A 55,050-nucleotide genomic window follows, 5' to 3' on the forward strand; every position below is an offset into this window, starting at 1 on the left:
CGTTGCGGGCTTGCTGTGGGCCGGCATCGAACGGATGCTCGGCAAGACGCGGGCGGTCTGGAACAAGAAGCAGGCTGTCGAGGCGATAATTGAGGCAGATGCGTTGACCACGGCACTGCACAAAGTTCCGAGTGTATCCGCCCGACCACCCCGGTGATGACGGTGGGAAATATCTGCTTCTACCTCGGCTCCATTCTGCATTCGTCTGATGCAAACGGCACCAACCCACCAGAAATTTGTTGCCGTTTCAACCAGCTGCTACGACCATGCTTGGACAAAGATCGCTTGTCGAAAGAAATAAACTAGATTTGCTTCCGCCGTTGTACCTTGCTTCGGCAGAGCAGCGGACCTTGCCTTGACAACAGGAGATCACTTCCGATCTTACTACACGCGTAAGAAGCAAAAAGAGTTCGCGTATGCTACCTTCATCTAATATACGCCTCATTTGGTTTTTGACGGACCCTAAACCACTAGATTTGGCGGCTCTCTACCAAACCTTGTTTGTGGAAGAACCTGACAAACTTGCGCGTTTTAAGAATCAAACGCCACAAACGCCTTTCCTAGCGACGGCCGGTGGGAGCTTTGGAGGTTACTCTGTTGAACTTCAGGCGCAGACGGGACGTGTAGATCTAGTTCTACAGCCAGATGCACAGGCACTTGGATCTCAGCCAAATCCAGCACCATCTCTCTTGGATACCCAAGCAGCTATATGGGAGTTAGATACTGCGATTGCCCGAGCAGAACTATTGCCGGAGAGCCATCGGAATGCTGTAGTTGTAGTCGCAACCAAATTATGCGACAGCAACATCGAGGCCATTGATGAATTTAATAAGTATGTTGGAACCAAGGATACTATTATAGATTCATCTGATCATTTCTTTCAGATAAATAAAAGAAAAGAAATTGGAAATGTCTATTTCAACCGCGTAGTGCAAGCAGCAGCATTGGAGTTCCAAAGCTTTCAGCTTTCCATGAATGGTCAAAGCTCACCTGCTCAAACCATGAATACTACGCATGTTTTAAACCTTACATTTGACTTTAATACCGTTCCTGATGGAACCACCTTTGGCGTCGAGAAACAGAAAGAGGTATTTCGCACATTACTTGACGAACAACGAATAGCTTGTGCGGAAGTTAGCTTGGAGTTTTTAAATGACGCACGATGAAAAAGTATCGTCTTGGAACATGTTCGAGAATATCTCTAAGGGATCCCTGAGCACCATTCCACAGGGATCATCATCAACCATACTCGAGAAAAAAGACAATACCATTACGGGAAGCAATTGGCGAACTCATCAATACTACGAAATATTATCTGTATTAGACGGAATGTCAAAACTAGACGAAAATGATGATTTTTACGTCGACCCAGGCATCAAAGACAACGCTATTTATATTCTCTCCTACCTGAATCAGTATCCAAGTATTCCTCTGCCGCAAATCCTACCTGAGGGAAAAGACTCTCTATCACTTACGTGGGCGGTTTATAATTTTAAGCAGTTTCTGACTTTATATGAAGATGAACTTGAAAGTACGAAATACCAGCCGGAAACAAAGCTGCGTTGCATAGAAATTCATAATTTCGGCCGAAAACTGGATTTAAAGGCTTTATCTAACATGATGCCAGGAAAGGCTGGCGCAATTACAGCACGATGAACCTGCCAACAGATATATTTTGCCGTGCTGCCGTATTCCCGACCTGCACAAAGGAGGGAGTTTTTAACCGAGCAGCCTTATTTGCATTTTCGGATGCAGGGAATTATTGTCGCGCACTATCCTTGGCTGGATGGGATAAATGCTGCAACGCAGAGCAGGTTCATGATTTCGGCGACAACGTTGCAACGGAAAAGAATCGCAGATTTCAAGAAAAGCACAATAGGCCACCTGTAGAGGACGAGGTTGCGCACTACTTAGGATACTATTCTATAATGGTGCGCAACGTAAGTCTTGGAAGCAATATGTACTCCAAGAGCGTGATACGTCACGCGCCTGAAGATGGCGACGATCGCCATTTTCATATCGAACTTCATCCAAATGAAGCAGCGCTCGCTGACAAAAAGCCGGATCGAAGAGTAAAATCAGATGAACGACTGCTACGTGACGAGTTAGCGACAGTACTGTTCGGACCCAGCCCCCTCCCAGCACGGCATTGCTCCGAAAGAGTTTTAGAACTTCAGAGAATTGCTCTAGAGCAGATCGAAAACACGCATGCCGTTAATGTATTAAATAACAGTTAGCCAATCAATCATTATTTTGATTGATCATATAAATAGGACTAAAAGATTTCCCTATGCCGTCAGCCTCCAGCTTTATCTCAATATCAGAAACTACCCGTTTCTTTTTGTCAATATCTTGAATTAAACTAACGCCAATAAGATTCCTTATAAGATTAATGTCAACGATTGTTATTGGGCGGACGAGCTTGTTGTTCTTAAGTACACCTCCCCTGATCTCTCTTATCTCCTTCAGTCTACGGCTAATAGCTATTGAGTTTAGTTCTGTTTCAAAAGCTTTCCTGGCTGCGCCATCACCAATGGCAAATTCGAACGCGATCCAAGTGAAAGTAAAAATATCGTTTTGAGTCAGTTGTGAAGAAGCAGCACGCAGAGCAACGACCGCCCGATCAGGAAGGTCAGTATTCATTCCATCAAGGAAAGCAAGATCTGCCCAAGGTTCTACCCCAGGAATAATAAAATCAGCATTTCCTAAAGGTGCTAACTCCCCAGTCTGCTGCAACGTGGTTATTAGTGAAGTTGCACCAATACTTATGCCACTAAATGACACATCTATAAGCGCGAATAAACGTTCTATTTCAGCTGAGTTAAACGTCATTTCACTTACTAGATGCGTCATAAATCCCAAATATGTTCCTTCAAAATGACGGAGTTCGGGAGTCCCGCTGATTTTTAGTTTATCCGGCGAAAAAAATGTCAAATTAGTGCGATATACTCCCCACATGTCTGCACCCTCACGTCCAAAATCAATAGCAAAAGCAACAATTGGCCTCTGCACGGCCTTCTCTGCTAAACGCTGGATGCATCCTATAGATTTCTCCATGCGAGATGCAGGAGCCCAGACCATAGCGATATTCCCACCCAATCCTTTCTGCTCAGCGAGCTCCAAAAGTTTTTTACTCAACCTGTTACTAGGGTGATGCGTCCATTCTGGATAAGTCTCGGAAGAGAGAGAGAACATGAAAATCCTGTTAATGCTTTATAGGAGAAGTTGCGAACGTCTGGACGCGGCACATCTAAACTCCGCTAAATTATTTCATCATACGATTCACAACTTAGATAGGTCTCCGTTCTAAAAGTTTATCCTACCTCGTAGAGTGGCGTTCATAGCTACGCTCAAAAAAATCTGTAAACCGGCATTCCACCAGTTCTGCCAAAATTATCCCAGGAATGCGAACCGTCTTCGGGACATCCTTCGGGATTCGTTGCCTCAACGCGACTTAGTTTGGGCATAAAGCACAGTATTTCGGTTCACCGTCGTAAGGGCGCCAGTTCATGCGCTACGCCTAACACGTTGAAAAAAAATATTAATGCCATGGAAATTTGGAGCGGGTGAAGGGAATCGAACCCTCGTCGTAAGCTTGGGAAGCTTCTGCTCTACCATTGAGCTACACCCGCATCGTTCGTCCGGATAGCGGCTGGCCGCAGTCCCGTCAAGCCTCAGCGCAGGCCCATGTCAGCCAAGGCGGCAGCGATGGCGGGGGGCAAGGCCTCCTCCAGCGCGCGGCCTGCGGGCAGGTCCGGTGGCGCATCCGCAGCGGCCAGATAACGCCAGCCTTGGAACGGACGGCGCGGAACGGCCGCAACCCGAACTAGGTCGCGGTCCAGCACGATGCCGCAGCGCTGGATGCCGTCGGCACCCTCGACCCGTTCCAGGGTCAGGATGCGCTGGCGGGCCATCATGACGCCCTTGAAGACCCAGAAGATCGACCCGCCTTCCAGCAGCTCCGCCTCGCGCTTGGGCCACATGCGCGTGACGTGACGCGCCGGGCCGGACCCGAACCGGGTCTGCCACGCAGCCAGCTCATCGGGGCCTTCGGCACCCACGCACAGTTTCATCAGGTGAAGGCTTGTCGTCATGGCGATCATCTAGTCGCGCCCGATCTGTCCATCAAGCCCCGAACGCAAAAGGGCCGCATCCGAAGATGCGGCCCCTGCGCGGTCAGTGGACCGAAATCACAGCTCGTCCAGCGCCTCGACGGCCTTTTCCAGCTCTGCCTTGGTTACGGTCTTCTCTTCGACCTTGGCCTTTTCGGCGATCAGGTCGACAACCTTGTCCTCGAAGATCGGAGCGCGCAGCTGCTGCTGGGCGGCCTGGTTCTGCTGGATGAACTCGAAGAACTGACGCTCCTGGCCCGGATACTGACGGGCGGCGCGCAGCACTGCCTGGGTCATCTCCTGGTCGGTCACGGTGACCTCGGCCTTCTGGCCGATCTCGGCCAGCAGCAGGCCAAGACGCACGCGGCGCTCGGCCAGGGTCTTGTGCTCTTCGGTCGGCTCGATGGCATCGTGGTTGTGGCCCTGAACCTCGGGGTTCTCCTCGTGCCACAGTTGGTGCGCGATCTGGGCGGCCTCGGCCTCGACCAGCGACTTGGGCAGGTCGAACTTGACCGCCGCATCCAGCTGGTCCAGCAGCGAACGCTTCATGATGGCGCGGGCGGCGCCGGCATACTCGGCCTCCAGACGCTCGGTGATCTGCTTCTTCAGACCGTCCAGGTCGTCGGCGCCGAACTTCTTGGCCAGCTCGTCGTCGATCTCGGCCTCTTTCGGGGCCTTGACGGCCTTGACCGTGCATTCGAAGGTGGCGTCCTTGCCGGCCAGGTGCGGTGCGCCGTATTCCTCGGGGAACTTCACCTCGACCTTGACCTCGTCACCGGCCTTCACACCGACCAGCTGGTCCTCGAAGCCGGGGATGAAGCTGTTCGAACCCAGGACCAGCGGATAGTCCTCGGCCGCGCCGCCCTCGAAGGCCTCGCCGTCGACGAAACCCTTGAAGTCGATGGTGACCTGGTCACCGTCCTTGGCCTTGGAGCCTTTCTTGCGGTCCTCGAAGGACTGCGACGACTTGGCCAGGTTCTCCAGCGCCTCGGTGACTGCCGCGTCTTCGGCGGGCACGGTCAGCTTTTCCAGCGACAGCGCGGTCAGGTCGACCTCGGGGATCGCGGGCAGCGTCTCGTAGGTCACGTTGACCACGACGTCGTTGCCCTCTTTCCAGGTTTCGCCGTTCTCCATCTCGACCTTGGGCTGGGCGGCGGGGCGGTCGCCCGACTTCTCCAGGTGGTCCTTCAGCGCGCCGTCGATGGCGTCCTGCATGGCCTCGCCCAGGATGCGCGGGCCGAACTGCTTCTTCAGCATCGCCATGGGCACCTTGCCCTTGCGAAAGCCCTTCATCTCGACTTCCGGCTGAGCTTCTTTCAGCTTGGCGTCGACGGCTTTGGCCAGGTCTGCTGCGGGCAGCGTGAACTGATACCCGCGCTGAAGACCGTCGTTCTGCGTTTCCTTGACCTGCATCATCGTCCTCATAGAAAGAAGGGCCACCGATCCGGCGGCCTGAAAATTTGAGCCGTTCTAGTCGCCGTGCCGCTGGCCTGCAAGCAGATTGCGGGCACCCGGCGCTGGAACATCCCCGCCGCCGCGCTATGCTGCGTCCAACCGACAGGAGTCCCCATGACCGCCACCGACATGCAAGAACCGCGCCTGACATCCCTGGCCCATGGCGGCGGCTGCGGCTGCAAGATCGCGCCGGGCGTCCTGTCGAACCTGCTGCGGGGCAGCGCCGCCCTGCCCGTCCCGCCCGAACTGCTGGTGGGGATCGAGACGTCGGACGATGCGGCCGTCTACAAGCTGAACGACCGGCAGGCGCTGGTGGCGACGACCGACTTCTTCATGCCCGTGGTGGACGATCCGCATGATTTCGGTCGCATCGCTGCGACCAACGCGATCAGCGATGTCTATGCGATGGGCGCGACGCCCATCCTAGCGCTGGCGGTGGTGGGCATGCCGATCAACGCGATCTCTCATGCGACGATCGCGGCGATCCTGGATGGCGGCGCTTCGATCTGTCGCGAGGCGGGCATCCCCATCGCCGGCGGCCACACCATCGATTCGGTCGAGCCGATCTATGGCTTGGTGGCCTTGGGCCTGATCGACCCTGCCCTGCTGAAGCGCAATGCCGAGGCACAGCCGGGCGACCTGTTGGTGCTGGGCAAGCCTCTGGGCGTGGGCGTCATGTCTGCCGCGCTGAAGAAGGGTCAACTGGACGACGAAGGCTATGCCCGCATGATCGAGGTCACGACCAAGCTGAACCGCCCCGGTCCGGACCTCGCCGCCATCGAGGGCGTGCATGCGATGACCGATGTCACCGGCTTTGGTCTGGGGGGCCACGGGTTGGAGATGGCGCGCGGATCGGGCTGCGATCTGATGATCGACTGGTCCGCCGTGCCGCGGCTGCCGGGCATCGACGCGCTGATCGCGGCGGGCCATGTCACGGGCGCCTCGGGCCGCAATTGGGCCAGCTACGGCGAGGGCGTGGCCCTGCCCCAGGGCTTCGGCGATGCCGAACGCGCGCTGCTGACCGATCCGCAGACCAGCGGCGGACTGATGGTCGCTTGCGCGCCGGACGCGCTGGAGGCGGTGCAGGCGGCCTTTGCGCGCCACGGTTTCGCGGATGCCGCCGTCATCGGCGAGGTCGGCCCGCGCAGCGACGCGCCCCGCGTCATCCTGCGCTAGAATCGCAGGCCAAAGTTGATCGCGGCCCCTTCGGAGCCGATGCCAAAACTGGCCGCGCCGAAGCTGATCCCGATCAGCGCACCGGCCAGCGCCTGATCGGCCGTATGTTCGCCGGCCTGCACACGGCTGAAAGCGGTCAGCCCCGCGGCGCCATAGGCGGCGGCGCCCAAAGCGGGATCGTCCTCCCAGCACTTGCCGGCCAGATCCGCGGCCCCGAACCCCGCGGCGGCGGAATGCCCCGACGGGAAACCCCGCCCCTCTCCGGTCGGACGGGTGCCCAGGGGCGATCCGTCGAACACCGCCTTGAGGCCCAGCACCACCGCTGCCTGCAGGGCACCGCGCACGGCGAAATCCTCCAGCCGATCCTGATCGGCCGCGCAGACGGCGGCCGCCAACGGCAGCGCATATTTCATCGTGGTCCCGAACCGTTCCAGCCCGTCAGCACCCGCAGGCACGGCCAGCATGCAGGTCAGCCCGACAATCGCCGCGCGCATGGCTTTAGCGCTGCAGGGTCTGGAGGTAATCTGCCAGCGCGACCAACCGCGCGGGCGTGGCGACGCGCTGGCCCGAGCCGTCTTCATACATGACGACCGGCCCCTCGCGCAGGACCTCAAAGATCGGCATGTGCGATTCGCTGCGCCCCATCGTGTATCCGACCAGCTGGCCCATCACGCGGGTCTTGGGGAAGACGCCCCCATCCTGTGCGGCCAGCATGGTCAAGTCCGCGGGTGCGGGCACCATGCCCACGGCGGCGGGCCCGTTGCCCCGTCCGCCCGGCCCGTGACAGCTTGCGCAGTAATCCGCGTAATCGCGCGCCGCGCCCGTCGGTTGCGCCTCGGGCGCGCAGGCGGCGACCAGCCCCGCCAGCGCCAATCCCGCCGCCCCTGCCATCATCACTGCCCGCATCGTCCGTGCCCCCGTCGGTTGTCGTTTCGTCCAGCATGCACCCGCGCGCGGGGCGGTGCAACGATCAGGCGGCGGTCAGGCGCACCACGCGGTCCATCCGTGCGGCCAAGGCATGGTTGTGCGTGGCGATCAGCGCCGACAGGCCGGTATCGCGCACCAGCCCCATCAGAACGTCGAACACCCTGTCCGACGTCTCGGGGTCCAGGTTGCCCGTGGGTTCGTCCGCCAGCAGCAACGCGGGCTGGTTCGCCAGCGCCCGGCAAAAGGCCACGCGCTGCTGCTCTCCGCCCGACATCTGGGCGGGGCGGTGATCCGCGCGATGCGCCAGGCCGACGCGGTTCAGCAGATCGGCGGCCCGCGCCTGCGCGTCGCGGGGGGCTGTGCCATTGGCTAGCTGCGGCAGGACGATGTTCTCGGCCGCGCTGAATTCGGGCAGCAGGTGGTGGAACTGATAGACAAAGCCCAGCTCCTGCCGCCGCGCCTCGGTCCGCGTGCGGTCCGGCAGGCCGGTCATGTCGCGCCCGGCCAGCCAGACGCGGCCCGCATCGGGCGTGTCCAACAGCCCCGCGATATGCAGCAACGTCGATTTCCCCGCCCCCGACGGGGCGACCAGTGCCACGACCTCTCCGCGGGCGACGGTCAGGTCCAGCCCGTCCAGCACTGTCACCGGCGCGGGACCGTCCTTGGCATAGGTCTTGCCCACGCCCTCCAGCCGCAACACGTCACTCATAGCGCAGGGCCTCCACCGGGTTCATGCGCGCGGCGCGGCGCGCGGGAAAGATCGTCACGACGAAGGACAGCGTCAGCGACAGCGCCACCGCGCGGAAGATGTCCCAAGCCCGCAGATCGGCGGGCAGACGATAGATGCCGCGCACCTCGGGCTGCCACGCCCCGCCCCCGGTCAGCGCATTCAGCGCCGCCATGATGTTGTCCACGTTCAGCGCCAGGGCCACGCCCAGGATCACCCCCGCGATCGTGCCTATGATGCCGGTGAAGGCACCGCACAGGAAGAAGACCCGCAGGATCGACCCTTCGGTCAGGCCCATCGTGCGCAGGATGCCGATGTCGCGGCCCTTGTTCTTGACCAGCATGATCAGCCCGCTGGTGATGTTCATCGCCGCGATCAGGACCAGCACCGACAGGATGACGAACATCACGTCGTCCTCCATGTCCAGCGCGGACAGGAACGACCCGGCACTGTCGCGCCAGGACCAGGTCTGCGCGCCCTCTCCGGCGGCGCGCATCAGGGGCAGCGTCCAGTCGTCCACGCGTTCGGGGTCGTCGACGAAGACCTCGATCTCGTCCGCGACACCCTCGCGGTTGAAATAGGACTGCGCCTCGGCAAGGGGCATGTAGACCCGCGTGCGGTCGATGTCATAACGCCCGGCGCTGAAGATATAGGTCACCTCATAAGCGTTCACCCGCGGGGTCGTGCCCATGGCGGTGCGCGCACCCTCGGGGGCGATCAGGCGGATGCGGTCGCCCACCCCCACGCCCAGCTCGCGGGCGATGCCAGAGCCGATTGCGATGCCCTGATCGAACCGCGCAAGGTCACCCTCGGACGTGGCGGGATCGACGATCCGGGGCATCGCCTCCAGGTCGGCCCGCGTGACGCCGAACACCTCGGCCACGTTGGAGGAGTCGTTGGCGCTGGCCATCACCTGACCCTTGATGATGGCCGCGGTGCGGGTGACGCCCGGAACCTCGGCCAGCCGCGCGGCCATGGCCTCATAGTCTGCGATCCGACCGGGCACGACATAGACGTCGTCCGTGAACTCGTTGGTGATGGTCTGCGGCGCCATGTAGACGGTCGTGTGCGCGTTCGCGCCCAAGATTGTGTCCACGAACTCGGCCCGGAAGCCCGCGCGGACGGCCAGCGTGGCGATCAGCGCCATGACGCCCAAGGCGATGCCGATCAGGCTGATCCAGGTCATGACGCTGACGCCGCCCTCGGCGCGCCGCGCCCGCAGGTACCGCCAGGCGATCATGAATTCGAAGCGCGAAAAGCCTATCGCCATGGTCCAAGCCCCTGAATTTCCGCCCGGACCCTGCCCCCGCCGACCCTGAAATTCAACCCGACAAAGGCGTGAATGCCTTGCATTCGTGCTAATACCCACCTTGCGACGCCCGCGCCCCGGTGCGACATGAGGGGCATGGCAAAAGCGACAACAGCCTTCACCTGCACCGCCTGCGGCGCCGCCCACAAGAAATGGGCCGGGCGCTGCGACGCCTGTGGCTCCTGGAACACCATCATCGAGGAAGCGCCCCTGTCCCAGGGCCCCGGCCGGGGACTGGGCGCGGCCAAGGGTCGGGCCGTGCCCCTGTCGGGCCTGTCTACCAACGAACCGCCCCCGCCCCGCTTCCTGTCGGGCATCGACGAGCTGGACCGCGTGCTCGGCGGCGGCCTGGTTCCCGGCTCGGCACTGCTGGTCGGCGGCGATCCGGGCATCGGCAAGTCGACGATCCTGCTGCAGGCAGCTGCGGCGTTTTCGCGTGCGAACTATCAGGCGATCTATTTCTCGGGCGAGGAGGCCAGCGCACAGGTGCGGATGCGCGCCGTGCGCCTTGGGCTGGCCGAGGCACCGATGCGCCTGGGGGCCGAGACGAATCTCAGGAACATCCTGACCACGCTGGACGCCGAACGCCCCGACGTGGCGGTGATCGATTCGATCCAGACCCTGTGGTCCGACACCGTCGAGGCCGCGCCGGGCAGCGTGGCCCAGGTCCGCGCCGCCGCCCACGAGCTTGTGACATTCGCTAAAAGCCGCGGTGTCGCGGTGATCCTGGTGGGCCACGTCACCAAGGACGGCCAGATCGCGGGCCCCCGCGTGGTCGAGCACATGGTCGATTGCGTCCTGTATTTCGAGGGCGAACGCGGCCACCAGTTCCGCATCCTGCGCAGCGTCAAGAACCGCTTTGGCCCGTCCGGAGAGATCGGCGTGTTCGAGATGACCGGCAGCGGCCTGGCCGAGGTCACGAACCCGTCTGCGCTGTTCCTGTCGGAACGCGGCCAGCCCATCGCCGGCAGCGCGGTCTTTGCGGGCATCGAGGGCACCCGGCCGGTCCTGACAGAGGTTCAGGCGCTGGTGGCGCCATCGACGCTTGCCAGCCCCCGGCGCACCGTCGTGGGCCTGGACAGCGGCCGCGTCAGCACGATCCTGGCGGTCCTCGAGGCACGCTGTGGGATACCCTTCGCGGGGCTGGACGTGTTCCTGAACGTCGCAGGCGGCATGAAGGTCGCGGAACCCGCGGCAGACCTGGCCATCGCCGGCGCGCTTCTGTCGGCGCGTGAGGATAACGCCCTGCCCTTGGAAGCCGTGCTTTTCGGCGAAATCAGCCTGTCGGGGGCGTTGCGCCCCGTGTCGCAGACCGAAAACAGGTTGAAAGAGGCGCAGAAACTTGGTTTTTCACAGGCTATCCTGCCCGACGCCTCCAAGGTCGAGGGCCAGTCGGGAATGGCCCTTCGGCGCATCACCGATCTGACCGCATTTGTGGGCGAGGTCTTCGGCGCCGGCTGAACCGCCTGATACTGAACGACAACCGGCGCAAGGGGCGGTTTTATGGACGGATTTACGATCATTGATGCGGTGGTGGCGGCTGTCATCATCCTGTCGGCCATCCTGGCGTGGTCGCGCGGTTTCGTGCGCGAATCGCTGGCGATCCTGGGCTGGATCGGGGCGGCCGTGCTGGCCTTCCTGTTTGCACCCACGGTACGGCCGATGGTGGCGCAGCTGCCGGTGCTGGACCGCTTCATGGGCGACAGCTGCGAGCTGGCGACGATCGCGGGCTTTGCCGTCGTCTTCGCGCTGGCGCTGGTGATCTTCTCGATCATCACGCCGCTGTTCTCCTCGGTCGTGCAACGCTCGGCCCTGGGTGGCGTGGACCAGGGGATGGGTTTCCTGTTCGGCGTGGCGCGCGGCATCCTGCTAGTCGCGATCGCCTTCATCGTCTATGACCGCGTGATGACCACGCAGGACGTCCCGATGGTCGAGAATTCGCGGTCTGCCCAGGTCTTCGAGCGCATGCGCGGCCAGATGGACGACCAGATCCCCGCCGACGCGCCGGGCTGGATCGTGACCCGCTATGAACAGATGGTCATGGGCTGCACCGCCACCGGCACCCCCGTCACGACCGAAGCGCCCGCGGCGAACTGATCCGCCATGACAGGCAGATGACGAAAAAGCGCCCCTGCGGAACTGCGGGGGCGTGACTTTGTCGGCCGTCGGCACTACATGTCCCCCGACAGCACGACGACATCAGCCCCCACAGATCGAGGCCCGCGCGATGCAACCTTTCCTGGCCCATCCGTTCGATTCGGACCGTCTGCACGAGGAGTGCGGCATCTTTGGCGCGATCGGCGTGGTCGATGCCTCGAACTTCGTGGCCCTGGGGCTGCACGCGCTGCAGCACCGCGGACAGGAAGCGGGCGGCATCGTCGCCCACCATCCCGACTTCGGCTTCAACAGCGCCCACCGGTTCGGCTATGTCCGTGACAATTTCACGAAGCCCGACCTGATGGCGACGCTGCCGGGACAGCTGGCCATCGGCCATGTCCGATATTCCACCGCCGGGACCAAGGCCAACACCGCGATCCGCGACGTGCAGCCGTTCTTCGGCGAATTCCACATGGGCGGCTGCGCGATCGCGCACAACGGCAACATCACCAATGCCGCCGCCCTGCGCCGCGAACTGATCGAGCGCGGCTCGATCTTCCAGTCGTCGTCGGACAGCGAATGCATCATCCACCTGATGGCCCGGTCGATCCAGCGCAACATCCCCGAGCGGATGAAGGACGCGCTGCGCCGGGTCGAGGGCGCGTTCAGCGTCATCGCCATGACCCGCACCAAGCTGATCGGCGTCCGCGACGCCTTGGGCGTGCGTCCGCTGGTGCTGGGCCGCGTGGGCGAGGACGGGTACGTCCTGGCCTCAGAGACCTGCGCGCTGGACATCATCGGCGCCGAATTCCTGCGCGAGATCGAGCCCGGAGAGATGGTCGTCATCTCCAAGGGCCAGATCGAATCGTCGCGGCCCTTCGGCCCGTCGACCGGGCGGTTCTGCATCTTCGAACACGTGTATTTCTCGCGCCCCGATTCGATCATCGGCGGCCGGTCGGTCTATGAGACCCGCCGCCAGATCGGCGTGGAACTGGCCCGCGAGTCACCGGTTGAGGCCGACCTGGTCTGCCCGGTCCCCGACAGCGGCACGCCCGCGGCGATCGGCTTTGCGCAGGAGTCTGGCATTCCCTATGGCATGGGAATCATCCGCAACCAGTACATGGGCCGCACCTTCATCGAGCCCACCGACCAGATCCGCAATATGGGCGTCCGGCTGAAGCTGAACGTGAACCGGGCACTGATCCGCGGCAAGCGGGTCGTGCTGGTCGACGACAGCGTGGTCCGCGGCACCACCAGCCGGAAGATAAAGGACATGATCCTCGATGCGGGCGCGGCCGAGGTGCATTTCCGGATCGCGTCGCCCCCGACCGCCTGGCCTTGCTTCTATGGCGTGGACACGCCCGACCGCGACAAGCTGCTGGCGGCGAACATGTCGCCGGAACAGATGCGCGAATGGATCGGCGTCGACAGCCTGTCCTTCGTGTCGCTGGACGGGCTGTACCGCGCGGCGGGAGAGGCCGCGGGGCGCGACCCGCAGGCGCCTCGCTATTGCGACGCCTGTTTTTCGGGCGACTATCCGGTGGCGCCCTTCGATCAGCTGGAGCGCGGCTTCCGCATGAAGGTCGGATCCGAGACCGCGGTCAAGCAAGCCGCCGAGTAGTTGCGTCCCGCGACGGCCGGGGGGCCAGCCCCCCGGACCCCCCGCCGTGGTTCCGCATCAGCCGACGATCCGCTCCAGCGGGTCGTATCGTGCCGTGCCATCTCCCCAGATCGCATCCCCCAGCATATCGGGCTTGTGCCTAAGCGTGGTCAGTTCGGCACGGGTGACCCATCGCGCACGGTTCACGACGCCTTCGGGATCGGTCAGCGTCAACACGTCGGGCCTTGTCAGCGTGGCGCGGAAATGCACCTCGACCTGGTGAAACCGCCGGGAGGGGTCGTGGAATTCGTTCACCAGGAAGGGATCACCGACGGCGATGCTCAGGCCCGTCTCCTCCAAAACCTCGCGCGCCAGATTGTCGGGCAGCGAGGCTTGCGGTTCGACCCCGCCGCCCGGCAGGCACCACAGGTCGGACTGCTGCCCCGGATAGGCATTCACCACCAGCACGCGATCGCGATGGATGATCGCGGCACGCACCGCCAGTCGGATCATCCGGCGATCCGGTTCACGTGGCCCATCTTGCGGCCCGGCCGCGCCTGCCCCTTGCCATAGAGGTGAACCTGCGTCCGGGGCTGTGCCAGCAGCGCGGGCACACGGTCCATGTCGTCGCCGATCAGGTTCTCCATCACGACGTCCACATGACGCTTGCCGTCGCCCAGGGGCAGTCCTGCAACGGCGCGGATATGCTGTTCGAACTGATCGACCGCGCAGCCGGCCTGCGTCCAGTGGCCGGAATTGTGCACGCGGGGCGCGATCTCGTTCACGATCAGTCCCTCCGGGGTCACGAACAGCTCGACCCCCAGCACGCCGACATAATCCAGCGCGTTGGCGATGCGCGCGGCGATCAGCACCGCGTCGGTGGTCACCCGCCCGGGCAGGCCGCAGGGCACCGTGGTGGTGCGCAAGATGCCGCCCTCATGGACGTTCAGGCCCGGATCGAAGGCCGCCACCTGGCCATCGGTGCCGCGTGCGATGATCACGCTGATCTCGGCAGTAAAGTTCACGAACCCCTCCAGGACCGACGGTGCGCCGGTCCAGTCGGCCGGACCCTCTCCGATGCGCACCTGCCCCTTGCCGTCATAGCCCATGCGGCGGGTCTTGAGGATCGACGGGCGACCGATCCGCGCAATGGCGTCGTCCAGCGCGCCCTGAACCGGCACGTCGGCAAAGGGCGCGACGGTCAGGCCGATGTCGGTCAGGAAGGTCTTTTCGGTCAACCGGTCCTGCGATACCGCAAGCGCGCGCCGCCCCGGGCGGATGGGGCGCAGGCTTTCCAGCAGATCCAGTGCGCTGGTCGGCACATTCTCGAATTCATAGGTGATGACGTCGACGCTGTCCGCAAAGGCCCGCAGCGCGGCCTCGTCCTCATAGGGGGCGGTCGTCACGCGCCAGGCGACGTCACCCGCAGGGGCGGCGCCTGGTTCGAAGATGTGACAGCGCAGGCCAAGGCGGCTTGCGGCCGCCGACAGCATCCGGCCCAGCTGGCCGCCGCCCAGGATCCCGATGGTACGGACCTTAGTCATCGGCGGGCTCCTCTGGGATCGAGGCCGACAGCGCCATGCGCCAGTCGTCCAGCCGCTGCGCCAGTGCCGGGTCGTTCAGCGCCAGGATGCCCGCGGCCATAAGCCCCGCATTGGCGGCACCCGCCGCCCCGATCGCCATCGTGGCGACCGGATAGCCCTTGGGCATCTGCACGATCGAATACAGCGAATCGACACCGGACAGCGCCTTGGTCTGGATCGGCACCCCGATCACCGGGACGCGGGTCTTGGACGCCATCATTCCGGGCAGATGGGCCGCGCCCCCTGCCCCCGCAATGATCACGCGCAAACCACGCCCGACCGCCGACTTGCCATAGTCCCACAGCCGGTCCGGGGTGCGGTGCGCGCTGACGATGCGTGTGTGATAGGTCACGCCCAGTTCGTCCAGGATCTGTGCCGCCTCGCGCATGGTCGGCCAGTCGGACTGGCTGCCCATGATGATTCCCACCGCTTCGGTCATCTGTCGTCCCCGTATTGTGCGCCGCGTGCCTGTCCTAGCGCGGGTCCGCGCGGGTCGCAATCAGGCGATGATGTCGGGGGTCAACTCATCCTCCAGTCGGGCGATGCGATCCTTCAGCGACAGTTTCTGCTTCTTCAGCCGCTGCAGGGCGACGGAGGCGGTCAGCTGGCCCTGAAGGGCGGCGATGGCCTCGTCCAGGTCGCGATGCTCGCAGCGCAGGGCCGCAAGACGGGCGCGGCTGATTTCGTCGTGGTTCATCGAATGCTGCATGTTCATCGGGCGGGCTCTTGGGAAATGCCGTGGTTCCGACTTATAGCGCGTCGCGCGGCATCTGTTAAGCTGGCATGGACAAACCGCGCGGCTCACGCCATCGTGAGGGTGTGTCCCGGAGGGTTGCCATGTCGCGGCTTGCCACCATCCTTGCGCTGATGATCGCCGGCCCCACCGCGGGCCAGTCCGATGGCGATGTCACCTGGAACACGGGGCGCCTGCCCGACGGGCCCGGCCACGCCGCCGAGATCGCCTATGAGGGACGCAGGCTCAGCTATGTTTGCCGGCCCGGTGATGCGGGACGGCTGGTGATCGACGGAATGGGACAGACTGACGATCCCATCATCGTCCTGGTCGACGGACAGCGGATCGCCGTGCCGTCCGACATGACGAACGGCGTCCATTCTATCGCCGCCGATCCCGGATCGCAGCTGTTGTCCGCGCTGACCGGGGGGCGGCAGGTCACCCTGCTGGCCGGGCCGGTGACGCTCAGCCTGCCGTTGGAGGGGTCTCGGCGCGCGATCGGACAGGCGATGGAGGCCTGCGACCTTCGGCCCTGACAGCGCGGATCTTGCAAAACGATGCCGTCCTTTCCATATCGTGGGCAGGACGGGGGCCGCCGCAACGGGGCCCCGGACCTGCAGTCGCTGCAACGCAAAGGGCTGAGATGACGAAGATTTCCTTAGGGGCACATCCCTATCTGCTGGGGTTCGACCAGCTTGAACGCCTGGTGGAACGGGCCTCCAAGGGGGCCGAGGGCTATCCGCCCTATAACATCGAACACCTGCCGCCCGATGCCTTCCGCATCACCCTGGCCGTCGCCGGCTTTGCCGAGGACGACCTGGCCATCACGACCGAGGACCGCCAGCTGGTGATCCGCGGCCGGCAACCCGAACCGGACGACGCCCGCGTTTATCTGCATCGCGGCATTGCCGCCCGCGCCTTCCAACGCAGCTTCGTGCTGGCCGACGGGGTCGAGGTGACGTCAGCCGCAATGGAAAACGGGCTTCTGCACATCGACCTGCGCCGGGTGAATCCGCAGCAGGTCGTCAAGACCATTCCGATCAGCCGCAAGCAAGGGGATCATCATGGATAGCAAATTTGATTTCGGAGGCGGTACGTCCGCCCAGACCGTCTACATTCGGCAGGTCGCCGCCGCGACCCTGCCCCGCGACGTCCAAGACCAACTGCCCGGCGTTCAGACCCTGTACGCCGTTCACGACACCGACGGCGAACGGCTGGCCCTGGTCCAGGACCGCGCCCTGGCCTTCACCCTGGCGCGCGAGAACGAGCTGCGGCCCGTCAGCGTCCATTAGGCATAGCGCATAAACGCGAAAGCTCGCCCATCGGGCGACCAGCAGGGCACGTTCAGCGTGCCCTGCCCACCGAACAGGTCGCATAGCTTGCGCCGTTCCGTCCCGTCCGGCGCCATGATCCACAGGGACACGTCCCGGTCGCGCGGATGTTCCAGCGTCCCGGGCGCATAGGCCAGATAGACGACATGGCGCCCGCAGGGCGATGGATGCGGGAACCAGTTCACCGCGTCGTCGCGAAAGACCGGCGCGGCGTCCAATCCATCGACGCGCATCTTCCAGATCTGCGCATGACCGGTCGCGTCGCTGTTGAACCAGATCCAGGTACCACACGCACTGAAATCGGGACCGTCGTGATGGGCGACGTCCGGGGTCAGCACCCGTTCGCCGCTGCCATCCATGGCGCAGGTGGCGATGCGCACCACGCGGTCGCCCCGCGCGCAGGCATAGACCAGCCGGTCGCCATGCGCTCCGTGCCACCAGCTTGGGCGCTGCGTGCCCACCGGTTGGGTGGCCGTGCCGTCCCAGACATGCATCCCGGCCCCGGTCCCGTCATGTGCGGAAAAGATCACCCGCCCGTCGGGCAGAAAGCCGTGGTCGTTGTTGCACCGTTCGGCGCAGCCGGTCTGCAGCAGCTGCAGGCCGTCGGCATCGGCGCGCCACAGGCGCCCCTCTCCGTTCACAAGAAACCAGCCGTCAGGGTGCCAGTTCGGCGCCTCGATCAGCATCGGGGTGCGCAGGATCACGCGGGACTGCCCGGTGGCGACATCCCAGACCTCCAGGGACGACCGCCAGCTCATGGCGTCACCGCCCTGCGGTCACCGCGCCATTGGCGCAGCGCCAGCACCGTCAGGATCGCCGCAAAGACGCAGATCTGATAGGACAGCGCGTGGCCGATGGCCGCGGCATGGTCCTGATCAACGCGCAGGCGGACAAAGAACAGGCTGCTGACAATGGCAATGCCGATGGCCGCGCCGATCTGCTGAAACGCCTGCATCCCGCCCGTCGCTGCCCCCGCAATGCGCCCCGGCACGTCACGCAGCACCAGTTGGAACAACGGAGAGATCGCCAGACCCATCCCCAGGCCGTTCATCGCCAGAGGTCCGGCCAGCGTACCGGGGCCAAGATCGGCAGGCGGGTGGCCCGCCGCGTGGCGCAACCAGATCATCCCGGCCAGCATCACCGCCGCGCCCAGGGCGACCCGCCCCACCAGCGCCCGCGTCCCGAACCGCCCCGTGACATAGCTGCCCAGCATGATGCCCAATGGGAACGGCGCCGTGGCGATGCCCGATTCCAGCGGCGTAAGGCCAAAGCCTGTCTGGAAATAGATGGCCAGAACCAGAAACATTCCCGGAATGGCCGAGAAATGCAGCATCACCACCGTCACCCCGGACAGAAAGCCCCGATCGCGCAGCAACACCATCGGCAGCAGTTGTTCCCGGTCCTCCGCCTCCAGTGCGTGCTGGCGTCGCAGGAACAGCGCTCCGACGGGGATCGCCGCGACCAGGGTGACCAGCGTCCACCACGGCCAGCCCAGCAGCGGTCCCTCGATCATCGGCAGGACGACCAGCGTGATGGCCAGACCGAACAGGCCCACGCCCCACCAGTCAATCGCCATGTCGCGCGACGATTCCAGCCGCGGGATTAGCCAGAACCCCGCCAATACGACCAACAGCCCCACCGGCAGATTGACCAGGAAGATGGGCCGCCATTCAAGCCCGTAAAGGTTCCCGCTGATCAGCACGCCGCCCAACAGCGGCCCCGTGACCGCGCCCAGGCTGATGACCACGCCCGCCAGCGCGAATGCCTTGGCCTTCTGTTCGGGGGGAAAGATTACGTGCATGATCGCCATGACCTGCGGCACCATCATCGCCCCGCCGATGCCCTGCAGCGCACGCGCGCCGATCAAGACGTTGATATCGGGCGCAAGCCCGCACAGGACGGATGCCAGCGTGAACAGCCCCACGCCCGACAGGAACAGCCGCTTGCGTCCCAGCTTGTCCCCGAAGCGCCCGCAGGGCAGCAGGCCCACCGCAAAGGCCAGCACATAGGCGGCCGAGATCCATTCGATCTGCGTCTCGCTGGCGCCAAGATCGGCGCGGATCGAGGGCAGCGCGACGTTGACGATGCTGACATCGATCAGGTTCATGAAATTGCCCATCAGCAACAGCACGGTTGCTGCCCAGGGGTTCACGCCCTTGGGCGGGCTGGTGGGATGGGGCATCGGGCAACTCCGTTGACGGTCAGCGCGGAACCATCCGCAGGCGCGCAAGGTTCCGGACGCCAAACGGCCCCGGTGTCGCACCGGGGCCGTTCGTATCACTGCGGCAGGGATCAGGACAGGCCGATCAGGCCCATGCTCTCCAGCTTCAGCAGCACCTGATGCGCGGCGCTGTCCACGTCGATGTCGGTCGTGTCGACGCGCAGTTCGGGGTTGGCCGGTTCTTCATAGGGATCGGAAATCCCGGTGAACTCCTTGATCTTGCCTTCCCGCGCCAGCTTGTAGAGGCCCTTGCGGTCGCGGCGTTCACACTCCTCCAGGGGCGTGGCGACATGGACCTCGACGAAGGCGCCGCCGGCCTCGACCATCTCGCGCACGGCGCGGCGGGTCGCGGTATAGGGCGCGATCGGCGCGCAGATCGCGATGCCGCCGTTCTTGGTGATCTCGGACGCGACATAGCCGATGCGCTTGATGTTGATGTCGCGATGCTCCTTGCTGAACCCCAGCTCGGACGACAGGTGCTTGCGGACCACGTCACCGTCCAGCAGCGACACGGGACGACCGCCCATCTCCATCAGCTTGACCATCAGCGCGTTGGCGACCGTCGACTTGCCCGACCCCGACAGGCCGGTGAAGAACACGGTAAAGCCCTGGTTGGCGCGCGGGGGCGAGGTGCGGCGCAGCTGCTGCACGACCTCGGGGAAGCTGAACCATTCCGGGATGTCCAGCCCCTCGCGTAGGCGCCGGCGCAGTTCGGTGCCGCTGATGTCCAGGACGGTGCTGCCCTCGGGGATCTCGTTCGCGGGGAAATACTGCGCCTTTTCCTGCACATAGACCATGTGCTTGAAGTCGACCATCTCGACGCCGATTTCCGACTGGTGGGCCTTGAACAGCTCCTGCGCGTCATAGGGGCCATAGAAGTCCTGGCCCTGGCTGTTCTTGCCGGGTCCGGCATGGTCGCGGCCGACGATGAAGTGGGTCACGCCGTGGTTGGCCCGGATCAGGCCGTGCCATACAGCCTCGCGCGGGCCCGCCATGCGCATCGCCAGATTCAGCAACGACAGGTTGGTGGTGGCCGCCGGATACTTGTCCAGCACCGCTTCGTAGCAGCGGACGCGGGTGAAGTGGTCGACGTCGCCCGGCTTGGTCATGCCGACGACCGGATGGATCAGCAGGTTCGCCTGAGCCTCGCGGGCGGCACGGAAGGTCAGCTCCTGATGCGCGCGGTGCAGCGGGTTGCGGGTCTGGAACGCGACGACGCGGCTCCAGCCCAGCTTCTTGAACATGGTGCGCAGTTCGTTGGGCGTGTTGCGACGGGCGCGGAAATCGTAATGCGTCGGCGCCTGCAGGCCCTTGACCGGGCCGCCCAGATAGACCGGGCCCGCGACGTTGTGCAGATAGTTCACCGCCGGATGCGCCAGGTCGTCGGCGCCGAACACCTTCTCGGCCTCCAGCGCCTTGTTCGGCACCCATTTGTCGGTCAGCGACATGATCGCCAAGATCACGCCCTCCTGATCGCGCAGGGCGATATCGGTGCCCGGCTCCAGCCCTTCGGCGAACTTTTCGGACACGTCCAGCGTGATGGGCATCGGCCACAGCGCGCCCGAGGTCAGGCGCATGTCGCTAACGACGCCGTCATAGTCGGCTTGGGTCAGAAAGCCCTTCAGCGGGTTGAAGCCGCCGTTCATCAGCAGCTCCAGATCACAGATCTGGCGTGGCGTCAGGTCCCAGCTGGGCATCCGCCCGGCATCGTCTTTCAGCGCGGCGGCCGACGCCTCGGAGACATAGAGTTCGGGAATGGGGGCATGCTTGGGCAGGGTCATGGTCACGACTCGTGGGTTGCGCAGAAACGGATCAACACGCGACCCTGCGGGGATCGCGCGACTCGACGCGACGCATAGCCCCCATGAAAGCGATATTCAAGTCTGGGAAAACGCTTTTCGCTTTGGGCGTGCCGCGGGGAACCCGACCACACGCGTCACGTTGGGTCCGCGAACCGCAACGACAGGAGCGCATGATGACCGACCAGACCACCGCAAGCCAGGAAGAGCAGCGCGCCTTGTCCCAGGATGAACTGGAGCTGGCGAACCAGACTCGACAACCTGCCTTGGGCCGTTTGTCCGACAAGGAATTGTCCGATCTGGTGGGGCTGCTGCGTGTCCGTCGAAACCGCGCGCGCGACATTGCGGCCCGCCAAGGGCGCGAGGCGCGCGGAAAGGCCGGGCCCAAGGGCACAAACCCTGCGGCCGGCAACGCGGGCACGCGCAGCAAGGCCGAGTTCCTGACCGCCGCTCTGGACCGGGCGACGGCCGAACGCGAACGGCGCGAAGGCGATGCCGATCCCAGCCAGAAGGATCTGGCTGAGAAAGCTGCCGCACTGAAGGACGACGCCACCAACGCGATGATGGAGACCGGTGGACCGCTGCACCCGAACGACCCCGATGCCGATCCCGGCAAGGCCGGCCTGGCAGAGACGCAACGTGAGGCCGCACCGTCGGGTGCCTTGGATCACGCGGGCGAGTTGCCGGCCCGCGAACGCTCGCGCGAGCGGGGCTGAGCCGTCAGTAGATGACGGCAACCCGCTGCTCAGGCTCCAGCTCGACCTCGCCCTGTGCCTCGAGGAAATGCGCGGCATCCAGCGCGGCCATGCATCCCATTCCCGCGCTGGTCACAGCCTGACGATAGATGTGATCGGTCAGGTCGCCCGCCGCGAACACGCCCGGAATCGAGGTGCGCGTGCTGCCCGCCTCGACCTTGACATAACCGCCGTTGTGCAGTTCCAGCTGATCCTTGACCAGTTCGCTGGCAGGCGCATGGCCGATCGCCACGAACACGCCGTCAGCCTTGATCGTCTGCGTCGTTCCATCGACAAGGTTGCGCAGCGTGGCGCCGCTTACGCCGACCGGGGTTTCGGTGCCCGTGACCTCTGCCAGTTCGCTGTTCCAGATCACCTCGACCTTGGGATGGGCGAACAGGCGGTTCTGCAGGATCTTCTCGGCCCGCAGGCTGTCGCGGCGATGAACCAACGTCACCTTGCTGGCGAACTTGGTCAGGAACAGCGCCTCCTCGACCGCGGTGTTCCCACCGCCGATCACCACGACCTCGCGATTGCGATAGAAGAACCCGTCACAGGTGGCACAGGCACTGACGCCGAAACCCTTGAACTTCTCCTCGGACGGCAGGCCAAGCCAGCGCGCCTGCGCCCCCGTGGCAAGGATCACCGCGTCTGCGGTGACCACCCGACCGCTGTCGCACGTCGCCGTGAAGGGACGCTTCTGCAGGTCCAGCGCGGTCACAAGATCGGTCACGATTTCGGCACCCATCGCACGGGCATGGGTCTCCATCTTGCCCATCAGGTCGGGGCCTTGGATCTCGGTGTCGCCGGGCCAGTTCTCGACTTCGGTGGTGATGGTCAGCTGCCCGCCGGGCTGCATCCCCTGGATCAGCATCGGCTCCAGCATGGCGCGGGAGGCGTAGACGGCGGCGGTGTATCCCGCCGGGCCCGATCCCACGATCAAAAGTTTCACATGGCTGCGTTCGGTCATCTTGCGCCCCTTTCGCGGTTTGTGCATGAGGTAGTCCCTCATGCGCCGGACTGCAACGCATCCCCGCCACGGACCGACGTCGATAAGATTGTTGCGCCGGACGGGGCGGCATTGTAGTTTCCGGAAACGCCAAGACCTGACAGAAGAAAGACAACTATGGCCGGCGCCAAACTGGACGACATCGACCGCAAGATCCTGGCCGAACTTCAGGCCGACGGGCGCATGACCAATGTCGAACTGGCCCGCCGGGTGGGCATCTCGGCGCCGCCCTGCCTGCGCCGCGTCCGCACGCTGGAGGAGCTGGGCTATATCCGCGGATACCATGCCGACATCGACGCCCGCGAACTGGGATTCGAGGTGCAGGTGTTTGCCATGGTCCGTCTGGCGTCACAATCCGAACGCGACCTGTCGGCCTTCGAGGCATTGGTTCAGGAATGGCCGCTGGTCCGCGAATGCCACATGCTGAACGGAGAGATCGATTTCATCCTGAAATGCATCTCTCCGGACCTGTCGACCTTCCAGCGCTTCCTGACCAACAGCCTGACCGCCGCGCCGAACGTGGCATCGGTCAAGACGTCGCTGGTGATCCGGGGCGCCAAGGACGAACCCGCCGTCCCCTTCGAGATCGTCGAGGAACGCGTCCGCGAAGCAGGCTGATCCTTGCGCAGGCTGGCCCGCCTGACGCTGCTGATCTGGTCGCTGGCGACGGTCGCGGTGACGGGCTGGATGCTGTCGCAGAACCCCTTTGCCGCACCGCTTGTCGATCGCGGCCTGGATCAGGCCCGTGCGGCTCTGATGCGCGCCGTGGCCGACCGCGCGACCCCGGACTGGCTGATCCCCCGCCTGACCGCCGCGCTGGATGCAGGCGACCGCCAGCAGGTGCAGATGCTGATGGATCTGGCCCGCGATCAGGGCACGCCGCTGCCACCCGACCTGCGCGCCCGTGCCGACGCCGCGCTGGCGGTTGGCATGCTGGACACGCTGTCCGATTGCGGCACCTGCATGCGCGACGTGACCGCCTGTCCCAGCCTGTCCCTGATCGCCGCCTGCACCCTGCCGTTCGAACTGTCGCCCGCAGGCGATGCCGCCGCGCTGATCCGGCAGGGCGGCACCTGGGCTACCGGAGGCGACCCCGACGGCATCGAGGCTGCGCTGGCGACCCTAGGCCTTGCCGCGACTGCCGGCACCTTGGTCACGGCGGGCAGCAGCCTGTCGATCAAGGGTGCCGCCACCACACTGCGCGTCGCGCGTCGCGCCGATGCGTTGTCACCCGGCATGACGCGGGCCCTGTCCACCGCGGCGCGCAGCCCCGCGCCTGCCCGGGCCCTGTCCGGCATCGCCGGTGATCTGCGGACGATCGGGCGACAGGCCTCGGTTCCCGAACTGCTGCCGATCCTGCGGCTGGCCGACGATCCGGACGACCTGCGCCGCCTTGCGCGTCTGTCAGAAGCCGCGGGGCCGGACACCACCCGCGTCCTGACAGTGCTGGGCAAATCCGACAGCCTGCGCCTGATGCGGCGCCTGGCCGACGCCGCCATGGCCGCAGCCGCCCTGATCGCGTTGGTCCTGGGACAGATGGCGGCGTTGCTGGGCGCCGGGGTTCAGATGGCCCTGCGCCGCGGCTTGCGCCCGAACCCTGCGCGGCGGATGCCGCCTCCGCTGCGTTCAGTTGCGTTCGGGGGCTAGAGCGAGATGGCGCTGATCAGCCGACCGTAATCGGCCTGGCCCTCATGCATGGACCGGCGATAGCTGAAAAAGCGGTCGGGGTCGGAATAGGTGCAGTGCCGCGACCATTCCGCCTGCACGCCAGCCGCGCGCAGCCGTGACAGCCCGAACGCCGGCAGGTCGAACATCGGCCGACCATTCGGACCGCCGGAAAAGAACCGGTCATTGGCAGTATCGTCGGCCAGAAACTCATCCATGAATTCGGGACTGACCTCATAGGCGCGCTGGCTGATCGTGGGGCCGATCACCGCGCGGATGTCGGTCGCACCCAGATCGCGCATGGCGGCCACCGTCGCCTCGATCACGCCGGCGATGGCGCCGCGCCACCCGGCGTGACAGGCGCCGACGACGCCGGCCGCGGCATCGGCCAGCAGCACGGGCTGGCAATCGGCGGTCAGCACGGCCAAGGCCACGTCGCGCCGGGCGGTGACCAGCCCGTCGGCCTTGATGTCCTTGACCACATCGACATCGTGATCGTCCGTCAAGGTGACCACGTCCGCCGAATGGATCTGCTTGACGGTGGCCAGCGGCAGGCCCATCGCGCCCGCAACGCGGGCCCGGTTGACCAGCACCATCTCGCTTTGGTCCGAAGACCGCCGCCCACAGTTCAGACCTGCGAACAGCCCGGAGGATGCCCCACCCTTTCGCGTAAAGAATCCGTGCTTTACGTCGGAAAGCAACGGGTGGGTCAGGATCTCAAGCGTGGTCTGCATGGGCCTCCAGCGCGACAAATCCGGGGACGGGCGGCGCGCCCTTGGGCCAGATCGCGATTACCTTGAACAAGTGACCCATTTCGTCGGGGTGGGTCAAGCGCCGAAGCGCGGCCATCGCGCTCCCGTCACCCGCAGCGGCAAGCCGGGCTGCCCGTGCCTCGGCCCCCAGGGCGCGCAGCCAATCGCCCTGCCGCACGGGACGCGACGCCACCGCCCCGCCCCGGATGGCCGCGGCGGCCAAGGGTGCGAAATCAACATGCGCCGTCAGGTCGGCCTGCCCCGGATGCGCCAGCGGATCTTCGCGAGCATGGTTGCGCAGGGCCTGAAACGTGTCGCCGAACCCGTTCCACTCGCCATAATCGATCAGGATCGCGCAGCCGCCATGGGTCGCGATGTGGCGGGCAGCGGCCTCGACAAAGGCCGCGCCTTCGGGACATTCCTCGACGATGTCGCCCACGGACCCCGTCCGGGCCAGCGGCACGACGGGGCCAAGCCCCATGCGCAGACCATCATCCGACAGCCCGACCAGACGCTCCCTCCACCCATCGTCGGTCCGCTGGTACTGACGAATTGGGAGGGCATCGATGAACTCGTTTCCGATCAGGAATAGTGGTTTGGATCCTATATCCTCGATCCGTTCGAGATGCGTGACGGGTCCGAGACGATCGCGCTGAACGCCGCGCAGATGCGGCGAGGCCTCGATCAGGGCGACGTCGGCGGCCTGGTGCAGGCCGGGCACCTGCCGCATCGCACGCAGCATGTCGGCCATCAGCGTCCCGCGCCCCGGTCCCGGCTCGACCAAGGCGAACGGGGCCGGGGCACCCTGGTCCAGCCATGCCTGCGCCAGCGCAAGGCCGCACAGTTCGCCGAACATCTGGTGGATCTCCGGCGCGGTCGTGAAATCACCTGCGGTGCCGAAGGGATCGCGCGTCGCGTAATAGCCGTGACGACTGTCCATCAGGCAGACCTGCATGTACTCGGCCAGGCTGATCGGCCCCGTCGCGCGGATGCGCGCCGCGATGATCGCGGCCAGCGGCGTCATGCGGCGACGGGCGGGCGGCGCCGCGCACAAGCCACCAGCGCCAGCCCGATCAGGACCATCGGCAGCGACAGCGTCTGCCCCATCGTCAGGCCGATCACAGGGCCGCCCAGGACGTGGCCAAGCGGGTTGTCCGGCGTGATGAACTGGGCATCGGCGACGCGGAACAGTTCGACGAACATGCGCGCAAGCCCATAGCCGGCAAGGAAAACCCCGAACGCAAGGCCCGGACGGCGCAGCCCTCCGGCGCGAACCAGGACCAGCAGGATCAGCCCCAACAGCAGGCCCTCAAGTCCCGCCTCGTACAGCTGGCTGGGGTGGCGGGCGCAGGGTCCGACGATGCCGGGACAGGTCTGCGCCGCCTCACCGGGAAAGACCACGCCCCACGGCAGGTCGGTGGGGCGGCCCCACAGTTCGGCGTTGATGAAGTTGGCGATGCGCCCGAAGAAGATGCCGATCGGCGCCACGACGGCCATCGCGTCGGCCAGCCGCAGGACGGGCACGCCCTGGCTGCGCGACCAGGCCCAGGTCGCCACTATCACGCCGGCAAAGCCGCCGTGAAAGCTCATCCCGCCCTGCCAGACCTGCAGGATTTGCCCGGGGTTCGACAGATAGTAGGCGGGCTCGTAGAACAGCACGAACCCCAGACGCCCGCCCAGGATCACCCCCAGGATGACCCAGGTCAGCAGGTCGTCGACCCGGTCGGGCGCGGTGGGCGGGGTGCCGCCCCACAGCGCGGGACGGCGCATCATCGCGACGATCAGCCGCCAGCCCAGGATCAGGCCGGCCAGATAGGCCAGCGCATACCAGCGCAGCGAGAACGAGAACCCGCCCAGGGTGATCGTGAAGATTTCGGGGGCGATGTCGGGAAACGGGATCATGGGGCCTCGGGTCTGCGATTTGCCGCGCACGCTAGTCGCCAAAGCCGCACTGTCAACATTGAACCCGGGACCGCACCGGACCATATAGGACGCAACGCAAGACAGAAGGGCACCGCCAGATGACCACCCAGAACCGTTTCTTCGACGACATGTCCAAGCTGATGACCAACGCGATGGGCGTGGCCCAAGGCGCCCGCAGCGAGGCCGAGACGGCCATGAAGGGCTGGATCGACCGCTGGCTGGCCGACCGCGACTTTGTCACCCGCGAGGAGTTCGAGGCCGTGCGCGAGATGGCGATCAAGGCCCGCACCGAGAATGCCGAACTGAAGGCCCGGTTGGACGCCCTGTCCGCCGGTGCCGCCAAGCCTCAGGGCTGAAGCGCCGTCTGCCCCATCAGCGTTCCCGCGCGGTCATAGACCAGCACCCGGTCGTCCGTCGTCAGCACGACGATCCGATCGGTCGCAAAGGTCACCGCGCGGGTTTGCGCATCCTGAGGCAGCGTGATCGCATCGGGCAGTTCGGGCAGCACGGGCTGGTTCAGCCGCACCCACAGCAGCGCCACGACCGCGATCATCCCCACCCCCATGACCAGCGTCAGCCCCGTCACCAGCGTCTTCAGAAAGCGCAGTTCCGGGACGGCTTTCGCCGCCACCTTCCAATCGGTATCATCCTGCGCCATGTCGATCCTTTCCGTGACCATTCCGGCCAACCCGCCCGACCGACTTGATAAGGCGCTTGCCATGGCGGTGCCAGAGGATGCGGCCCTGTCGCGGTCGCGCCTGGCGCGGCTGATCGCCGACGGTGCTGTAAGCGGTCCGGACGGCCCCGTACGCGACGTCAAGGCGCGCGTCGCCGAGGGTCAGGAATACCGCATCGCCCTGGCCCCGCCCGAGCCTGTCGAGACGCGGGCCGAGGCCATTCCGCTGGTCATCGCGCATGAGGATGATGACCTGATCGTGATCGACAAGCCCGCCGGGATGGTCGTCCATCCCGCCCCGGGCAGCCCCACCGGCACGCTGGTCAATGCGCTGCTGGCGCATTGCGGCGATTCGCTGTCGGGCATCGGGGGCGAAAAGCGCCCCGGCATCGTGCACCGCATCGACAAGGACACGTCGGGCCTGCTGGTCGTCGCCAAGTCGGACCGCGCGCATCACGGCCTTGCCGCCCAGTTCGAGGCGCATACAGCCAACCGGCGCTATCTTGCGCTGGCGCACGGGGCGATCGACGCGGCCGATCCGCGTCTGCGTGGCACGCCCGGAGTCTCGTTCGAGGAAGGGCTGGTACTGCGGATCGCCACGCACCTATCGCGCCACCCGACCGACCGCCAACGTCAGGCGGTCTTTGCCGACAAGGGCCGTCACGCCGTGACCCGCGCGCGGCTGCTGGAACGGTTCGGCACGCCGCCTTCGGCCATGCTTGTGGAGTGCCGGCTGGAAACGGGGCGCACCCACCAGATCCGGGTGCACATGGCCCATTGCGGGCTGGGGCTGATCGGCGATCCGGTCTATGGCGGATCGCGACGTGCCTCTGCCAAGGCGCTTGGCACCGCTGCGGCAGCGGTCCAGGCGTTTTCCCGACAGGCGTTACACGCCGCGCATCTAGGGTTCGTCCATCCGGTCACCGGGGTCGAGATGGCGTTCGACAGTCCCCTGCCCCACGACATGCAGGCCCTTCTGGACGCCCTTCGCACCGCCCCTTGACGAAAGCGTGAGCCGACCACACATGACAATGCCCGCGCGGATGCGGCATTCTGTCCCGGAACCGGGCTGTTCGACGCTGCGTTAACTGGTCTCTGCGAAAGGCGAACATCATGGCGACTTATGGAAATCTTCCCGCCCCAAGCCCGGAACAGGGTCTGAACCGCTATCTGCAGGAGATCCGCAAGTTTCCGCTGCTAGAACCCGAACAGGAATACATGCTGGCCAAGGCATGGGCCGACCATGAGGACAGCGATGCCGCGCATCAGCTGGTCACCAGTCACCTGCGTCTGGCCGCCAAGATCGCGATGGGCTATCGCGGCTATGGCCTGCCACAGGCAGAGGTAATCAGCGAGGCGAATGTCGGCCTGATGCAGGCGGTCAAGCGGTTTGACCCGGAACGTGGCTTCCGCCTTGCGACCTACGCGATGTGGTGGATCCGTGCCTCGATCCAGGAGTATATCCTGCGGTCCTGGTCCCTGGTCAAGATGGGCACCACAAGCGCGCAGAAGAAGCTGTTCTTCAACCTCCGCAAGGCGAAATCCAAGATCGGCGCCCTGGAGGAAGGCGATCTTCGTCCCGAGAACGTTGCCCAGATCGCCACCGAACTGAACGTCACCGAAAAGGAAGTCGTCGACATGAACCGCCGGCTTTCCGGTGGTGACGCCTCGTTGAATGCGCAGGTCGGGTCGGGCGATGGCGAATCGTCGGCGCAGTGGCAGGACTGGCTGGAGGACACGAACGCCAACCAGGCCGAAGCCTATGCGGAATCCGAGGAGCTGGACACCCGACGCCAGATGCTGATTGACGCGATGGATGCGCTCAACGAGCGTGAGAAGGACATCCTGATGGAGCGTCGCCTGCGCGACGATCCCATGACGCTGGAGGATCTGTCCAGCCGCTACAGCGTATCGCGCGAACGCATCCGCCAGATCGAGGTGCGCGCGTTCGAGAAGCTGCAGGAACGGATGCGCACCCTGGCCCGTGACAAGGGCATGCGGATCGCCGATACGGTCGAGTGACCCGCGCCGCATTGACGCAACGCGGCGCGTCGCTATGGTCTGGGCACCCTGCAGGACGACCCTAGACCATGCCCGCCCCCGTGACTGCCCTGACTGAATTCCAGCGCCTTGAGGCGCAGGGCTCGTGGCGCGAGACGCCCGAATCACGGCTGCGCGAGGTCATCGTCTCGGTGGGCGCCGCGACGCTGACGATGATGGACCCGAAATCGGACCGGCCTCTGTCGCACTGGTCGCTGCCTGCGGTGACGCGGATAAATCCGGGTCAACTGCCCGCGATCTATACCCCGAACGGTCAGGCACCCGACGAGACCGTCGAGATCGATGATCCGCTGATGATCGAGGGGATCGAACGCGTCCAACGGGCCATCGCCATTCACCGTGCCGTGCCGGGCCGCCTGCGGGGCGTCGTCACGGTGCTGGGCGCGGTCGCCATGCTGGCTGCCCTGACATTCTGGCTGCCCGACGCGCTGATCCGCCACGCGGCCCGGATCGCTCCCCCTGCGCAGGCGCGCACGATCGGTTTGGCCGTGCTGGCCGATCTGGAGCACAGCGCCGGTGCCGTCTGCCGTCGGCGGTCGGGCCAGCAGGTGCTGGACTGGATCGCACCCCAGCTGATCGGCGACCAGGCCCTGGTGCAGGTCGTGCCCGCGCCGCTGAACGGGGCGCGTCGCCTGCCGGGTGATCTTTACGTGCTGGGCAACGACCTGCTGGCCACCACCCCCGGGCCCGAAGCCTCTGCCGGTCACCTGATCGCCGCCCGTCTGGCGGTCGAGGACAAGCAGGCGACGCTGGATGCGCTGCGGCATGCGGGGCTGATGAACTCACTGCGCCTGATGACGCTTGGGACGCTGTCGCGCGACGCGATGCAGGGCTATGGAGAGACGCTGCTGTCGCAGTCTTTGCCCCGGCCCGACCTGGCCGCCCTGCCGCCGGCCTTTGCAGAACGCGGGCTGTCGACCGAACCCTATGCGCGCAGCATCGATCCGACCGGCGCCGCCGTCCTGCCACTGATCGAGGCCGACCCCATCCGTCAGGGAACCACGCCTGCCCGCCTGCTGACCGACGAACAGTGGCTGGCGCTGCAGCAGATCTGCGCGGGCTGACGCCCCCTTAGACGAACTGTTCGCGCAGCAGGCGTTCGTCCAGCCCGTGGCCCGGATCGAACAGCAGGCGGTGACGGATGTCGTCGGCACTGCGGATTTCGACCTGCGTCACGTGGCGGACAGAACGGCTGTCGGCATCGGCCATGACGGGGCGGCGGTCGGCGTTCAGCACCTCGATCACCACGGATGCACCCTTGGGCAGAAGCGCCCCCCGCCAGCGGCGCGGACGGAAAGGCGCGATGGCGGTCAGGGCCAGCACCTCCGACCCGATCGGCAGGATCGGCCCGTGCGCGGAGTAGTTGTAGGCCGTGGATCCCGCCGGGGTGGAGACCAGCGCACCGTCGCAGACCAGCTCCTCCATCCGCAATCGCCCGTCGACATGGATGCGCAGCTTGGCGGCCTGCGGCCCCTCGCGCAGCAGGCTGACCTCGTTGATCGCCAGGGCCTCGGTGCAGGTGCCGTCGGCACAGGTGGCGCGCATGCGCAGCGGGTTGATGACGGTCTCCTCGGCCAGGGCAAGGCGGTCGGTCAGGTCCTCCTCGGCATAGGCGTTCATCAGGAACCCCACCGTGCCACGGTTCATGCCATAGACGGGCAGCCCCCGACCCTGCGTCGCGTGCAGGGTCTGCAGCATGAACCCGTCCCCGCCCAGGGCCACCACGACGTCGGCCTCCGCCAGCGGGGCCTGGCCATAGCGCGCCGTCAGCACGGACAGGGCCGCCCGGGCGGTATCGGCGTGGCTTGCGGTGAAATGCACGTTGCGCGTCATCGGCCGTCCTGTCCCCTGATGGACCCGCACCATCACGCGCGACAGACATGATGACAAGCGCATTCCGCAGCGCGTCGCAACGGGCGGGATGCGGGTCGTTTTGTCACTTTCGGCATGCGCGACGTTGCGTTAAAAGACGCAAACTCAAGCCGCCCCAGCCCAAAAAGGACGAAAGACCGATGAACGCACCGACCCGCGACAACGGCTTCTTCACCGAAACCCTGGCCAGCCGTGACCCCGACATTGCCAAGGCGATCACCCAGGAACTGGGTCGCCAGCGCGACGAGATCGAGCTGATCGCCTCCGAGAACATCGTCAGCCGCGCCGTGATGGAGGCTCAGGGGTCCGTCCTGACCAACAAGTATGCCGAGGGCTATCCGGGCAAGCGCTATTACGGCGGCTGCCAGTATGTCGACATCGCCGAGAACCTGGCGATCGAGCGTGCCAAGCAGCTGTTCGGCTGCGAATACGCCAACGTCCAGCCCAACAGCGGCAGCCAGATGAACCAGGCCGTGTTCCTGGCGCTGCTGCAGCCGGGCGACACGTTCATGGGCCTGGACCTGAATTCGGGCGGTCACCTGACGCACGGATCGCCGGTCAACATGTCGGGCAAGTGGTTCAACGTCGTCAGCTATGGCGTGCGTGCGCAGGACCATCAGCTGGACATGGACGCGATCGCCGAAAGCGCCCGCCAGCACAAGCCCAAGCTGATCATCGCGGGCGGCACGGCCTACAGCCGCAGCTGGGACTGGGCCGCCTTCCGCGCCATCGCGGATGAGGTCGGCGCCTATCTGATGGTCGACATGGCGCATATCGCGGGCCTGGTCGCGGGCGGCGCGCATGCCTCGCCCGTGCCGCACGCGCATGTCGTGACCTCGACCACGCACAAGTCGCTGCGCGGTCCCCGGGGCGGCCTGATCCTGACCAACGACGCGGACATCGCCAAGAAGATCAACAGCGCCGTGTTCCCCGGCCTGCAGGGCGGCCCGCTGATGCACGTGATCGCCGCCAAGGCCGTGGCCTTTGGCGAGGCGCTGCGCCCCGAGTTCAAGACCTATGCCCAGCAGGTCGTCAAGAACGCCGCCGCCATGGCGGACGAGCTGATGAAGGGCGGCATCGACATCGTGTCGGGCGGCACCGACAACCACCTGTGCCTGGCCGACCTGCGCCCCAAGGGCGTGACCGGCAAGGCGACCGAGGCCGCCTTGGGCCGTGCGCACATCACCTGCAACAAGAACGGCGTGCCGTTCGACCCTGAGAAGCCGTTCGTGACCTCGGGCATCCGTCTTGGCGCGCCCGCAGGCACCACCCGCGGCTTTGCCGAGCCCGAGTTCCGCCAGATCGCCCGCTGGATCGTCGAGGTCGTCGACGGCCTGGCCGCCAATGGCGAGGACGGCAATGCCGCGGTCGAGGACAAGGTCCGCGCCGAGGTCAGCCAGCTCTGCGCCCGCTTCCCGCTGTACCAGGGCATGTGATCGCCGGACATCAGTGACTTGTACGCCCCGCCGCGCCCCCGCGCGGCGGGGTTTTCCGTTTGTGCCATTTGCGCATCCTGCAGTTTCGCGTCATGGTTTGCGCGGACATTTAGGGATGAGGACAGATGACACCACCCAATCGCCCCCAGGCCGAACCGCGCTGGAGCCTGGTCGGCCCCGGCCTGGTCGTGGCTGCAACCGGCGTCGGCGCGGCCGACCTGATCGCCACGACTGTCGCGGGCAGCAAATACGGCTATGCCCTGCTGTGGGCCGTCGTTGCGGGCTGCATCATGAAGATCGTGCTGGTCGAGGGTGCGGGCCGCTACAGCCTGGCCACCGGCAACACCATCTTCGAAGGATGGAGCACGCTTGGCAAATGGACCAGCTGGTATTTCGGCCCCTACATCGTGATCTGGGGCTTTGTCTATGGCGCGGCGGCGATGGCCGGAACGGGGCTGGCGCTGACCTCGCTGATGCCATTCCTGGGCGTTCCGGCCTGGGGCATCCTGTCGGGCCTGTTGGGCCTGGCGCTGGTCTGGTCGGGCCGCTACGACCTGTTCGAACGGGTGCTGACCGCAATGGTCATCCTGATGTTCATCGCCATGGTCCTGGCCGCCGCAGCCACCCTGCCCAACCTTGGCGAGGTCCTGACCGGCCTTGCCCCGATGATCCCGGATGGCGCGATGATCAACGTCCTGTCCGTCGCGGGCGGCGTCGGCGGCACGATCACGCTGGCGGCCTATGGCTACTGGCTGCGCGAGAAGGGCTGGGACAGCCCGAGCTTCATGTCGGTCATGCGCATCGACAACGCGGTCGCCTATCTGGTGACCGGCCTGTTCGTCGTGGCGACGCTCATCGTGGGGGCGGAACTGCTCTACTCTGCGGGCATCGCCATCGGCGGCGGTGATCAGGGCATGGTCGACCTGTCCCGCGTCCTGGGTGAGCGCTATGGACCCTGGCTCAGCAAGCTGTTCCTGATCGGGTTCTTCGCGGCATCGTTCAGCTCGCTGATCGGGGTGTGGAACGGGGTCAGCCTGATGTTTGCGGACTTCATGGGCCATGTGCAGGGCAAGCCGCACGCCCATCCCGACCGCCTGGCCGGAGGCCGCTACTATCGCGCCTACATCGTCTGGCTGACCATCCCGCCCATGGCGATGCTGTTCCTGGGCCAGCCGGTGCTGCTGATCCTGGCTTACGGCGTGCTGGGCGCGCTGTTCATGCCGTTCATGTCGGTCACGCTGCTGTGGATCCTGAACACCGACCGCGTACCCGCCGAATGGCGCAACAAGCCTCTGACCAACATCCTGCTGGTCATCTGCACGCTGGCCTTTGCTGCGCTGGCCGTCGATCAGCTGCGCAGCTCGATCATGCGGCTGTTCTAGGATTGCCAAGCCGGCTTGCGCTTCTCGAAGAAGGCCGAGATCCCCTCGGGGGCCTCGGCGCCCTGCCAGACGGCGACCAGGCGGTCGATGCTGTCTTCGATGACGGCGGCGTCGATGCGCGGACCAAGCGCGCGGCACTGCGCCTTGGCCGCCGCGACCGCCCCCGGTGCCGCCTGCAGGAAGGGGGCCACCTCGGCCTCCACCGCCGCATCCAGATCCGCCACTGCGACCCGGCGCGACACCAGGTTCAGGTCCACGGCCTCCCCGGCATCGAACAGGCGCGCCGAAAAGAACACCCGCCGCGCCGCGGGCTCGCCCATGCGGGCCAGCACATAGGGTCCGATGGTCGCGGGGATCAGGCCCAGCCTGACCTCAGTCAGCCCGAACCGCGCCGTGTCGGCGGCCACGACGATGTCGCTGACCGCCATCATGCCCACGCCCCCGCCAAAGGCATTGCCCTGAACCCGTGCGATCAGCGGCTTGGGCAGCAGGTTCAGCGCCGAGAGCATCCCGGCCAGCGCTTGCGCCCCCTCGCGCCGCGTGGCGTCATCCGCGGCCATCTGCTCGCGCATCCAGCCCAGATCGCCGCCCGCGCAGAAGCTGCCGCCCTCGGCCGCCAGGATCACGACGCGCACGGCCGGGTCCGCACCCAGATCGGCGGCGGCCTGGGTCAGTTCGTCCATCATCTGGCGGGACAGGGCGTTGTGCTTTTCCGCACGCGTCAGCCACAGGGTCGCCACGCCACAGTCGTCGCGGTCGATGCGGATGGTCTCAGGCATCGGGGGCCTCCCTCAGGGCGCGGGCCATGGCGGCGGCGCGGGTGATGATGTCCATGTCCAGGCCATGCGCAAAACCGCGCGCGTCCAGGTGCCGGGCCAGCGCCTCGGTCGCGACATTGCCAGCGGCGCCCGGCGCATAGGGGCAGCCGCCCAAGCCGCCGACCGCGGCGTCGAAGACCCGCAACCCGCGCTCCAGGCTGACATCCACATTCTGCAGCGCCCGCCCGGCGGTGTCGTGGTAATGCCCGGCCAGACGGTCGGCGGGCAGTTCCTCCAGCACGGCGGCCAGCATGGCGTCGATGGTTTCGGGGCGGCCCTGCCCGATCGTGTCGCCCAGGCTGATCTGCTGACAGCCCATGTCGCGCAGGGCTGCCGCCACGCGGGCCACGGCGGCCGGCGCCACCGGCCCGTCGAACGGGCAGTCGGTCACCACGCTGACATAGCCGCGCAGGGTGACGCCATCGGCCTGCGCCTGCGCCGCCACGGGGGCCATCCGCGTCAGGCTGTCGGCGATGCTGGCGTTCAGGTTTGCCCGGCTGAACCCCTCCGAGGCGCTGGCAAAGACCGCGACCGTGTCGGCCCGTACCGCCCGCGCCGCCTGATAGCCGCGCAGGTTCGGCGTCAGCACCGCATAGCGCGTGCCGGGGCGGCGGGTGATGCCCGCCATGACCTCGGCCCCGTCCGCCATCTGCGGCACCCAGGCCGCGGGGACGAAACTGGTGACCTCGATATCCGCAAAGCCCGCCTGGCTCAGCAGGTCGACCAGGGCGATCTTGTCGGCGGTGGGGATCAGCCGCTTCTCGTTCTGCAAGCCGTCGCGGGGGCCCATCTCGAAGATCTGGACGCGCTCAGCCATCGACTGGCTCCAGCCGGATCAGGGGTGCGCCGGCCTCGACCTGATCGCCGGCCTGGGCCAGAACCTCGGCCACCACGCCATCGGCGGCGGCGGTCAGGCTGTGCTCCATCTTCATGGCCTCCAGCACGGCCAGCCGGTCGCCCGCGGCGACGGCCTGTCCCGCCGTCACATGGACCGCCTTGACCAGCCCCGGCATGGGCGACCGTGTTACCCCGTCCCCCGCCCCGTCGGCCGCCTTGCGCGCCAGCGGGTCCAGCGGGGTCAGGTGCACCACGCGGCCGCCAAAGACGCCGACGCCCGCCGGGTGAACCACGACGCGGTGGCGGCAGGGCTGCCCGTCCACCCACCAGCGCCCCGACTGCCAGCGCACCTCATGCGCGCGGTCCAGCGTGACGCGCGCCGCACCCGGCCCGGTCACCTCAAGAACCGCCTGACCGCCCTCCCACGCGATGGTGCGGCGCAGCGGCTGCCACAGGGTCGCGCCGCCGCGAATGTCGGGATCGGCCAGACCGGCCAGCCCGATGACGCCCAGAACCAAGGCGGCGCGGTCCTCGGCCCCGCCGTCCAGCAGAGACGGCAGGTCGCGGGCGATCAGGCCCGTGTCGACCTCGCCACGCTTGAACCCGGCATGCCGGGTCAGCGCGATCAGAAAGTCCAGGTTCGTGACCGAACCCGCAACCTCGGTATCGACCAGCGCCTGTTCCAGCGCCCGCAGCGCAATGGCGCGGGTGGCGCCATAGGTCACGACCTTGGCGATCATCGGGTCGTACCACGGGCTGATCGCGTCGCCAGGACGCACGCCGGTCTCGATCCGGGCGTGATCGGCAAAGCGCAGATGCGCCAGTCGCCCGGTCGCGGGCAGAAAGCCCGCCGGCACGTCCTCGGCGTAAAGCCGCGCCTCGAAGGCGTGGCCGGCCAGAGCGATGTCCTCTTGCCGCGCGGGCAGGGTCTCTCCGCTGGCCACGCGCAGCTGCCATTCGACCAGATCGATGCCGGTCACGGCCTCGGTCACGGGGTGTTCGACCTGCAGGCGGGTGTTCATCTCCATGAACCAGAACCCGTCGGGCCGCAGCCCGTCCGCGCCGTCCACGATGAACTCGATCGTGCCCGCCCCGGCATAGCCGATGGCCTCGGCCGCGCGCACTGCGGCACCGCCCATCGCAGCCCGCATCTCGGGCGTCATGCCGGGGGCCGGGGCCTCCTCGATGACCTTCTGGTGGCGGCGCTGCAGACTGCAGTCGCGTTCATAGAGATGCACGGCGCGGGCGCCGTCGCCGAAGACCTGCACCTCGATATGGCGCGGCTGCAGGATGTATTTTTCGATCAGCACGGCGGGGTTGCCGAAGGCGCCCTGCGCCTCGGACCGCGCGCTTTCCAGCGCGTCGGCAAAGGCGGCGGGGTCGTCCACGCGCCGCATGCCCTTGCCGCCGCCCCCCGCCACGGCCTTGATCAGCACCGGGTAGCCGATCCGCGCGGCCTCCGCCGCCAGATGGTCCGGGTCCTGATCCGCGCCGTGATAGCCGGGCACGACCGGCACGCCCGCCTTCTCCATCAGCGCCTTGGCCGCGTCCTTGAGGCCCATCGCCCGGATCGCCGCCGCCGACGGCCCGATGAAGACCAGCCCCGCCGCCACCACCGCGTCGACGAAGTCGGGGTTCTCGGACAGGAAGCCATAGCCCGGATGGATCGCCTGCGCGCCGGTGGCCTGGGCCGCCGCGATGACCCTGTCGCCCCGCAGATAGCTGTCGGCGGGCGCGGGCCCGCCCAGATGCACGGCCTCATCGGCCATCTGGACGTGCCGCGCATCGCGGTCGGCGTCGGAATAGACCGCGACCGTCGCTACGCCCAAGCGGCGGCAGGTGTCGATGACGCGGCAGGCGATCTCGCCCCGGTTGGCGATCAGGATCTTGTCGAACATGTCGTGCCCCTCACATGCGGAACAGGCCGAACCGCGTCGGCTGGATGGGTGCGTTCAGGCTGGCGCGCAGCGACAGGGCCAGGATGTCGCGCGATTGGCGCGGATCGATAATCCCGTCGTCCCACAGCCTTGCTGAGGCATAGAGGGGATGGGACTGGCGGTCGAACATCTCGACCGTGGGGCGCTTGAACTCGGCCTCGTCCTCGGGCGACCACTGGCCGCCGGCACGTTCGATCCCGTCGCGGCGGACGGTGGCCAGGACGCCCGCGGCCTGTTCGCCGCCCATCACGCTGATGCGGCTGTTGGGCCAGGTCCACAGGAAGCGCGGGGAATAGGCCCGCCCCGCCATGCCGTAATTGCCCGCGCCGAAGCTGCCGCCGACCAGCATGGTGATCTTGGGCACGTTGGTGGTGGCGACCGCTGTGACCATCTTGGCGCCGTGGCGGGCGATGCCCTCGTTCTCGTATTTGCGGCCGACCATGAAGCCGGTGATGTTCTGCAGGAAAACCAGCGGAATGTTGCGGGTGCTGCACAGTTCGATGAAATGCGCGCCCTTCTGTGCCGCCTCTGAAAACAGCACGCCGTTGTTGGCGATGATGCCCACCGGGCAGCCGTCGACATGGGCAAAGCCCGTGACCAGCGTCTCGCCGAACCGGGCCTTGAATTCGTCAAAGCGGCTGCCGTCGACGATGCGGGCGATGACCTCGCGGATGTCATAGGGGGTGCGCAGGTCTGCCGGCACCACGCCCAGGATCTCCTCGGGGTCATAGGCGGGCGGTTCCGGCGACTGCCAGACGACGGTGTCGGGACGGCGGCGGTTCAGGTTGGCGATGGCGCGGCGGGCCTGGGCCAGCGCGTGGGCGTCGTCCTCGGCCAGGTAATCGGCCACGCCGGACAGACGGGTGTGCACGTCACCGCCGCCCAGATCCTCGGACGTGACCACCTCGCCGGTGGCGGCCTTGACCAGCGGCGGACCGGCCAGAAAGATCGTCCCCTGACCGCGCACGATGATCGTCACGTCGGACATGGCGGGAACATAGGCGCCGCCCGCGGTGCAGGACCCCATGACGACGGCGATCTGCGGGATGCCCTTGGCGCTCATCCGGGCCTGGTTGAAGAAGATGCGGCCGAAATGGTCGCGGTCGGGAAAGACCTCGTCCTGGTTGGGCAGGTTCGCGCCGCCGCTGTCGACCAGATAGACGCAGGGCAGCCCGCATTCCTCGGCGATCTCCTGGACGCGCAGGTGCTTCTTGACCGTCATCGGGTAATAGGTGCCGCCCTTGACCGTCGCGTCATTGGCCACGACCATCACGTCCTGGCCATGCACCCGCCCGACCCCGGCGATGACCCCCGCACAGGGCGCGGCCCCGTCGTACAGGCCATGTGCGGCCAGCGCGCCGATCTCCAGGAACGGGCTGCCGGGGTCCAGAAGGTTGGCCACCCGTTCGCGCGGGGGCATCTTGCCGCGGCTGACGTGACGCTCTAGCGCCTTGGGGCCACCGCCGGCGATGGCAGCCTCCGCAGCCTCGCGGGCGGTCTCCAGCAGGGCCAGATGCGCGGTGCGGTTGGCGCGGAACCCCTCGGACGAAGGCAGCGCGGTCGAGGTCAGTTTCATCGTGTGGTCTCCTCGGCCAGGTCCAGATCGCGCAGCGCGCGACGCATGACCTTGCCGGTCACGGTCATGGGCAGGGCATCCAGAAAGGCGATCTCTCGGGGATAGGAATGGGCGGCGGACCGGCTGCGGGCATGGGCCTGCAGGTCGGCGACAAGTTTCGGCGACGGTTCATGGCCAGGCCGCAGCACGACGTAGGCCTTGACGATTTCAGTACGCAGCGCACAGGGCTTGCCGACCACGGCGACCTGCGCCACGGCGGGATGGCGCAGCAGGCAGTCCTCGACCTCGGACGGCCCGATGCGGTACCCGGCCGAGGTGATGACGTCGTCGTCGCGTCCAACGAACTGGACATGGCCGTCCCGGATGACGCCCCGGTCGCCGGTCACCAGCCAGTCGCCGCGGAACTTGGCCGCCGTGGCCTGCGGGTTCCGCCAGTATTCCAGCATCATGCTGCCGGCGCCGCGGCGGATGGCGATGTCGCCCTCGGCATCGGTGGGCCGGCCCTGCGCGTCGATCACCGCCAGTTCGAACCCGGGCACCGCGCGCCCGATGGCGCCGGGACGGGCCGGAAACATCACGCCGCTGCCCGATGCGACCATGTTGCATTCGGTCTGGCCATAGAATTCATTGATCTGCAGGCCGAATGCCTCCCGGCCCCAGTCCAGCATGGGGGCGCCAAGCGTCTCTCCGCCCGATGCGACGCTGCGCAGGCCGGACAGGCGAACCCCCGCGACCTTGAGCATCCTCAGCGCGGTGGGCGGCAGGAACACGTTGCGGATGCCGCAGTCGCGGATCAGGCCCGCGACGGCATGCGGATCGAACTTGGCCATCGGGGTGGCGACCACTGGCACGCCAAGCGCAAGCCCCGGCATCGCCACGTCGAACAGACCGCCGATCCAGGCCCAGTCCGCGGGCGTCCAGATGACGTCGCCCGGCTGGCCCAGCAGGTCGTGGCTCATCTCGACCCCCGGCAGGTGACCGGTCAGCATGCGATGTCCGTGCAACGCGCCCTTGGGCGTCCCTGTCGTCCCCGAAGTATAGATGATCACCGCCGGGTCTTCCGGCCCGGTGTCGCGCGTGGCGAAGGGCCCGGCATCGGGCAGGCCGTCCTCGGGGACGATCACCCGCAGATGGGGGAACGGGGCCAGCATCCGGCGCCCTTGGGTGTCGGTGATGACGGTCGAGATGCCCGCGTCGCGCAGGCGCAGGTCCAGCGCATCCGGGCCGAACAGCTTGAACAGCGGGACAGAGATCGCGGCCGATTTCCACACCGCCAGATGCGCGGCCGCCGTCCAGGACGATTGCGTGCACAGGATGCCGATCCGGTCGCCGCGATCGGCACCAAGCGCGTGGGCCAGCGCATCGGTCATTGCCGCCAGCGTGGCGAAGGTCACCGGGTGCGGGGCGCCGTCATGGTCGATGATCGCCACCCGGTCCGCGGCATGGGCCAGGCACTGCTCGGCCATGTTCAGCCGCGCGGGGTACTGCCAGCGGAAATCCCGGCACAGCCGCGCGTGGTCCGCGTGATGCAGCAGGCGTGCCATCTCAGGGGCCTTCGCGCAGATAGCCGTCCAGCTGGTTCGCCTGACGCGCGGTCAGGGTCAGCGCGCATTGCGCGGCCGCGGGCCCCGCGCCGGTGCCGCCGCCCCATCGCGTCGCCTCGTATTCGCAGGCCGCGTCGCGGAAGGCGATCCAGGCGCGCTGCATGTCACGCAGGGCGCCCGCCTGACGCGGACCCGCGGCGTCCAAGCTGTCCAGTTCCGCATCGCCTGCCTCGGCCCGCGTCATCACCTCGCCATAGGCGGTGTTCAGGCGATCGTCCCACCAGTCGCGTTCGGCGCCCAGGCAGAACCCCATGCCGACCGTGCTGGACCCGCCCTCGCCCTCCATGCAGGCATTCGCGGCCAGGCCCGCGCAGCTGTCGGGCGCCGCATCGCTGTCAAGGCAGGCCAGCACCGGCGCGGGATCAAAGGACGGCGCGTCCTGCGCCATCGCCGGGGCGGCCATCAGCGCCAACACGACCAGGATGCGCATCAGACCAGCCCCATCAGTTCGCGCCCGATCAGCATGCGGCGGATCTCGCTGGTGCCGGCCCCGATCTCCATCAGCTTGGCGTCGCGGAACAGGCGGCTGACGACGCTGTCGGACAGGAACCCGGCCCCGCCAAGCGCCTGCACGGCCTGATGCGCCTGCACCATCGCCTGTTCGCTGGCATACAGAACCGCACCCGCCGCGTCCTGCCGCGTGACCTTGCCCGCGTCGCAGGCCCGCGCGACCTCGTAGACATAGGCGCGGGCGGTGTTCAGCGCGACATACATGTCGGCGATCTTGCCCTGCATCAGCTGGAACGACCCCACCGGCTGGCCGAACTGCTTGCGTTCCGCCACATAGGGCAGGACCTGATCCAGGCAGGCCGCCATGATACCGGTGCCGATGCCGGCCAGGACCACCCTCTCGTAGTCCAGGCCCGACATCAGCACCCGAACGCCCCGGCCCTCCTCGCCCAGGACGTTCTCGAACGGGATCTCGACATTGTCGAAGATCAACTCGCCCGTGTTCGATCCGCGCATCCCCAGCTTGTCGAAATGCGGGCTGGTGGTGAAACCGGCCATGTCGCGCTCGACGATGAATGCCGTGATGCCCTTCGACCCGGCCTCGGGGTCGGTCTTGGCATAGACCACCAGCGTCTGCGCGTCGGGCGCGTTGGTGATCCAGTACTTGCTGCCGTTCAGCACATAGCGGTCGTTCTTCTTCTCGGCGCGCAGACGCATCGCGACGACGTCGCTGCCCGCGCTTTCCTCGGACATGGCCAGGGCGCCGACGGCCTTGCCGCTGCACAGGTCGGGCAGGTATTTCGCACGCTGCGCATCGGTGCCGTTCAGCTTGATCTGGTTCACGCACAGGTTCGAATGCGCGCCATAGGACAGGCTGATCGACGCGCTGGCCCGCGCGATCTCCTCGACCGCGATCACATGCGCCAGATAGCCCATGCCCGACCCGCCGTACTGTTCATCCACCGTGATGCCCAGCAGGCCCAGATCGCCCATCTCGGTCCACAGCTGGTTGGGAAAGGCGTTGGTGCGGTCGGTCTCGGCCGCCAGGGGCGCGACGCGATCGGTGGCCCATCCGTGGACCATCTCGCGCAGCGCGTTCACATCCTCGCCCAGATCGAATTCCATGCCCCGCGTGAACATCGCGATCCCCCTCCCCGGTTATTGAACGCTTGTTCATTTCCATAGCGCAGGCCGCGCCCGCCCGTCAAGCAGGCTGCGCCGGTTGCGCCGATGCGTCAAGCGTGGGGCTTGTCCCTGCCCGCCCGACGCGCCAAAGGAGGGCGATGCGACTGATGATCCTGCGCCATGCCCCCAGTCTTGCCGACGGCCTGCTGGCTGGCCGGCGCGACGTGCCTGCCGATTGCGGCGATGCTGCCGCATTCGCGCGCCAGGCGGCCCGCCTGCGTCCCGCCCAGGTCATCGCCAGCCCGGCGCTGCGCTGTCGTCAGACGGCCACCGCCCTGGGGCTTGTGCCCGACCGGCTGGAGCCCGCGCTGTGGGAACAGGACCTGGGCGCGTGGGAGGGGATGGACCCGTCGCGCCTGCCCGACCTTGGTCCCCTGCCCGTCGATGCCCTGGCCCGCCACCGCCCCGACGGCGGTGAAAGCTTCAGCGACATGGCCGCGCGGGTGATCCCGGTCCTGCAGGCACTGCAGCGGGACACGGTGATCGTGGCGCATGCGGGCACTGTGCGCGCGGCACTGTCCATGGTGGTCGGGCCCGCCGCCCTGTCCTTCGCGGTGGCGCCCCTGTCTCTGACCGCGCTGCAGCGGGTCGGTGCCGATTGGGCGGTGCAGACCGTCAACCTCTGCGCAGGAGACTAGGATGGCCGTGATCGCCCTGCTGGCGCTGGTGCTGGATGTGCTGATCGGTTGGCCCGATGCGGTCTATCGCCGGGTCGGGCATCCGGTGACCTGGGCCGGGTGTCTGATTGCGGCGCTGGATCGCACGCTGAACAAGGGCCGTGCGCGGCGCGCCAAGGGTGCGCTGACCGTGGTCGTCGTCCTGCTGGCGGCCATGATCCCCGCGGTCCTGATCCAGGCATGGCTGGGCCCGTGGGTCGCGGCCGTGCTGGCGTGGCCGCTGGTCGCGGCGCAGTCGCTGGACCAGCACCTGCGCGCGGTGGCCGTCCCCCTGGCGGCGGGCGACCTGGCCGCCGCTCGCGGTGCGACCGCGATGATCGTGGGGCGCGACGTCACCCGCGCCGATACGCCCGCGCTGTCCCGCGCCAGCCTTGAAAGCCTGGCCGAGAATTTCAGCGACGGCGTCATCGCGCCGCTGTTCTGGGCGGCGGTCGGCGGGCTGCCGGGCATCGCGGCCTACAAGGCGATCAACACGATGGATTCGATGATCGGCCACCGCACTCCCCGGCACGAGGCGTTCGGCATGATCGCCGCGCGCCTGGACGACGTGGCGAACCTGATTCCCGCGCGGCTGTCGGCGGGGCTGATCGCGATCGCGTCCGGTCGGCGCGCGAGGGCCGCGCTGCGGGTGACGCTGCGCGACGCGTCTGCCCACCGGTCACCCAACGCCGGCTGGCCCGAGGGCGCGATGGCCGGGGCCCTAGACTGCCGGTTGTCGGGTCCGCGCGTCTATGCCGACCGGGTCGCGGACGAGCCGTGGCTGAATGCCGCCGCGCCCGACCCGGATGCGGCGGACCTGCGCCGGGGCATCGCGCTGATCCGTCGCGCCACGGTGGTCGCGGCGCTGCTGCTGGCCGCGGTGGCGCTGCTCTGACGGATCAGAACAGCATGACCTCGACGCTTTGCGTGCGCAGTTCCGCGACCGAGTTGGTGGTCAGGAACGCCACATCCGCCGCGTCGCGCCCGACCGCGACCAGGGCCATCTGGTCCGCATGGGCCATGCCGGTCGGATCGACCAGGTGCCAATCGCCGCCCAGATAGACCTGCACAACCGCGTGGAAATCCTGCGGCTGGACATGGGGGGCATAGACGCTGGCGATGCGTGCGGGGATCTGCTGCGCGCGGCACAGCGCGATCAGCAGATGCGCATAGTCCCGGCAGACGCCGCGCCGGTCCAGGAAGGTGTCCGCCGCCGTTGTGTCCCCGTCGCTGGTTCCGGCGACATAGTCCAGGTTGCGTTCCACCCAATCGCGCATCGCGGCGACCAGCGGGCCGCCCGTCAGCCCCTCGAACCGAGAGCCGGTGAAATGACCGAACCGTTCCGACTGGCAATAGCGCGACGGCAGAAGATAGCGCAGCGCGTCGCCGGGCATGTCCTCGACCTCAACGGCCTGCAGGCTGGCCAGATCGGGACGCGGGCGGGTCACCTGGACCTCGGCCGAATAACGGCAGGTCAGCCGATCCTGCAGGCGCATGACGATGCGTTCGCCGATGCCCTCCTCGGCCGGAACGCGGGCCAGCTTCAGGGGCTGGCCCAGGTCGATGTTGGTGCGGTTCAGGATCTGTCCGTGAACGCCCGCCGCCTCGATCAGCAGCAGCGCGGGCCCGGGCGATTCCAGCGCATAGTCAAGCGTCACGTCGATCTTCATCCGCATCGGCGGCTCCTGTCAGGTTGGGGTGGGTCGGGAAAGGGGCAGAGCCGTGCCCGCTTGCGCGGCCATTGTCAATCGTCAAGCGGCGGCTTGGTTCCGCGGGCGTCAGGATGACGCAGCCGCATCCAGCATCACGGTGACGCGGAACCGGGCACCGCCCCGGTCAGAGGCACCGTGATCCAGCCCACCGCCCATCTGTCGGGCATAGATCAGGCAGATCTGCATGCCCAGCCCGCGCGCCGCATCCGGGTCGAACCCGGCAGGCAGGCCCGGCCCGTCATCCGACAGCGTGACGCTCAACGCGCCCGCGTTCTGCGCCAGATCCAGCCACAGCCCCGGCCGCCGGCCCGGATGCGCGTGCTTGACGGCATTGCCGATCAGTTCGGCCAGGATCTGGCCAATTGCCGCCGCCTGCCCCGCCGTCACCCGCAGATCGCGCGCCAGCGCGTCGTTCACGGTGATCGCCGCCTCCAGCGCCTGGGCCAGGTCGGTCGCCAGCGCCCCGACATAATCGCGCAGGCTGACATCGCGGCTTCCCGGGTCCAGGTGCAGCTGGTCGTGCACCCGCGCCAGGGTCGAGATGCGGTTCGCCGCATCGGACAGCTGCGCGCCCGCCGGGCCACCGGCCTGCTGGCGCGCCTGCATCCGCAGAAGGGCGATGACCGCGGCAAAGCTGTTCTTCACCCGGTGGTCGATCTCTCCCATCAGGATGTGCTGACGGGCGATGGCCTCGTCCTTGCGGGCGACCTCCTGCTGCAGCTGCTGTCGGATGGTCACGCTGTCGGTCACGTCGCGCGACGACGCCAGGATGCGCACCACGCGGCCCGCCGCGTCCCGGACCCCCGACACGGTGACGTGCCACCAGCGCGGCGTGCCGCGCGCGGTCGGGCAGAAGGCCTCGAACCGGGTCACGGCGCCGGTCAGCGCCGCCTGCATCGCGTCGTTCAGCATCCGGTCCGCCTCGGCCGGCCACATCGACGGCCAGGGCCGCTGATCGACGCTGGCGAAATCGTCGATCTCCATCGCGCACAACCCGTTGCCGTTCATGAAGATCAGCCGCCCTTCGGGGTCCAGCAGCTTGATGCAATCCGGCGAGGCATCCAGAACCGACAGCGCGAATCCCGCTTCGGACCCGGCCAGCAGGTCGATCGCGCGCAAGTTCGGATCGGTTGGAACCATGGATGAACCCGACAGTGACGCGGGCCTGTCCCGGCCCGCCGCTTGACGTCCCGCTTGGCCCTCCGGCCCGGTCACGTCAAGGACCAATCCGGACGGCACAGAAAGGTTAGCCAAGGCACGCCGCGTCACGCAAGGGACATCTGCGGGCCAGATCGCGCGCCTGATGCGACACGCCCCGCGCCAGCGGCAGCAGGTCCGCCTGCAGCGCGTGATAGATGTCGGGCTTGCCCCGGAACTGCGTCGCGGCCGGGCGGTCGTCATCGCCCAGTTCGGGGAACCACCCGCCGCGGGCGTGGTCGATCAGATGCCCGTCCGCAAAGGCCCACAGGCGGCGGTACCAGTCGCCGTCGCCGGGTCGGGGGTCCAGCTTGATCAGGGCCGCCAGCGCGCCGATCGCCTCGGTCACCGGCCACCAATAGCGCGCCGGATTGTCCACGCGACCGTCGCGCAGCGTATAGGCCAGCCCGCCCCGGTCGGCCCAGGCATCCGCCAGCGCCGTATCGACCAGCGCACGCGCCTGCGCGACCGCGCCTGTGTCGGGGCGCCCGGCCAGATCCCACCAGTGCAGCAGCAGGCGCGCCATCTCGAAGCTGTGGCCCGGCGTGGTGCCGGCAGGGCGGAACATCGGGTTGCCGGCATAGGCATGGTCGGGCCGCCAGCGGTCGTCGTAATGTTCCGGGATGCGCCAGCCATGCGCCGCCGCCTGCCCCGCGATGAAGAAATCCAGGATCCGCCCGGCACGGTCCAGATGGACGGGCGCGCCGGTCGCCTCGAACGCGGCCAGCAGCGCCTCGACTCCGTGCATGTTGGCGTTCATGCCGCGATAGGTCGAGAACGCCTGCCAGTCGCGCGTGAACTCGTCGCGGAACAGTCCCGCGTCGTCGTCCCAATAGTGGCGGTCCAGCACCTGCGTGATGTCGGCCAGCAGGCGATCCGCATCAGGGTGCCCGATCATCTTGGCACTGGACGCGGCCAGCAGCACGAAGACATGGCCATAGGCCAGCTTGGGACCTTCGACCGGCGCGGTGCCGTCCACGGCCCACAGATAGCCGCCGTGATCGGTGTCGCGATGCGCGCGCCACAGCCAGTCCATGCCCTGATCCACGATCCCCGCGCGGTCCGGTCGCCCGGCCATCTGCGCCAGCGCATAGGAATGGACCAGCCGCGTGGTCGTGTGCAGCTCCTGCACCGTGCCCGGCAGAGGCGTGCCGTCCAGGTCCAGCACATGAAAGCCGCCCTCGGGCCGGATGCTGGCATCGAAGAAGTTCAGCGCCCGGTGCGCGTCGCGCGCCAGAAAGGCGCGGTGATCGGTGTCGTCAAGCACGCTCATGGCCATCCTCTCAGCGTTTGCGCAGCGCGTCGGCCAGGGCCGAACCGAATGCGCCCGCCCCCTTGGGCGCGGCCTGCGCCGCACGGGGCGCGGGCTTCGCAGCCTCGCGCGCCGGGCGGTCGGTGGGGGCGTTGTCCTTGCGCATGGTCAGGCCGATGCGCTTGCGGGCCACGTCCACCTCGGTCACGCGGACGCGGACCACGTCGCCGGCCTTGACCACCTCGTGGGGGTCCTTCACGAAGCGGTCGGCCAGTTGGCTGACATGGACCAGCCCGTCCTGATGCACCCCGATATCGACGAAGGCGCCAAAGGCCGCGACGTTCGTCACCGTCCCCTCCAGCGACATGCCGGGGCGCAGGTCGCCGATCGCCTCTACGCCGTCGGCAAAGGTCGCGGTGACGAAACCGGGGCGCGGGTCGCGGCCGGGCTTTTCCAACTCCGACAGGATGTCGCGCACGGTTGGCAGGCCGAAATCCTCGGTGACGAAATCCTGCGCCCGCACCGACTTCAGCGTCGTGCTGTCGCTCATCAGCGACCGCAGATCACGCCCGCAGGCAGCCACGATCTTGCGCGCAACGCCATAAGCTTCGGGGTGGACGGCGGATGCGTCCAGCGGTTCGGACCCTTGGACGCGCAGGAACCCCGCGCATTGCTGGAACGCCTTGGGGCCCAGACCCGCGACCTTCTTCAGCGCGGCGCGGGACGGAAAGGCGCCGGTTGCATCGCGATGCGCGACGATGGCCTGCGCCAGCGACGGCCCCAGCCCCGCGACATAGGTGAGCAGCGCCGCAGAGGCCGTGTTCAGATCGACGCCCACCGCGTTCACGGCATCTTCGACTACGGCCTCCAGCGATTTCACCAGCTGCCGTTGGTCCACGTCATGCTGGTATTGCCCCACACCGATGGACTGCGGCGGCACCTTGACCAGTTCGGCCAGCGGGTCCTGCAACCGGCGCGCGATGCTGACCGCGCCGCGCAGGGAGACGTCCAGGCCGGGAAACTCCTTCGCGGCCAGTTCGGACGCGGAATAGACCGAGGCCCCGGCCTCGGACACGATCACCTTGGTCGGCGCCTTGACCCCCTTGGGCAGGCGCTTCAGCACATCGGCGACCAGACGCTCGCTCTCGCGGCTGGCGGTGCCGTTGCCGATGGCGATCAGGTCGACGCCATGCCTGGCGATCAGCGCCGACAGCGTGGCCTCTGCCCCGCGCAGGTCGTTCTTGGGCTGGAACGGATAGATGGTCGCGGTGTCCAACAGCTTGCCGGTGCCGTCCACGACCGCGATCTTGCAGCCAGTGCGGATGCCGGGGTCCAGCCCCAAGGTCGCGCGCGGCCCGGCGGGTGCCGCCAGCAGCAGGTCGCGCAGGTTGCGGGCAAAGACCTGGATCGCCTCGGCATGGGCACGGGCGCGCAATTCGGTCAGCAGATCGATATACATCGTGTTCGACAGCCGCACGCGCCAGGCCCAGCCCGCGACGCCGCGCAGCCAGTCGGCGCCCGGCCCTTGCCCGGCCGCGCCCAGACCCCGCGCCACGATCCCCTCGGCCCGCGCGGTGCCGGTGTCCGGCTCGGGGGCGATGTCGATGGTCACGACCTCCTCCTTGGCGGCGCGCAGGATGGCCAGCGCGCGATGGCCCGGAATGCCCGACCAGGTTTCCGAATGCGCGAAATAGTCGCTGAACTTGGCGCCCGCCTCCTCCTTGCCGGCCACCACGCGGGCGGCGATCACCGCATTGCCGCGCATGAACTCGCGCAGCGGGCCCAGAACCTCGGCATTTTCCGACAGTTCCTCGACCAGGATGTCGCGGGCGCCGTCCAGCGCGGCCTTGGGCGTCTCGACCGCGCCCGTCACATAGGTGGGCGCCAGGGTCGCCGGATCGCGCGACGGATCGGCCTGGATCGCGCGCAGCAGCGGCTCCAGACCGTTCTCGCGCGCGATCATCGCCTTGGTCCGGCGCTTGGGCTTGAAGGGCAGATAGATGTCCTCCAGCGCGGCCTTGGTCTCGGCCGCGCCGATGGCACGGGACAGATCGTCGGTCAGCTTGCCCTGGTCGCGGATCGATCCCAGGATCGCCGTGCGCCGCGCCTCCATCTCTCGCAGATAGGACAGGCGGTCGGCCAGGGTCCGCAGCTGCGTGTCGTCCAGGCCCCCCGTCACCTCCTTGCGGTAACGTGCGACAAAGGGAACCGTCGCGCCCCCGTCCAGCAGGTCGGAGGCGGCCGTGACCTGCGCGGGGCTGGCGCCGATCTCTGTCGCGATCTGGCGGGCGATGCGGGTGGCGGTCTGGGCAGAGATGTCCATGCGAGGGGGCCTTGTCGTCCGTGGGTCTTGCGCCCCGGTCTAGCCGCTTGCAGCGGTCTCGCCAAGCGGGGCGTCCTGAGCCAGTTCGGGCATGCGCAGGACCTCTCCGGCGACGGTCTTGCCGACGACGCTGTCGCGCACCGCCTTGCGCAGCGCGGCGGACCGTTTCAGCAGGCGGCGAAACCCGGCCTCGTCCAGCACCAACAGCGTGCTGGGCGTGATCGCGCGGACCTCCGCCTTGCGGATGCGGCGGGTCAGCACGCCCATCTGGCCGAACATCTCTCCGCGGCCAAGGCGCGCGGTCTGGCCCGCGACCTCCTGCTCGACCGCGCCCGAAGCCACGAAGAAGACCGACCGCGCGGGCGTGTCCTTGCGGGTGATCACATGGCCCGCATTGACGTAACGCGTGCGGATCTCTCGGCTCAGGCGCTTCAGTTCCGCATCGTCCAGATCGGCGAACAGCGGGAATTGCCGCACGACTTGATTCTTGCGCAGGGCCAGGTCCAGCTTGGGGCGGCCTTCGGACTGCTGGCGCCGCTGGCGGACGTCGTCCATCAGCTGGATGTGCACTTCGGCGCCGATCAGGCCGTCGTCGCGCAGGGCGTTGTACTCGCGCTCCTCCAGCCGCAGGGCGGTGCGGCGGATGAAGCGGCGCTCCAGCTCCTCGGCATAGCCGGGAAACTGCAGGCGCAGACCCTCCAGGGCGGTCTCCACCGCCTCGATCCGCCGCTGCAGCAATTCGTGCAGCAGTTCGGCCACGCGCCGGCCGTGAATGCGCCGGATGCGGCGGTCGATGAACCCGTGAAGATCCCGCAGGATCAGACGCTTGCCCAGCAACATCTCGAACCGGTCCGCGGTCATGCGGGCCAGCGGGCCGGCCACGCCGATGCGGTTGCGCAGGAAGGCTGCGAACCGGAACGCCGGGCCATAGCGCAGATTGCGCCGTGCCGCGCGCTGATAGCCTGTGCGCCCGCCGGAACGCGCGCCCTCGATGACCCGGTCGGCGTCGAACAGCGCCTGCTCCGACAGTCGCGCCGAGATCGCCCGCTCGCGGAACCGCTGGACGATCATCTCGCGCTCGTGCGCGGCCAGGGCGATCAGACCCAAGGTGATGCGGTCGCGGTCCAGGATCTCGGCATTGTCCTCGGCCTCGGCGGCCTCGACGGCATTGTCCAGCCGCGCGGCAAAGCGCTTGGCCTCGGAGCGCACCGTCTCTCGGGTCAGGTCATAGTTCTCGGTGACCGAGGCGACGCCCTCGCGCACCGACTGCAGCGCCACGGCGACGACCTGGTTCGACAGCGCCCGGTCCAGCGGCGACAGCTTGTCCAGCCCCAGAAGGGCGATGACGCCGCGCAGCGTGGTGCCCTGCACGATCAGCGTGAACAGGGTGAAGCCGGTGGCCAGGATGCCGACGATGCGCTTCGTCTCGACCGGCACGCGCAGGTTCTCGGTCACCGCCAGGGCCAGTGCCAGGGTCACCGCGCCGCGCAGCCCGCCCCACATGATCGCCACGCGATAGGGTCGCTGGATCTTGGGCGACAGGCGCAGGGTGGTCAGCATCGGCAGCAGCACGAACAGGATCAGCGCCCGCGCGACGAAGGCCGCGATCACCACCACGCCGACCAGGAACAGGTCGTTCAGCCGCACCTCGCCCAGCAGGCGCGGGATCAGCAGCGCCGCCAGGATGAAGATCAGCGCCCCGGCCCAATGCGCCAGCAGGCCCCAGACCTCCTTGAGGTTGACCCAGAATGCAGGCGCCAGGCGGCCCGGACCCATCAGGTTCAGCGTCAGGCCGGACACGACGACGGCAATCACGCCCGACGCGCCCAGCAGCTGTTCCGCGCCGATATAGGCCAGGTAAGGGACCGCGACCGAGACGGATATCTGCGCCGTCTCGAACCGCCCGAACAGGCTCATCAACGCCAGCGCGATCCGCGCGACCAGCCACCCGGCCAGCACGCCACCCACGATCAGGCCGGGGAACTGGCCCAGGGCCTCGCCCAGCTGCGGGTTCGGGACGCCCAGCATGACATAGGTCAGGAACAGGCCGAACAGCGCGATGGCGGCGGCGTCGTTCAACAGCGACTCGCCCTCGACGATGCGGGACAGGCGCTTGGGCGCGGACAGGCTGCGGAAGATGCTGACGACCGCCGAGGGGTCGGTGGTCGACACGATCGCCCCGATCAGCAGGCCCACCATCAGCGGCAGCCCCCCGATCCAGTGCAGCGCGAAACCGATGGTCAGGGTCGCCGCCACCACGGCCACCACGGCCAGCGTCAGGATCGGCACCCAGTCATCCATCATCCGCCGGATGTTCATCTCCAGCGTCGCCTGAAAGATCAGCGTCGGCAGGAAGACGTACATGAACACGCTGGACCGGATCGGCAGCGACAGAATGCCGACCGCCACCGGATTCAGCGTCTCTGTCACGTTGGTGCGTAGCAGGAACAGGGCGCCGCCGCCGATCAGGATACCCACCGCCGCCAGCATCACGCTGAACGGAAGGCGCAGGCGTGCGGCCAGGGGTTCCGCCGCTGCGATCAGCAGGAACAGCACCGCGGTAAAGGCAGTCAGCAACATGATATCCATGGCTTTCTGGATAGTCGCGGACCGACCGACATGGAAGGCCAACCCCGCCGCCCGCGCGCGTTTTTCCGCGCCGGTGACGGCGATGTGACGACGCGGCAGGCGGCCTTGAAATCGGGTCGCGTCACGCACAGCTGAAGGCCCGTGGGGCGCAGGGCGCCCCGCACTGACATTCCGGGCCGGACGGCCCCACAAGCAAGATCAAGAAAGGAGGACCCGCATGTCCTCGATGTTCGAACCCGTGACCCTGGGGGCGGTGACGCTGCGCAACCGGATCGTGATGGCCCCGCTGACCCGGTCGCGGGCGGGCGATGCACGCGTGCCCAACGACCTGATGGTCGAATACTATCGCCAGCGCGCCGGCGCCGGCCTGATCCTGTCCGAAGCGACCAGCATCATGCCGATGGGCGTGGGATACGAGGCGACGCCCGGCATCTGGAACGACGACCAGATCGCCGGCTGGTCGAAGGTGACCCAGGCCGTGCACGAACGCGACGGCCTGATCTACCTGCAGCTGTGGCACGTGGGCCGCATTTCCGACCCGCAGCTGCTGGGCGGGCAGCTGCCGGTGGCGCCGTCGTCGATCCAGCCGGGCGGGCATGTCAGCCTGCTGCGTCCCAAGCGCGCCTATGTAACGCCCCGCGCCCTGACCACCGAAGAGATCCCCGGTATCGTCGAGGCCTATCGCCAGGCGGCCGACAACGCGCGCCACGCGGGCTTTGACGGGGTCGAGATCCACGCCGCGAACGGCTATCTGATCGACCAGTTCCTGCAGGACCGCAGCAACACCCGCACCGACCAGTATGGCGGCGACATCCAGAACCGCGTCCGCTTCCTGAACGAGATCACCGATGCGGTGGTCGGCGTCTGGGGCGGCGACCGGGTCGGTGTCCACCTGGCGCCCCGCGGCGACAGCCATGACATGGGCGACAGCGATGCCCGCGCGCTGTTCACGCAGGTCGCCCGCGACATGCGCGCGCGCGGCGTGGCCTTCCTGTGCCTGCGCGAACGCGTGGCCGAGGACAGCCTGCTGGACGCCATCCGCGACGCCTTCGGCGGCCCGGTCATCGCGAACGAGGGCCTGACCCGCGAAAGCGCCGAGGCCCTGCTGGCCGAGGGTCGCGCCGATGCCGTGGCCTTCGGGCGCGATTTCATCGCGACGCCGGACCTGCCCGAACGGTTCCGCCGCGGCCTGCCGCTGAACGACCAGGACCCGGCCACATTCTATGCAGGCGGCGCCGAGGGATACACCGACTATCCCACCGCCTCCGACATCGCCGCGGAATGATCCGGCGTCACGCATGACAAAGGGGGCGGCCCATCGGACCGCCCCCTTTCTGCAACGCTGACGACGATCAGCTGTCGTCGCGGCTGGACCGCATGGCCGCGTCACCGGCCGACGGCAGCAGCGTGACGGACACGACATCGTCGGCCATCAGGTTGCGCTGGCCCAGTTCGCGGGCGGTGAACAGATCACCTGCGCGACGTTCGACCTTGACCTGCGTCATGGGCGCGGGCGCGAAATCGGGGCGTTCGCTCATGCCCGCCAGGCCGGCGGCGGCGGGCAGCGCGGACAGCGCCATCAGGGCGGCGGTGGTGGTGGCGGCAACAAGACGTTTCATCATGTCTCTCCTGGGTGTCATGTGGGTGGACCGTGTCGATCCATGCTTACAGACACGCCGGAAACCGACTTTCGTGACACCCTGTCACCAAACCGTGTTGTCCCGTGTGGACGTCGTGATCGCATGAGAAAGGGGCGGCCCCGCAGGACCGCCCCCCGATCTGATCCGCGGACGGGATCAGCAGCTGTAATACATCGCGTATTCAATGGGATGGGGGGTATGCTCGTAGGCATAGACCTCTTCCCACTTCAGCGCGATATAGCCTTCCAGCTGGTCGCGGGTGAACACGTCGCCCTGCAGCAGGAAGTCCATGTCCTTCTCCAGTTCCTCCAGCGCCTCGCGCAGGGATCCGCAGACGGTCGGGATTTCGGCCAGCTCTTCGGGCGGCAGATCGTAGAGATCCTTGTCCGAGGCCGGGCCCGGATCGATCTTGTTCTTGATGCCGTCCAGGCCCGCCATCAGCAGCGCCGCAAAGCACAGGTACGGGTTGGCCGAGGGGTCCGGGAACCGCGCTTCGACACGCTTGGCCTTGGGGCTCTCCGTCCACGGGATGCGGACGCAGCCCGAGCGGTTGCGGGCCGAGAACGCGCGCAGAACGGGGGCCTCGAAGCCGGGGATCAGGCGCTTGTAGCTGTTGGTCGACGGGTTGGTCAGCGCGTTCAGCGCCTTGGCATGCTTCAGGATGCCGCCGATGAAGTACAGCGCCTCCTGCGAC

Annotated in this window: 57 protein-coding genes and 1 tRNA gene (2 of these 58 cut by a window edge); 23 read left to right on the plus strand and 35 right to left on the minus strand. The window is 66.9% G+C overall.

Features of this window, described 5'->3' with window-relative positions; translation table 11 throughout:
• The 4 genes from LZ686_RS00590 to LZ686_RS00605 all read left to right on the plus strand — a co-directional run.
• On the plus strand, window positions 1-157 hold the 3' portion of the coding sequence (locus LZ686_RS00590) for a hypothetical protein (RefSeq protein WP_349546675.1). The gene continues 221 nt to the left of window position 1, outside the view; the window shows 157 of its 378 coding nt (coding positions 222-378); its start codon lies off the left edge, out of view; its stop codon occupies window positions 155-157.
• A gap of 259 nt (window positions 158-416) precedes the next feature.
• A complete protein-coding gene (locus LZ686_RS00595; protein ID WP_349546676.1) occupies window positions 417-1,166 on the plus strand; it encodes a hypothetical protein in 750 nt (249 codons plus the stop codon).
• Window positions 1,153-1,656, plus strand: coding sequence for a hypothetical protein (locus tag LZ686_RS00600; RefSeq protein ID WP_349546677.1), 504 nt, complete (start codon window positions 1,153-1,155; stop codon window positions 1,654-1,656). The genes LZ686_RS00595 and LZ686_RS00600 overlap by 14 nt, the downstream gene beginning before the upstream one ends.
• Window positions 1,653-2,237, plus strand: coding sequence for a hypothetical protein (locus tag LZ686_RS00605; RefSeq protein ID WP_349546678.1), 585 nt, complete (start codon window positions 1,653-1,655; stop codon window positions 2,235-2,237). Before LZ686_RS00600 ends, LZ686_RS00605 begins: the two co-directional genes overlap by 4 nt.
• A gap of 4 nt (window positions 2,238-2,241) precedes the next feature.
• On the opposite strand, the gene LZ686_RS00610 is transcribed toward LZ686_RS00605, so the two are convergent.
• The 4 genes from LZ686_RS00610 to tig form a co-directional block, all read right to left on the minus strand.
• Window positions 2,242-3,195, minus strand: coding sequence for a hypothetical protein (locus LZ686_RS00610; protein WP_349546679.1), 954 nt, complete (start codon window positions 3,193-3,195; stop codon window positions 2,242-2,244).
• A gap of 363 nt (window positions 3,196-3,558) precedes the next feature.
• Window positions 3,559-3,632: transfer RNA gene (locus LZ686_RS00615), tRNA-Gly, on the minus strand.
• Between the two features lie 42 nt (window positions 3,633-3,674).
• Window positions 3,675-4,094 carry a DUF1489 family protein gene (locus LZ686_RS00620; RefSeq protein WP_045980796.1) on the minus strand — a complete coding sequence of 140 codons (420 nt, stop codon included), beginning with the start codon at window positions 4,092-4,094 and terminating at the stop codon, window positions 3,675-3,677.
• 96 nt (window positions 4,095-4,190) lie between these two features.
• On the minus strand, window positions 4,191-5,525 hold the full coding sequence (tig, locus tag LZ686_RS00625) for a trigger factor (RefSeq protein ID WP_045980797.1): 1,335 nt from the start codon (window positions 5,523-5,525) through the stop codon (window positions 4,191-4,193).
• Window positions 5,526-5,681: 156 nt separating this feature from the next.
• Between tig and selD the strand changes: the two genes are divergently transcribed.
• Entirely contained in the window at window positions 5,682-6,743 is a 1,062-nt protein-coding gene (selD, locus tag LZ686_RS00630) for a selenide, water dikinase SelD (protein WP_349546680.1), read from the plus strand.
• On the opposite strand, the gene LZ686_RS00635 is transcribed toward selD, so the two are convergent.
• The 4 genes from LZ686_RS00635 to LZ686_RS00650 all read right to left on the minus strand — a co-directional run bounded on the left by LZ686_RS00635 (window position 6,740) and on the right by LZ686_RS00650 (window position 9,667).
• Entirely contained in the window at window positions 6,740-7,237 is a 498-nt protein-coding gene (locus LZ686_RS00635) for a phosphatase PAP2 family protein (RefSeq protein WP_349546681.1), read from the minus strand. The two genes, selD and LZ686_RS00635, sit on opposite strands and share 4 nt — an antisense overlap.
• 4 nt (window positions 7,238-7,241) lie before the next feature.
• Window positions 7,242-7,649, minus strand: coding sequence for a c-type cytochrome (locus LZ686_RS00640; RefSeq protein WP_349546682.1), 408 nt, complete (start codon window positions 7,647-7,649; stop codon window positions 7,242-7,244).
• A gap of 64 nt (window positions 7,650-7,713) precedes the next feature.
• Window positions 7,714-8,379, minus strand: coding sequence for an ABC transporter ATP-binding protein (locus LZ686_RS00645; RefSeq protein ID WP_304613954.1), 666 nt, complete (start codon window positions 8,377-8,379; stop codon window positions 7,714-7,716).
• Window positions 8,372-9,667, minus strand: a complete 1,296-nt coding sequence (locus tag LZ686_RS00650) for a lipoprotein-releasing ABC transporter permease subunit (RefSeq protein ID WP_349546683.1) — start codon at window positions 9,665-9,667, stop codon at window positions 8,372-8,374. Before LZ686_RS00650 ends, LZ686_RS00645 begins: the two co-directional genes overlap by 8 nt.
• A 135-nt stretch (window positions 9,668-9,802) precedes the next feature.
• On the opposite strand from LZ686_RS00650, the gene radA reads away from it, so the two are divergent.
• From radA to purF, 3 genes are all read left to right on the plus strand, one after another.
• Window positions 9,803-11,167 (plus strand): DNA repair protein RadA, encoded by a 1,365-nt coding sequence (radA, locus tag LZ686_RS00655; RefSeq protein WP_349546684.1) that lies wholly within the window; start codon window positions 9,803-9,805, stop codon window positions 11,165-11,167.
• Between the two features lie 42 nt (window positions 11,168-11,209).
• Entirely contained in the window at window positions 11,210-11,803 is a 594-nt protein-coding gene (locus LZ686_RS00660) for a CvpA family protein (RefSeq protein ID WP_045980780.1), read from the plus strand.
• Between the two features lie 130 nt (window positions 11,804-11,933).
• Window positions 11,934-13,424, plus strand: a complete 1,491-nt coding sequence (gene purF, locus LZ686_RS00665) for an amidophosphoribosyltransferase (protein ID WP_349546685.1) — start codon at window positions 11,934-11,936, stop codon at window positions 13,422-13,424.
• 57 nt (window positions 13,425-13,481) lie between these two features.
• Here the strand turns inward: purF and LZ686_RS00670 are convergent, their stop codons facing one another.
• Genes LZ686_RS00670 through LZ686_RS00685 form a run of 4 tightly spaced genes read right to left on the minus strand, consistent with a single transcriptional unit; the run spans window position 13,482 to window position 15,701 of the window.
• Window positions 13,482-13,916 carry an NUDIX domain-containing protein gene (locus LZ686_RS00670; RefSeq protein ID WP_349546686.1) on the minus strand — a complete coding sequence of 145 codons (435 nt, stop codon included), beginning with the start codon at window positions 13,914-13,916 and terminating at the stop codon, window positions 13,482-13,484.
• On the minus strand, window positions 13,913-14,947 hold the full coding sequence (locus LZ686_RS00675; protein WP_349546687.1) for a 5-(carboxyamino)imidazole ribonucleotide synthase: 1,035 nt from the start codon (window positions 14,945-14,947) through the stop codon (window positions 13,913-13,915). The genes LZ686_RS00670 and LZ686_RS00675 overlap by 4 nt, the downstream gene beginning before the upstream one ends.
• A complete protein-coding gene (gene purE / locus LZ686_RS00680) occupies window positions 14,940-15,425 on the minus strand; it encodes a 5-(carboxyamino)imidazole ribonucleotide mutase (RefSeq protein ID WP_349546688.1) in 486 nt (161 codons plus the stop codon). Before purE ends, LZ686_RS00675 begins: the two co-directional genes overlap by 8 nt.
• A 60-nt stretch (window positions 15,426-15,485) precedes the next feature.
• Complete coding sequence (locus LZ686_RS00685; RefSeq protein WP_045983047.1) at window positions 15,486-15,701, minus strand: YdcH family protein; 216 nt, start codon at window positions 15,699-15,701, stop codon at window positions 15,486-15,488.
• Between the two features lie 122 nt (window positions 15,702-15,823).
• Between LZ686_RS00685 and LZ686_RS00690 the strand changes: the two genes are divergently transcribed.
• The 3 genes from LZ686_RS00690 to LZ686_RS00700 all read left to right on the plus strand — a co-directional run bounded on the left by LZ686_RS00690 (window position 15,824) and on the right by LZ686_RS00700 (window position 17,011).
• Window positions 15,824-16,255 carry a hypothetical protein gene (locus LZ686_RS00690; protein WP_349546689.1) on the plus strand — a complete coding sequence of 144 codons (432 nt, stop codon included), beginning with the start codon at window positions 15,824-15,826 and terminating at the stop codon, window positions 16,253-16,255.
• A gap of 107 nt (window positions 16,256-16,362) precedes the next feature.
• The gene (locus tag LZ686_RS00695) at window positions 16,363-16,791 is read left to right on the plus strand and encodes an Hsp20 family protein (RefSeq protein WP_045983045.1); all 429 of its coding nucleotides are present in this window, start codon (window positions 16,363-16,365) and stop codon (window positions 16,789-16,791) included.
• Entirely contained in the window at window positions 16,784-17,011 is a 228-nt protein-coding gene (locus tag LZ686_RS00700; RefSeq protein ID WP_045999169.1) for a DUF1150 family protein, read from the plus strand. Before LZ686_RS00695 ends, LZ686_RS00700 begins: the two co-directional genes overlap by 8 nt.
• Here LZ686_RS00700 and LZ686_RS00705 read toward each other — a convergent pair.
• From LZ686_RS00705 to LZ686_RS00715, 3 genes are all read right to left on the minus strand, one after another.
• Window positions 17,008-17,808, minus strand: a complete 801-nt coding sequence (locus LZ686_RS00705) for a TolB family protein (RefSeq protein ID WP_349546690.1) — start codon at window positions 17,806-17,808, stop codon at window positions 17,008-17,010. The two genes, LZ686_RS00700 and LZ686_RS00705, sit on opposite strands and share 4 nt — an antisense overlap.
• Entirely contained in the window at window positions 17,805-19,232 is a 1,428-nt protein-coding gene (locus tag LZ686_RS00710; RefSeq protein ID WP_349546691.1) for an MFS transporter, read from the minus strand. The genes LZ686_RS00705 and LZ686_RS00710 overlap by 4 nt, the downstream gene beginning before the upstream one ends.
• 110 nt (window positions 19,233-19,342) lie before the next feature.
• Window positions 19,343-21,052, minus strand: coding sequence for a bifunctional sulfate adenylyltransferase/adenylylsulfate kinase (locus LZ686_RS00715; RefSeq protein ID WP_045999166.1), 1,710 nt, complete (start codon window positions 21,050-21,052; stop codon window positions 19,343-19,345).
• 194 nt (window positions 21,053-21,246) lie between these two features.
• Between LZ686_RS00715 and LZ686_RS00720 the strand changes: the two genes are divergently transcribed.
• A complete protein-coding gene (locus LZ686_RS00720; RefSeq protein ID WP_349546692.1) occupies window positions 21,247-21,786 on the plus strand; it encodes a hypothetical protein in 540 nt (179 codons plus the stop codon).
• A gap of 4 nt (window positions 21,787-21,790) precedes the next feature.
• Here LZ686_RS00720 and trxB read toward each other — a convergent pair whose 3' ends face one another.
• Window positions 21,791-22,774: a thioredoxin-disulfide reductase gene (trxB, locus tag LZ686_RS00725; protein WP_349546693.1), complete on the minus strand. Its 984-nt coding sequence runs from the start codon at window positions 22,772-22,774 to the stop codon at window positions 21,791-21,793.
• A 156-nt stretch (window positions 22,775-22,930) separates the two neighbouring features.
• Here trxB and LZ686_RS00730 point away from each other — a divergent pair, with 156 nt between their 5' ends.
• Together LZ686_RS00730 and LZ686_RS00735 are read left to right on the plus strand one after the other, a co-directional pair.
• On the plus strand, window positions 22,931-23,431 hold the full coding sequence (locus LZ686_RS00730) for an Lrp/AsnC family transcriptional regulator (RefSeq protein WP_045999164.1): 501 nt from the start codon (window positions 22,931-22,933) through the stop codon (window positions 23,429-23,431).
• Between the two features lie 3 nt (window positions 23,432-23,434).
• A complete protein-coding gene (locus LZ686_RS00735; protein WP_349546694.1) occupies window positions 23,435-24,460 on the plus strand; it encodes a hypothetical protein in 1,026 nt (341 codons plus the stop codon).
• Here the strand turns inward: LZ686_RS00735 and pgeF are convergent.
• From pgeF to lgt, 3 genes are read right to left on the minus strand one after another with little or no spacing between them, the layout of a single operon-like run.
• Window positions 24,457-25,212, minus strand: coding sequence for a peptidoglycan editing factor PgeF (pgeF, locus tag LZ686_RS00740; RefSeq protein WP_349546695.1), 756 nt, complete (start codon window positions 25,210-25,212; stop codon window positions 24,457-24,459). The two genes, LZ686_RS00735 and pgeF, sit on opposite strands and share 4 nt — an antisense overlap.
• Window positions 25,196-26,254: a class I SAM-dependent methyltransferase gene (locus LZ686_RS00745; protein WP_349546696.1), complete on the minus strand. Its 1,059-nt coding sequence runs from the start codon at window positions 26,252-26,254 to the stop codon at window positions 25,196-25,198. Before LZ686_RS00745 ends, pgeF begins: the two co-directional genes overlap by 17 nt.
• Window positions 26,251-27,132: a prolipoprotein diacylglyceryl transferase gene (gene lgt / locus LZ686_RS00750; protein WP_349546697.1), complete on the minus strand. Its 882-nt coding sequence runs from the start codon at window positions 27,130-27,132 to the stop codon at window positions 26,251-26,253. The genes LZ686_RS00745 and lgt overlap by 4 nt, the downstream gene beginning before the upstream one ends.
• 119 nt (window positions 27,133-27,251) lie before the next feature.
• On the opposite strand from lgt, the gene LZ686_RS00755 reads away from it, so the two are divergent.
• Window positions 27,252-27,509, plus strand: coding sequence for an accessory factor UbiK family protein (locus LZ686_RS00755; RefSeq protein WP_349546698.1), 258 nt, complete (start codon window positions 27,252-27,254; stop codon window positions 27,507-27,509).
• Here LZ686_RS00755 and LZ686_RS00760 read toward each other — a convergent pair.
• A complete protein-coding gene (locus tag LZ686_RS00760; protein ID WP_045983032.1) occupies window positions 27,500-27,811 on the minus strand; it encodes a DUF6476 family protein in 312 nt (103 codons plus the stop codon). The two genes, LZ686_RS00755 and LZ686_RS00760, sit on opposite strands and share 10 nt — an antisense overlap.
• On the opposite strand from LZ686_RS00760, the gene LZ686_RS00765 reads away from it, so the two are divergent.
• The 3 genes from LZ686_RS00765 (at window position 27,810) to LZ686_RS00775 (ending at window position 30,954) form a co-directional block, all read left to right on the plus strand.
• Complete coding sequence (locus LZ686_RS00765) at window positions 27,810-28,832, plus strand: RluA family pseudouridine synthase (RefSeq protein WP_349546699.1); 1,023 nt, start codon at window positions 27,810-27,812, stop codon at window positions 28,830-28,832. The two genes, LZ686_RS00760 and LZ686_RS00765, sit on opposite strands and share 2 nt — an antisense overlap.
• Before the next feature lie 110 nt (window positions 28,833-28,942).
• Window positions 28,943-29,851, plus strand: coding sequence for an RNA polymerase sigma factor RpoH (rpoH, locus tag LZ686_RS00770; RefSeq protein ID WP_045999157.1), 909 nt, complete (start codon window positions 28,943-28,945; stop codon window positions 29,849-29,851).
• A 68-nt stretch (window positions 29,852-29,919) separates the two neighbouring features.
• A complete protein-coding gene (locus tag LZ686_RS00775; protein ID WP_349546700.1) occupies window positions 29,920-30,954 on the plus strand; it encodes a hypothetical protein in 1,035 nt (344 codons plus the stop codon).
• A gap of 7 nt (window positions 30,955-30,961) precedes the next feature.
• Here the strand turns inward: LZ686_RS00775 and LZ686_RS00780 are convergent, their stop codons facing one another.
• Complete coding sequence (locus LZ686_RS00780; protein WP_349546701.1) at window positions 30,962-31,786, minus strand: NAD kinase; 825 nt, start codon at window positions 31,784-31,786, stop codon at window positions 30,962-30,964.
• Window positions 31,787-31,902: 116 nt separating this feature from the next.
• Here LZ686_RS00780 and glyA point away from each other — a divergent pair, with 116 nt between their 5' ends.
• Window positions 31,903-33,198 (plus strand): serine hydroxymethyltransferase, encoded by a 1,296-nt coding sequence (glyA, locus tag LZ686_RS00785; RefSeq protein ID WP_349546702.1) that lies wholly within the window; start codon window positions 31,903-31,905, stop codon window positions 33,196-33,198.
• Between the two features lie 125 nt (window positions 33,199-33,323).
• Complete coding sequence (locus tag LZ686_RS00790; RefSeq protein ID WP_349546703.1) at window positions 33,324-34,580, plus strand: Nramp family divalent metal transporter; 1,257 nt, start codon at window positions 33,324-33,326, stop codon at window positions 34,578-34,580.
• On the opposite strand, the gene LZ686_RS00795 is transcribed toward LZ686_RS00790, so the two are convergent.
• From LZ686_RS00795 to LZ686_RS00825, 7 genes are read right to left on the minus strand one after another with little or no spacing between them, the layout of a single operon-like run.
• Window positions 34,577-35,359 carry a crotonase/enoyl-CoA hydratase family protein gene (locus LZ686_RS00795; RefSeq protein WP_349546704.1) on the minus strand — a complete coding sequence of 261 codons (783 nt, stop codon included), beginning with the start codon at window positions 35,357-35,359 and terminating at the stop codon, window positions 34,577-34,579. The two genes, LZ686_RS00790 and LZ686_RS00795, sit on opposite strands and share 4 nt — an antisense overlap.
• Window positions 35,352-36,215: a hydroxymethylglutaryl-CoA lyase gene (locus tag LZ686_RS00800; protein ID WP_349546705.1), complete on the minus strand. Its 864-nt coding sequence runs from the start codon at window positions 36,213-36,215 to the stop codon at window positions 35,352-35,354. The genes LZ686_RS00795 and LZ686_RS00800 overlap by 8 nt, the downstream gene beginning before the upstream one ends.
• A complete protein-coding gene (locus LZ686_RS00805) occupies window positions 36,208-38,133 on the minus strand; it encodes an acetyl/propionyl/methylcrotonyl-CoA carboxylase subunit alpha (RefSeq protein WP_349546706.1) in 1,926 nt (641 codons plus the stop codon). The genes LZ686_RS00800 and LZ686_RS00805 overlap by 8 nt, the downstream gene beginning before the upstream one ends.
• A gap of 10 nt (window positions 38,134-38,143) precedes the next feature.
• Window positions 38,144-39,748 carry a carboxyl transferase domain-containing protein gene (locus tag LZ686_RS00810; protein ID WP_349546707.1) on the minus strand — a complete coding sequence of 535 codons (1,605 nt, stop codon included), beginning with the start codon at window positions 39,746-39,748 and terminating at the stop codon, window positions 38,144-38,146.
• Window positions 39,745-41,292: an AMP-binding protein gene (locus LZ686_RS00815; protein ID WP_349546708.1), complete on the minus strand. Its 1,548-nt coding sequence runs from the start codon at window positions 41,290-41,292 to the stop codon at window positions 39,745-39,747. The genes LZ686_RS00810 and LZ686_RS00815 overlap by 4 nt, the downstream gene beginning before the upstream one ends.
• A 1-nt stretch (window position 41,293) precedes the next feature.
• Entirely contained in the window at window positions 41,294-41,782 is a 489-nt protein-coding gene (locus LZ686_RS00820) for a lysozyme inhibitor LprI family protein (protein ID WP_127898558.1), read from the minus strand.
• Window positions 41,782-42,942, minus strand: coding sequence for an isovaleryl-CoA dehydrogenase (locus tag LZ686_RS00825; protein WP_045983020.1), 1,161 nt, complete (start codon window positions 42,940-42,942; stop codon window positions 41,782-41,784). Before LZ686_RS00825 ends, LZ686_RS00820 begins: the two co-directional genes overlap by 1 nt.
• 143 nt (window positions 42,943-43,085) lie before the next feature.
• On the opposite strand from LZ686_RS00825, the gene LZ686_RS00830 reads away from it, so the two are divergent.
• Window positions 43,086-43,625, plus strand: a complete 540-nt coding sequence (locus LZ686_RS00830) for a histidine phosphatase family protein (protein ID WP_349546709.1) — start codon at window positions 43,086-43,088, stop codon at window positions 43,623-43,625.
• Window position 43,626: 1 nt separating this feature from the next.
• The gene (gene cbiB, locus LZ686_RS00835; protein ID WP_349546710.1) at window positions 43,627-44,538 is read left to right on the plus strand and encodes an adenosylcobinamide-phosphate synthase CbiB; all 912 of its coding nucleotides are present in this window, start codon (window positions 43,627-43,629) and stop codon (window positions 44,536-44,538) included.
• Between the two features lie 4 nt (window positions 44,539-44,542).
• On the opposite strand, the gene LZ686_RS00840 is transcribed toward cbiB, so the two are convergent.
• The 5 genes from LZ686_RS00840 to LZ686_RS00860 all read right to left on the minus strand — a co-directional run bounded on the left by LZ686_RS00840 (window position 44,543) and on the right by LZ686_RS00860 (window position 52,716).
• Window positions 44,543-45,319, minus strand: a complete 777-nt coding sequence (locus tag LZ686_RS00840) for a transglutaminase-like domain-containing protein (protein WP_139598615.1) — start codon at window positions 45,317-45,319, stop codon at window positions 44,543-44,545.
• 102 nt (window positions 45,320-45,421) lie between these two features.
• Window positions 45,422-46,495 carry a sensor histidine kinase gene (locus LZ686_RS00845; protein WP_349546711.1) on the minus strand — a complete coding sequence of 358 codons (1,074 nt, stop codon included), beginning with the start codon at window positions 46,493-46,495 and terminating at the stop codon, window positions 45,422-45,424.
• 106 nt (window positions 46,496-46,601) lie between these two features.
• Window positions 46,602-47,825, minus strand: coding sequence for an AGE family epimerase/isomerase (locus LZ686_RS00850; protein WP_349546712.1), 1,224 nt, complete (start codon window positions 47,823-47,825; stop codon window positions 46,602-46,604).
• Between the two features lie 10 nt (window positions 47,826-47,835).
• The gene (locus LZ686_RS00855) at window positions 47,836-50,127 is read right to left on the minus strand and encodes a Tex family protein (protein WP_349546713.1); all 2,292 of its coding nucleotides are present in this window, start codon (window positions 50,125-50,127) and stop codon (window positions 47,836-47,838) included.
• A 39-nt stretch (window positions 50,128-50,166) separates the two neighbouring features.
• Window positions 50,167-52,716: a cation:proton antiporter gene (locus LZ686_RS00860; RefSeq protein WP_127898565.1), complete on the minus strand. Its 2,550-nt coding sequence runs from the start codon at window positions 52,714-52,716 to the stop codon at window positions 50,167-50,169.
• A gap of 217 nt (window positions 52,717-52,933) precedes the next feature.
• Between LZ686_RS00860 and LZ686_RS00865 the strand changes: the two genes are divergently transcribed.
• Entirely contained in the window at window positions 52,934-54,001 is a 1,068-nt protein-coding gene (locus LZ686_RS00865) for an alkene reductase (RefSeq protein ID WP_349546714.1), read from the plus strand.
• 67 nt (window positions 54,002-54,068) lie between these two features.
• Here LZ686_RS00865 and LZ686_RS00870 read toward each other — a convergent pair whose 3' ends face one another.
• Window positions 54,069-54,338 (minus strand): hypothetical protein, encoded by a 270-nt coding sequence (locus tag LZ686_RS00870; protein WP_349546715.1) that lies wholly within the window; start codon window positions 54,336-54,338, stop codon window positions 54,069-54,071.
• Window positions 54,339-54,512: 174 nt separating this feature from the next.
• A protein-coding gene (gene glnA, locus LZ686_RS00875) for a type I glutamate--ammonia ligase (RefSeq protein ID WP_045983010.1) crosses the window boundary here: on the minus strand, window positions 54,513-55,050 show its final stretch. Its footprint extends 869 nt past the window's final position; only the last 538 of its 1,407 coding nucleotides appear in the window; its start codon lies off the right edge, out of view; its stop codon occupies window positions 54,513-54,515.

Source organism: Paracoccus sp. NFXS7, assembly GCF_040148865.1.
GTDB lineage: Bacteria > Pseudomonadota > Alphaproteobacteria > Rhodobacterales > Rhodobacteraceae > Paracoccus > Paracoccus marcusii.

Coding starts and splice junctions, on each gene's coding strand:
- LZ686_RS00595 (WP_349546676.1), top strand. CDS start 417: ATGCTACCTTCATCTAATATACGCCTCATTTGGTTTTTGACGGACCCT.
- LZ686_RS00600 (WP_349546677.1), top strand. CDS start 1,153: ATGACGCACGATGAAAAAGTATCGTCTTGGAACATGTTCGAGAATATC.
- LZ686_RS00605 (WP_349546678.1), top strand. CDS start 1,653: ATGAACCTGCCAACAGATATATTTTGCCGTGCTGCCGTATTCCCGACC.
- LZ686_RS00610 (WP_349546679.1), bottom strand. CDS start 3,195: ATGTTCTCTCTCTCTTCCGAGACTTATCCAGAATGGACGCATCACCCT.
- LZ686_RS00620 (WP_045980796.1), bottom strand. CDS start 4,094: ATGACGACAAGCCTTCACCTGATGAAACTGTGCGTGGGTGCCGAAGGC.
- tig (WP_045980797.1), bottom strand. CDS start 5,525: ATGCAGGTCAAGGAAACGCAGAACGACGGTCTTCAGCGCGGGTATCAG.
- selD (WP_349546680.1), top strand. CDS start 5,682: ATGACCGCCACCGACATGCAAGAACCGCGCCTGACATCCCTGGCCCAT.
- LZ686_RS00635 (WP_349546681.1), bottom strand. CDS start 7,237: ATGCGCGCGGCGATTGTCGGGCTGACCTGCATGCTGGCCGTGCCTGCG.
- LZ686_RS00640 (WP_349546682.1), bottom strand. CDS start 7,649: ATGCGGGCAGTGATGATGGCAGGGGCGGCGGGATTGGCGCTGGCGGGG.
- LZ686_RS00645 (WP_304613954.1), bottom strand. CDS start 8,379: ATGAGTGACGTGTTGCGGCTGGAGGGCGTGGGCAAGACCTATGCCAAG.
- LZ686_RS00650 (WP_349546683.1), bottom strand. CDS start 9,667: ATGGCGATAGGCTTTTCGCGCTTCGAATTCATGATCGCCTGGCGGTAC.
- radA (WP_349546684.1), top strand. CDS start 9,803: ATGGCAAAAGCGACAACAGCCTTCACCTGCACCGCCTGCGGCGCCGCC.
- LZ686_RS00660 (WP_045980780.1), top strand. CDS start 11,210: ATGGACGGATTTACGATCATTGATGCGGTGGTGGCGGCTGTCATCATC.
- purF (WP_349546685.1), top strand. CDS start 11,934: ATGCAACCTTTCCTGGCCCATCCGTTCGATTCGGACCGTCTGCACGAG.
- LZ686_RS00670 (WP_349546686.1), bottom strand. CDS start 13,916: ATGATCCGACTGGCGGTGCGTGCCGCGATCATCCATCGCGATCGCGTG.
- LZ686_RS00675 (WP_349546687.1), bottom strand. CDS start 14,947: ATGACTAAGGTCCGTACCATCGGGATCCTGGGCGGCGGCCAGCTGGGC.
- purE (WP_349546688.1), bottom strand. CDS start 15,425: ATGACCGAAGCGGTGGGAATCATCATGGGCAGCCAGTCCGACTGGCCG.
- LZ686_RS00685 (WP_045983047.1), bottom strand. CDS start 15,701: ATGAACATGCAGCATTCGATGAACCACGACGAAATCAGCCGCGCCCGT.
- LZ686_RS00690 (WP_349546689.1), top strand. CDS start 15,824: ATGTCGCGGCTTGCCACCATCCTTGCGCTGATGATCGCCGGCCCCACC.
- LZ686_RS00695 (WP_045983045.1), top strand. CDS start 16,363: ATGACGAAGATTTCCTTAGGGGCACATCCCTATCTGCTGGGGTTCGAC.
- LZ686_RS00700 (WP_045999169.1), top strand. CDS start 16,784: ATGGATAGCAAATTTGATTTCGGAGGCGGTACGTCCGCCCAGACCGTC.
- LZ686_RS00705 (WP_349546690.1), bottom strand. CDS start 17,808: ATGAGCTGGCGGTCGTCCCTGGAGGTCTGGGATGTCGCCACCGGGCAG.
- LZ686_RS00710 (WP_349546691.1), bottom strand. CDS start 19,232: ATGCCCCATCCCACCAGCCCGCCCAAGGGCGTGAACCCCTGGGCAGCA.
- LZ686_RS00715 (WP_045999166.1), bottom strand. CDS start 21,052: ATGACCCTGCCCAAGCATGCCCCCATTCCCGAACTCTATGTCTCCGAG.
- LZ686_RS00720 (WP_349546692.1), top strand. CDS start 21,247: ATGACCGACCAGACCACCGCAAGCCAGGAAGAGCAGCGCGCCTTGTCC.
- trxB (WP_349546693.1), bottom strand. CDS start 22,774: ATGACCGAACGCAGCCATGTGAAACTTTTGATCGTGGGATCGGGCCCG.
- LZ686_RS00730 (WP_045999164.1), top strand. CDS start 22,931: ATGGCCGGCGCCAAACTGGACGACATCGACCGCAAGATCCTGGCCGAA.
- pgeF (WP_349546695.1), bottom strand. CDS start 25,212: ATGCAGACCACGCTTGAGATCCTGACCCACCCGTTGCTTTCCGACGTA.
- LZ686_RS00745 (WP_349546696.1), bottom strand. CDS start 26,254: ATGACGCCGCTGGCCGCGATCATCGCGGCGCGCATCCGCGCGACGGGG.
- lgt (WP_349546697.1), bottom strand. CDS start 27,132: ATGATCCCGTTTCCCGACATCGCCCCCGAAATCTTCACGATCACCCTG.
- LZ686_RS00755 (WP_349546698.1), top strand. CDS start 27,252: ATGACCACCCAGAACCGTTTCTTCGACGACATGTCCAAGCTGATGACC.
- LZ686_RS00765 (WP_349546699.1), top strand. CDS start 27,810: ATGTCGATCCTTTCCGTGACCATTCCGGCCAACCCGCCCGACCGACTT.
- LZ686_RS00760 (WP_045983032.1), bottom strand. CDS start 27,811: ATGGCGCAGGATGATACCGATTGGAAGGTGGCGGCGAAAGCCGTCCCG.
- rpoH (WP_045999157.1), top strand. CDS start 28,943: ATGGCGACTTATGGAAATCTTCCCGCCCCAAGCCCGGAACAGGGTCTG.
- LZ686_RS00775 (WP_349546700.1), top strand. CDS start 29,920: ATGCCCGCCCCCGTGACTGCCCTGACTGAATTCCAGCGCCTTGAGGCG.
- LZ686_RS00780 (WP_349546701.1), bottom strand. CDS start 31,786: ATGCGCTTGTCATCATGTCTGTCGCGCGTGATGGTGCGGGTCCATCAG.
- glyA (WP_349546702.1), top strand. CDS start 31,903: ATGAACGCACCGACCCGCGACAACGGCTTCTTCACCGAAACCCTGGCC.
- LZ686_RS00790 (WP_349546703.1), top strand. CDS start 33,324: ATGACACCACCCAATCGCCCCCAGGCCGAACCGCGCTGGAGCCTGGTC.
- LZ686_RS00795 (WP_349546704.1), bottom strand. CDS start 35,359: ATGCCTGAGACCATCCGCATCGACCGCGACGACTGTGGCGTGGCGACC.
- LZ686_RS00800 (WP_349546705.1), bottom strand. CDS start 36,215: ATGGCTGAGCGCGTCCAGATCTTCGAGATGGGCCCCCGCGACGGCTTG.
- LZ686_RS00805 (WP_349546706.1), bottom strand. CDS start 38,133: ATGTTCGACAAGATCCTGATCGCCAACCGGGGCGAGATCGCCTGCCGC.
- LZ686_RS00810 (WP_349546707.1), bottom strand. CDS start 39,748: ATGAAACTGACCTCGACCGCGCTGCCTTCGTCCGAGGGGTTCCGCGCC.
- LZ686_RS00815 (WP_349546708.1), bottom strand. CDS start 41,292: ATGGCACGCCTGCTGCATCACGCGGACCACGCGCGGCTGTGCCGGGAT.
- LZ686_RS00820 (WP_127898558.1), bottom strand. CDS start 41,782: ATGCGCATCCTGGTCGTGTTGGCGCTGATGGCCGCCCCGGCGATGGCG.
- LZ686_RS00825 (WP_045983020.1), bottom strand. CDS start 42,942: ATGTTCACGCGGGGCATGGAATTCGATCTGGGCGAGGATGTGAACGCG.
- LZ686_RS00830 (WP_349546709.1), top strand. CDS start 43,086: ATGCGACTGATGATCCTGCGCCATGCCCCCAGTCTTGCCGACGGCCTG.
- cbiB (WP_349546710.1), top strand. CDS start 43,627: ATGGCCGTGATCGCCCTGCTGGCGCTGGTGCTGGATGTGCTGATCGGT.
- LZ686_RS00840 (WP_139598615.1), bottom strand. CDS start 45,319: ATGCGGATGAAGATCGACGTGACGCTTGACTATGCGCTGGAATCGCCC.
- LZ686_RS00845 (WP_349546711.1), bottom strand. CDS start 46,495: ATGGTTCCAACCGATCCGAACTTGCGCGCGATCGACCTGCTGGCCGGG.
- LZ686_RS00850 (WP_349546712.1), bottom strand. CDS start 47,825: ATGAGCGTGCTTGACGACACCGATCACCGCGCCTTTCTGGCGCGCGAC.
- LZ686_RS00855 (WP_349546713.1), bottom strand. CDS start 50,127: ATGGACATCTCTGCCCAGACCGCCACCCGCATCGCCCGCCAGATCGCG.
- LZ686_RS00860 (WP_127898565.1), bottom strand. CDS start 52,716: ATGGATATCATGTTGCTGACTGCCTTTACCGCGGTGCTGTTCCTGCTG.
- LZ686_RS00865 (WP_349546714.1), top strand. CDS start 52,934: ATGTCCTCGATGTTCGAACCCGTGACCCTGGGGGCGGTGACGCTGCGC.
- LZ686_RS00870 (WP_349546715.1), bottom strand. CDS start 54,338: ATGATGAAACGTCTTGTTGCCGCCACCACCACCGCCGCCCTGATGGCG.